The sequence below is a fragment of the Comamonas endophytica genome, from assembly GCF_023634805.2.
Taxonomy (GTDB): Bacteria; Pseudomonadota; Gammaproteobacteria; order Burkholderiales; family Burkholderiaceae_C; genus Comamonas; species Comamonas endophytica.
Genome location: NZ_CP106881.1, coordinates 3,631,147 through 3,688,817, shown reverse-complemented (window position 1 = coordinate 3,688,817; position 57,671 = coordinate 3,631,147). Strand labels below are relative to the sequence as shown.

General features: G+C 67.9%; 42 protein-coding genes and 5 pseudogenes (1 of these 47 running past the window's edge). 21 read left to right on the top strand and 26 right to left on the bottom strand.

Annotated features, from left to right (window positions below; all coding sequences use genetic code 11):
• The 5 genes and pseudogenes from M9799_RS16765 to cyoA all read right to left on the bottom strand — a co-directional run.
• On the bottom strand, positions 1-154 hold the start of the coding sequence (locus M9799_RS16765; RefSeq protein WP_465252532.1) for an SURF1 family protein. It extends 590 nt beyond the left edge of the window; 154 of the gene's 744 nt are visible here — the first part of the coding sequence; its start codon is at positions 152-154; its stop codon lies off the left edge, out of view.
• A gap of 50 nt (positions 155-204) precedes the next feature.
• Positions 205-615 carry a cytochrome o ubiquinol oxidase subunit IV gene (gene cyoD / locus M9799_RS16760; RefSeq protein WP_231042446.1) on the bottom strand — a complete coding sequence of 137 codons (411 nt, stop codon included), beginning with the start codon at positions 613-615 and terminating at the stop codon, positions 205-207.
• A complete protein-coding gene (gene cyoC, locus M9799_RS16755) occupies positions 615-1,247 on the bottom strand; it encodes a cytochrome o ubiquinol oxidase subunit III (protein ID WP_231042445.1) in 633 nt (210 codons plus the stop codon). Before cyoC ends, cyoD begins: the two co-directional genes overlap by 1 nt.
• Positions 1,240-3,236: pseudogene (gene cyoB, locus M9799_RS16750) on the bottom strand (cytochrome o ubiquinol oxidase subunit I). Before cyoB ends, cyoC begins: the two are co-directional and overlap by 8 nt.
• 63 nt (positions 3,237-3,299) lie before the next feature.
• Positions 3,300-4,346, bottom strand: a complete 1,047-nt coding sequence (gene cyoA, locus M9799_RS16745) for a ubiquinol oxidase subunit II (protein WP_231042443.1) — start codon at positions 4,344-4,346, stop codon at positions 3,300-3,302.
• 319 nt (positions 4,347-4,665) lie between these two features.
• Between cyoA and M9799_RS16740 the strand changes: the two are divergent.
• From M9799_RS16740 to M9799_RS16720, 5 genes and pseudogenes are all read left to right on the top strand, one after another.
• Positions 4,666-5,999, top strand: a pseudogene (locus M9799_RS16740) (MFS transporter).
• 188 nt (positions 6,000-6,187) lie between these two features.
• Positions 6,188-8,812: an alanine--tRNA ligase gene (gene alaS / locus M9799_RS16735; protein ID WP_231042441.1), complete on the top strand. Its 2,625-nt coding sequence runs from the start codon at positions 6,188-6,190 to the stop codon at positions 8,810-8,812.
• Positions 8,813-8,903: 91 nt separating this feature from the next.
• Positions 8,904-10,250: a GntP family permease gene (locus tag M9799_RS16730; RefSeq protein ID WP_231042440.1), complete on the top strand. Its 1,347-nt coding sequence runs from the start codon at positions 8,904-8,906 to the stop codon at positions 10,248-10,250.
• Between the two features lie 7 nt (positions 10,251-10,257).
• Positions 10,258-11,159, top strand: a pseudogene (locus M9799_RS16725) (LysR family transcriptional regulator).
• A gap of 146 nt (positions 11,160-11,305) precedes the next feature.
• A complete protein-coding gene (locus M9799_RS16720) occupies positions 11,306-12,421 on the top strand; it encodes an NADH:flavin oxidoreductase/NADH oxidase (protein WP_231042439.1) in 1,116 nt (371 codons plus the stop codon).
• Positions 12,422-12,597: 176 nt separating this feature from the next.
• Here M9799_RS16720 and trmB read toward each other — a convergent pair whose 3' ends face one another.
• The 8 genes and pseudogenes from trmB to M9799_RS16680 all read right to left on the bottom strand — a co-directional run bounded on the left by trmB (position 12,598) and on the right by M9799_RS16680 (position 20,738).
• The gene (gene trmB, locus M9799_RS16715; protein ID WP_231042438.1) at positions 12,598-13,350 is read right to left on the bottom strand and encodes a tRNA (guanosine(46)-N7)-methyltransferase TrmB; all 753 of its coding nucleotides are present in this window, start codon (positions 13,348-13,350) and stop codon (positions 12,598-12,600) included.
• Positions 13,347-14,317: pseudogene (gluQRS, locus tag M9799_RS16710) on the bottom strand (tRNA glutamyl-Q(34) synthetase GluQRS). The gene trmB and the pseudogene gluQRS overlap by 4 nt, the downstream one beginning before the upstream one ends.
• Positions 14,314-15,423, bottom strand: coding sequence for an NAD(P)/FAD-dependent oxidoreductase (locus M9799_RS16705; protein WP_377008555.1), 1,110 nt, complete (start codon positions 15,421-15,423; stop codon positions 14,314-14,316). The pseudogene gluQRS and the gene M9799_RS16705 overlap by 4 nt, the downstream one beginning before the upstream one ends.
• A 96-nt stretch (positions 15,424-15,519) precedes the next feature.
• Positions 15,520-16,458, bottom strand: coding sequence for a LysR family transcriptional regulator (locus M9799_RS16700; RefSeq protein WP_231042436.1), 939 nt, complete (start codon positions 16,456-16,458; stop codon positions 15,520-15,522).
• 82 nt (positions 16,459-16,540) lie between these two features.
• Positions 16,541-17,302 carry a sulfurtransferase gene (locus M9799_RS16695; protein ID WP_231042435.1) on the bottom strand — a complete coding sequence of 254 codons (762 nt, stop codon included), beginning with the start codon at positions 17,300-17,302 and terminating at the stop codon, positions 16,541-16,543.
• Positions 17,303-17,361: 59 nt separating this feature from the next.
• On the bottom strand, positions 17,362-18,210 hold the full coding sequence (locus M9799_RS16690; RefSeq protein WP_377008567.1) for a MinD/ParA family protein: 849 nt from the start codon (positions 18,208-18,210) through the stop codon (positions 17,362-17,364).
• A 10-nt stretch (positions 18,211-18,220) separates the two neighbouring features.
• A complete protein-coding gene (locus M9799_RS16685; RefSeq protein WP_231042434.1) occupies positions 18,221-19,009 on the bottom strand; it encodes a GGDEF domain-containing protein in 789 nt (262 codons plus the stop codon).
• A gap of 55 nt (positions 19,010-19,064) precedes the next feature.
• On the bottom strand, positions 19,065-20,738 hold the full coding sequence (locus M9799_RS16680; protein WP_377006896.1) for a SulP family inorganic anion transporter: 1,674 nt from the start codon (positions 20,736-20,738) through the stop codon (positions 19,065-19,067).
• Positions 20,739-20,889: 151 nt separating this feature from the next.
• On the opposite strand from M9799_RS16680, the gene M9799_RS16675 reads away from it, so the two are divergent.
• From M9799_RS16675 to M9799_RS16665, 3 genes are all read left to right on the top strand, one after another.
• On the top strand, positions 20,890-21,396 hold the full coding sequence (locus M9799_RS16675) for a BON domain-containing protein (RefSeq protein WP_231042432.1): 507 nt from the start codon (positions 20,890-20,892) through the stop codon (positions 21,394-21,396).
• Between the two features lie 186 nt (positions 21,397-21,582).
• The gene (locus M9799_RS16670) at positions 21,583-22,812 is read left to right on the top strand and encodes a PLP-dependent transferase (RefSeq protein WP_231042431.1); all 1,230 of its coding nucleotides are present in this window, start codon (positions 21,583-21,585) and stop codon (positions 22,810-22,812) included.
• Positions 22,813-22,944: 132 nt separating this feature from the next.
• Positions 22,945-23,166, top strand: coding sequence for a hypothetical protein (locus M9799_RS16665; protein ID WP_231042430.1), 222 nt, complete (start codon positions 22,945-22,947; stop codon positions 23,164-23,166).
• Positions 23,167-23,241: 75 nt separating this feature from the next.
• On the opposite strand, the gene M9799_RS16660 is transcribed toward M9799_RS16665, so the two are convergent.
• Positions 23,242-23,904: an arylesterase gene (locus M9799_RS16660; RefSeq protein WP_231042429.1), complete on the bottom strand. Its 663-nt coding sequence runs from the start codon at positions 23,902-23,904 to the stop codon at positions 23,242-23,244.
• A 19-nt stretch (positions 23,905-23,923) separates the two neighbouring features.
• On the opposite strand from M9799_RS16660, the gene M9799_RS16655 reads away from it, so the two are divergent.
• The 8 genes from M9799_RS16655 to M9799_RS16620 all read left to right on the top strand — a co-directional run bounded on the left by M9799_RS16655 (position 23,924) and on the right by M9799_RS16620 (position 37,098).
• The gene (locus M9799_RS16655) at positions 23,924-24,610 is read left to right on the top strand and encodes an ABC transporter ATP-binding protein (RefSeq protein WP_231042428.1); all 687 of its coding nucleotides are present in this window, start codon (positions 23,924-23,926) and stop codon (positions 24,608-24,610) included.
• A 236-nt stretch (positions 24,611-24,846) separates the two neighbouring features.
• Positions 24,847-27,222, top strand: coding sequence for a putative bifunctional diguanylate cyclase/phosphodiesterase (locus tag M9799_RS16650; protein WP_231042427.1), 2,376 nt, complete (start codon positions 24,847-24,849; stop codon positions 27,220-27,222).
• Positions 27,223-27,249: 27 nt separating this feature from the next.
• Positions 27,250-27,582, top strand: coding sequence for a YnfA family protein (locus tag M9799_RS16645; protein ID WP_231042426.1), 333 nt, complete (start codon positions 27,250-27,252; stop codon positions 27,580-27,582).
• Between the two features lie 105 nt (positions 27,583-27,687).
• Positions 27,688-31,227 (top strand): chromosome segregation protein SMC, encoded by a 3,540-nt coding sequence (gene smc / locus M9799_RS16640; protein WP_231042425.1) that lies wholly within the window; start codon positions 27,688-27,690, stop codon positions 31,225-31,227.
• 22 nt (positions 31,228-31,249) lie between these two features.
• The gene (locus tag M9799_RS16635; RefSeq protein WP_231042424.1) at positions 31,250-32,569 is read left to right on the top strand and encodes a cell division protein FtsZ; all 1,320 of its coding nucleotides are present in this window, start codon (positions 31,250-31,252) and stop codon (positions 32,567-32,569) included.
• 15 nt (positions 32,570-32,584) lie between these two features.
• Complete coding sequence (gene ligA / locus M9799_RS16630) at positions 32,585-34,732, top strand: NAD-dependent DNA ligase LigA (protein ID WP_231042423.1); 2,148 nt, start codon at positions 32,585-32,587, stop codon at positions 34,730-34,732.
• 106 nt (positions 34,733-34,838) lie between these two features.
• Positions 34,839-36,263 (top strand): hypothetical protein, encoded by a 1,425-nt coding sequence (locus M9799_RS16625; protein ID WP_263725541.1) that lies wholly within the window; start codon positions 34,839-34,841, stop codon positions 36,261-36,263.
• A gap of 88 nt (positions 36,264-36,351) precedes the next feature.
• Complete coding sequence (locus M9799_RS16620) at positions 36,352-37,098, top strand: SOS response-associated peptidase (RefSeq protein ID WP_231042421.1); 747 nt, start codon at positions 36,352-36,354, stop codon at positions 37,096-37,098.
• 6 nt (positions 37,099-37,104) lie between these two features.
• Here the strand turns inward: M9799_RS16620 and M9799_RS16615 are convergent, their stop codons facing one another.
• The 3 genes from M9799_RS16615 to M9799_RS16605 form a co-directional block, all read right to left on the bottom strand.
• Positions 37,105-39,786, bottom strand: coding sequence for a chemotaxis protein CheW (locus tag M9799_RS16615; RefSeq protein ID WP_231042420.1), 2,682 nt, complete (start codon positions 39,784-39,786; stop codon positions 37,105-37,107).
• 111 nt (positions 39,787-39,897) lie between these two features.
• Entirely contained in the window at positions 39,898-40,449 is a 552-nt protein-coding gene (locus tag M9799_RS16610; protein ID WP_231042419.1) for an NUDIX hydrolase, read from the bottom strand.
• An 83-nt stretch (positions 40,450-40,532) separates the two neighbouring features.
• The gene (locus M9799_RS16605) at positions 40,533-41,228 is read right to left on the bottom strand and encodes a fumarylacetoacetate hydrolase family protein (protein WP_231042418.1); all 696 of its coding nucleotides are present in this window, start codon (positions 41,226-41,228) and stop codon (positions 40,533-40,535) included.
• Positions 41,229-41,393: 165 nt separating this feature from the next.
• Here M9799_RS16605 and maiA point away from each other — a divergent pair, with 165 nt between their 5' ends.
• Both maiA and pgeF read left to right on the top strand, forming a co-directional pair.
• On the top strand, positions 41,394-42,059 hold the full coding sequence (gene maiA, locus M9799_RS16600) for a maleylacetoacetate isomerase (protein ID WP_231042417.1): 666 nt from the start codon (positions 41,394-41,396) through the stop codon (positions 42,057-42,059).
• Positions 42,056-42,901 carry a peptidoglycan editing factor PgeF gene (pgeF, locus tag M9799_RS16595; RefSeq protein ID WP_231042416.1) on the top strand — a complete coding sequence of 282 codons (846 nt, stop codon included), beginning with the start codon at positions 42,056-42,058 and terminating at the stop codon, positions 42,899-42,901. Before maiA ends, pgeF begins: the two co-directional genes overlap by 4 nt.
• On the opposite strand, the gene M9799_RS16590 is transcribed toward pgeF, so the two are convergent.
• Positions 42,815-43,138, bottom strand: a complete 324-nt coding sequence (locus M9799_RS16590) for a hypothetical protein (RefSeq protein ID WP_231042415.1) — start codon at positions 43,136-43,138, stop codon at positions 42,815-42,817. The genes pgeF and M9799_RS16590 overlap by 87 nt on opposite strands.
• Positions 43,139-43,284: 146 nt before the next feature.
• Between M9799_RS16590 and M9799_RS16585 the strand changes: the two genes are divergently transcribed.
• From M9799_RS16585 to phbB, 3 genes are all read left to right on the top strand, one after another.
• Positions 43,285-44,997 carry a PHA/PHB synthase family protein gene (locus M9799_RS16585; protein WP_231042414.1) on the top strand — a complete coding sequence of 571 codons (1,713 nt, stop codon included), beginning with the start codon at positions 43,285-43,287 and terminating at the stop codon, positions 44,995-44,997.
• A gap of 82 nt (positions 44,998-45,079) precedes the next feature.
• Positions 45,080-46,261 (top strand): acetyl-CoA C-acetyltransferase, encoded by a 1,182-nt coding sequence (locus tag M9799_RS16580; protein WP_231042413.1) that lies wholly within the window; start codon positions 45,080-45,082, stop codon positions 46,259-46,261.
• Positions 46,262-46,382: 121 nt separating this feature from the next.
• Positions 46,383-47,120 (top strand): acetoacetyl-CoA reductase, encoded by a 738-nt coding sequence (phbB, locus tag M9799_RS16575; RefSeq protein ID WP_231042412.1) that lies wholly within the window; start codon positions 46,383-46,385, stop codon positions 47,118-47,120.
• Positions 47,121-47,722: 602 nt separating this feature from the next.
• On the opposite strand, the gene M9799_RS16570 is transcribed toward phbB, so the two are convergent.
• The 8 genes and pseudogenes from M9799_RS16570 to M9799_RS16535 form a co-directional block, all read right to left on the bottom strand.
• Positions 47,723-49,762: an ABC-F family ATP-binding cassette domain-containing protein gene (locus M9799_RS16570; protein WP_231042411.1), complete on the bottom strand. Its 2,040-nt coding sequence runs from the start codon at positions 49,760-49,762 to the stop codon at positions 47,723-47,725.
• An 88-nt stretch (positions 49,763-49,850) separates the two neighbouring features.
• Positions 49,851-50,768, bottom strand: a complete 918-nt coding sequence (gene prmB / locus M9799_RS16565; protein ID WP_231042410.1) for a 50S ribosomal protein L3 N(5)-glutamine methyltransferase — start codon at positions 50,766-50,768, stop codon at positions 49,851-49,853.
• Between the two features lie 11 nt (positions 50,769-50,779).
• The gene (dapE, locus tag M9799_RS16560; RefSeq protein WP_231042409.1) at positions 50,780-51,967 is read right to left on the bottom strand and encodes a succinyl-diaminopimelate desuccinylase; all 1,188 of its coding nucleotides are present in this window, start codon (positions 51,965-51,967) and stop codon (positions 50,780-50,782) included.
• 45 nt (positions 51,968-52,012) lie between these two features.
• Positions 52,013-53,192: pseudogene (locus tag M9799_RS16555) on the bottom strand (PilT/PilU family type 4a pilus ATPase).
• A 70-nt stretch (positions 53,193-53,262) separates the two neighbouring features.
• A complete protein-coding gene (dapD, locus tag M9799_RS16550) occupies positions 53,263-54,087 on the bottom strand; it encodes a 2,3,4,5-tetrahydropyridine-2,6-dicarboxylate N-succinyltransferase (RefSeq protein ID WP_231042407.1) in 825 nt (274 codons plus the stop codon).
• A 4-nt stretch (positions 54,088-54,091) separates the two neighbouring features.
• Positions 54,092-55,297, bottom strand: coding sequence for a succinyldiaminopimelate transaminase (dapC, locus tag M9799_RS16545; RefSeq protein ID WP_231042406.1), 1,206 nt, complete (start codon positions 55,295-55,297; stop codon positions 54,092-54,094).
• 54 nt (positions 55,298-55,351) lie between these two features.
• Positions 55,352-56,041, bottom strand: coding sequence for an electron transport complex subunit RsxB (gene rsxB, locus M9799_RS16540; RefSeq protein WP_231042405.1), 690 nt, complete (start codon positions 56,039-56,041; stop codon positions 55,352-55,354).
• A 14-nt stretch (positions 56,042-56,055) separates the two neighbouring features.
• Positions 56,056-57,597, bottom strand: coding sequence for a polyhydroxyalkanoate depolymerase (locus M9799_RS16535; RefSeq protein ID WP_231042404.1), 1,542 nt, complete (start codon positions 57,595-57,597; stop codon positions 56,056-56,058).
• Between the last annotated feature and the right edge of the window lie 74 nt (positions 57,598-57,671).

The window sequence follows — 57,671 nt, the reverse complement described above, 5'->3', positions numbered from 1 at the left end:
CAGGCGCGGCCACGGGCTGCGCGCGCACGCGCTCGGTGACGCGCTCGATCAGGTCCAGCTTCCAGGCGCGGCGCTGCAGCTGCCATGTGCCCAGGCCCACGAACGCAAAGAACAAGGCCATGCCCAGCAGTGCGAGCATGGCCTTGAGGGCCATCGAACGCGGGCGCGCAGGCCCGGCGTTCGATGCGTTGGCGTTGACGGAGGTCAAGGCTGCGGCGTGGTGGAGGCGGCGGGCGGCGTGCCGTGGTGCGGCATCATGTTGGCGTTCATGTGGAACATGACCCAGAGCGTACCCGACAGCGCGATCACGACGAAGACCACGGTGAAGATCGTGGACAGCAGCGTCCAGCCGGCCTCGATCTTGCTGTTCATGTGCAGGAAGTAGTACATGTGCACCAGGATCTGCACGATGGCGAAGGCGCCCAGCACCAGGACGGCGGTGGTGCGGCCTTCGATGACCTTGGCCATGATCAGCCAGAAGGGGATCGCCGTCAGGATGACCGACAGCACGAAGCCCGTCATGTAGCCGGAGAAGGTGCTGTGCGGGCCGACGTCGTGGTGGTGGTCGTCGTGCGCGTCGTGCGCGCCGCCGGCGTGGATGTCATGTGCGCTCATTACAGCACTCCCATCAGGTAGACAAAGGTGAAGACGCCGATCCAGACCACGTCCAGGAAGTGCCAGAACATCGACAGGCACATCAGGCGGCGGTTGTTCTCGTGCGTCAGGCCGTGCTTGCTGATCTGCAGCATCAGCACGACGAGCCAGATCAGGCCGAAGGTCACGTGCAGGCCGTGGGTGCCGACCAGCGTGAAGAACGACGACAGGAAGGCGCTGCGGCCCGGGCCCGCACCCTGGTGCAGCAGGTGCGAGAACTCGTAGAGTTCCAGGCCCAGGAAGCACAGGCCCAGGACGCCGGTGACCGCCAGCCAGCCCAGCGTGGCGCCGACCTGGTTCTGCTGCTTCTTGAGCATGGCGAAGCCGAAGGTGATCGACGACAGCAGCAGGAAGGCCGTGTTCATCGCCACCAGCGGCAGGTCGAACAGGTCGGCGCCGGTCGGGCCGGCGGCGTAGCTGCGGCCCAGCACGCCATAGGTGGCGAACAGGGCAGCGAAGATGAGGCAGTCGCTCATCAGGTAGAGCCAGAAGCCCAGCGCGGTGCCATTGGCCGTATGGGGTTCCTCGGCCAGATGGTAGTCGCGGGGTTCAATGGCGCCCGCGGCGCCGGCGTTCATGCGGAGTTCAGACATTGCGTGCAAGCAGTTCGGTGCGGGCATCTTCAGTCGCAGCAACTTCCGATGCTGGGATGTAGAAATCGCGCTTGTAGTTGAAGGTATGGACGATCGAGATCAGCACGATGGCGGCAAACGTCAGGCCGGCGAGCAGCCACATGTGCCAGATCATCGCGAAGCCGAACACGGTCGCCACCATGGCGATCACGAAACCGGCCGCGGTGTTCTTGGGCATGTGCAGGGCCTTGAAGCCCGTGAGGGGGCGCTTGTAGCCGTGCTTCTTCATGTCCCACCACGCATCGATCTCGTAGACCTTGGGCGTCATGGCGAAGTTGTAGTCGGGCGTGGGCGAAGCCGTGGACCATTCCAGCGTGCGGCCGTCCCATGGGTCGCCGGTCACGTCGCGCAGCGCCGCGCGGTTGCGGAAGCTAACCCACAGCTGCACCAGGAAGGCGCCGATGCCGGCGGCAACGATCACCACGCCGACCGTGGAGATGTACAGCCAGATGTTGTAGGCGTCGTCTTCGAACACGTTGACGCGGCGCGTCGCGCCCATCAGGCCCAGGATGTACAGCGGCGTGAAGGTGACCCAGAAGCCCACCAGCCAGCACCAGAACGACACCTTGCCCCAGAACTCGTCGAGCATGAAGCCGAAGGCCTTGGGGAACCAGTAGTTGATGGCCGCGAACAGGCCGAACACCACGCCGCCGATGATCACGTTGTGGAAGTGGGCGATCAGGAACAGGCTGTTGTGCAGCACGAAGTCGGCCGGGGAACGGCCAGCAGCACGCCGGTCATGCCGCCGATGGCGAAGGTGGCCATGAAGCCCACGGTCCACATCATCGGCACGGTGAAGCGGATGCGGCCCTTGTACATCGTGAACAGCCAGTTGAAGATCTTCGCCCCGGTCGGGATGGAGATGATCATCGTGGTGATGCCGAAGAACGAGTTCACGCTCGCGCCCGAGCCCATCGTGAAGAAGTGGTGCAGCCAGACCAGGTAGGACAGGATGGTGATGGCCACCGTCGCATACACCATCGAGGTGTAGCCGAACAGGCGCTTGCGGCTGAACGTGGCGGTGATTTCCGAGAACACGCCGAAGGCCGGCAGGATCAGGATGTACACCTCTGGGTGGCCCCAGATCCAGATCAGGTTCACGTACAGCATGGCGTTGCCGCCCATGTCGTTGGTGAAGAAGTGCGTGCCCAGGTAGCGGTCGAGCGACAGCAGCAGCAGCGTGGCCGTCAGCACCGGGAAGGAGGCGACGATCAGCGCGTTGGTGCACAGCGAGGTCCAGACGAAGATCGGCATCTTCATCAGCGTCATGCCGGGGGCGCGCATCTTGATGATGGTCACCAGCAGGTTGATCCCGGACAGCGTCGTGCCGACCCCGGCGATCTGCAGGGCCCAGATGTAGTAGTCGAGTCCGACACCCTCGGGGTTGTGGCCGAGGTTGGAAAGCGCCAGCCAGCCCGAGGTCGAGAACTCGCCGACGAACAGCGACACCATCACCAGGATCGCGCCGGCGGTGGTCATCCAGAAGCTGAAGTTGTTCAGGAACGGGAAGGCCACATCGCGCGCGCCGATCTGCAGCGGAATGATGTAGTTCATCAGGCCCGTGACCAAAGCCATGGCCACGAAGAAGATCATGATGGTGCCGTGCGCCGTGAAGATCTGGTCGTAGTGGTGCGGCGGCAGGAAGCCCACGCCGTCCACGGTGGCCACGGCCTGCTGCATGCGCATCATCAGCGCGTCGGCAAAGCCGCGCAGCAGCATGACGATACCCAGGATCATGTACATGATCCCGATCTTCTTGTGGTCGATGCTGCAGATCCAGTCGCGCCAGAGGGTGCCCCAGAGCTTGAAGCGGGTCAGCAGGGTGAGGATCGCCAGGCCGCCCAGAACCACGCCGGCAAAGGTCGCCAGAAGGATCGGGTCGTGCAGCGGTATCGATTGCCAGCTCAACCGTCCGAAGATCAGTTGGGCCGTATCAAATTGATCAGACATAAAGGGTCTCTTGTGAGGTGGTCGGCAGGGCAGGCTTGCCTGGCGTGCCGACCACCGAATTGCTTATTGCTGGATGACGGCTTCGGAAGCGACGCCAGGCTCCAAAGCGGCCGTGATCTTCGCGGCGTCTTCGGTCGTGCAGATGTCGCCCGACAGGTTCAGGCCCTTGGCGCGCATGTAGGACTGGCCGCCGGCCTTGTCGATGGCCATCATGGTGTGCATGCACATCTGGCCTTCTTCCACGCAGCGGTTGAGCACCGTGTGGTAGAGCTTGGGATCGACATTGCCGAAGCGCTGGACCGGATGGCGCTCGGTGGGCTTGACCAGCTCGAGGTAGGTCGTGCGGTCCAGCGTGCCACCTTCGGACTTGGCCTTGGCGATCCAGTCGTTGAAGCCGGCTTCGGTCAAGCCATGGAACTTGAAGTTCATGTGCGAGAAGCCGGGGCCGCTGTAGTGCGTGGACAGGCCCTTGTAGACGCCTTCCTTGTTGATGACGGCATTGAGCTCGGTCTGCATGCCGGGCATGGCATAGATCATGCCGGCCAGGTCGGGCACGTAGAACGCGTTCATCGTGGTCGTGGAGGTGATCTTGAAGTGGATCGGGCGGTTGACCGGCGCAGCCAGTTCGTTCACCGTGGCGATGCCCTGCTCGGGATAGAAGAACAGCCATTTCCAGTCCATGGCCACGACTTCCACCGTCAGCGGCGTGACGTTTTCCGCCAGCGGCGTCTGGTGGTCGATGCGGTCGAGCGGACGATAGGGGTCGAGCTTGTGGGTGCTGATCCAGGTGATCGCGCCGAGCACGATCACGATGGCCAGCGGCGCGGTCCAGATCAGCAGTTCCAGCTTGGTCGAATGGTGGAACTCGGGGTCGTATTCGGCCTCGGTGTTCGACTGCCGGTACTTCCAGGCGAAGAAGAAGGTCGCCAGGATCACGGGGACGATGATCAGCAGCATCAGGTAGGTGGCCACCATGACCAGATCGCCTTGCTGTGCGGCGACATCGCCTGCGGGGTTGAGAACTACGGCTTTGCTGCAGCCGCCGAGGGCGGCAAGCAGCGCGGTAGCTGTGAGCCACGCAGGCCCACGGATTTCCTTGGATTGAAGCATGTCATGGGCGCGCCCGAGCGCGCTTAGGTGTAAACGTGAGTTGGGAAACAGCGTAAATGTAATAAAACGGCGAAAAATGTCGATTGGACATTTTGTCCTACGTGCGCACGGGGGCGCATGCCGACATTCTGGGTAGCGCAGCGAATTTTCATGTAGGCGGGAGAGCCGTCGGGGCGTCGGCCCGGTGGGAGTGGTCGGGTGGATGCAGGCAGCCGTCGGGCTGTAGTTGTTGGCTGACATGTGCAGGCGTCAAAGACGTACTGGGCTCGGCGGTAGACGGGCGTAGAAACGGCTAGTCAACTGAATGGGAGGTATCTTCATGAGCGCAACCGGTTACACAGCACCTTCCACAGGGGGTTACGAGAGCCCCCAGGCATTGTCCCGTGCAGATACGCACGAAGAGGTCAGCCCTGGCGATATCGCGGTGGGCGTCGTCATTGGACGGTCGGCGGAATATTTCGACTTTTTCGTATTCGGCATCGCTTGTGTGCTGGTCTTTCCGGCACTGCTGTTTCCCTATATGGCGCGCATCGACGGCACGCTGGCGTCGTTCGCGATCTTCGCGCTGGCCTTCATCGCCCGCCCGATCGGCACCGCCATCTCCATGGCCATCCAGCGCCGCTGGGGCCGCGGCACCAAGCTGACGCTGTCGCTGTTCCTGCTGGGCAGCTGCACGGTGGGCATGGCCTTCCTGCCGGGCTACGAGCGCCTTGGCATGTGGGCCATCGTGCTGTTCGCCGCGCTGCGCATCGGCCAGGGCCTGGCGCTGGGCGGCACCTGGGACGGCCTGCCGTCGCTGCTGGCGATCTCCGCGCCGCGCAACCGCCGCGGCTGGTACTCGATGCTGGGCCAGCTGGGCGCACCGGTGGGCTTCTTCCTGGCCGCGGGCCTGGTTGCCTATGTGTATGAAGCGACGACCCCGGAAGAATTCATTGCCTGGGGCTGGCGCTTTCCTTTCTTCGTGGCCTTTGCCATCAACGTGGTGGCGCTGTTTGCGCGCATTCGCATTGTCGTAGGCCAGACGTACTCCCATCTGCTGATGGAAAACGAGCTCGAGGCGGTGAAGACTTCCGAAGTGATGCGCAGCGAAGGCCGCAACGTGGCCATCGGCGCCTTCGCGGCACTGGCCAGCTTCGCGCTGTTCCATCTGGTGACGATCTTCCCGCTGTCGTACATCGAGCTGTACTCCGACCAGCCGGTGGGCGACGTGCTGCGCGTGCAGATGCTGGGCGCCGCCGCTGCCTGCGCGGCGATGGTCGCCTCGGGCTGGCTTGCCGACCGGTTCGGGCGCCGCAACACCCTGGGCACGATGGCGGCGCTGATCTGCGTGTTCAGCTTCGTCGGCCCGGGCCTGCTGGGCAGCGGCCAGGCCGGCAACAACGCCTTCCTGATCATCGGCTTCATCCTGCTGGGCCTGTCCTACGGCCAGTCTTCGGGCACCGTGACGGCCAACTTCACGCCGCACTACCGCTACACCGGCGCGGCGCTGTCGGCCGACATGGCCTGGCTGGTGGGCGCGGCCTTCGCTCCCTGGTGGCGCTGGCCGTGTCGGCACGCTTCGGCCTGTTCGGGCTGGGCATCTATCTGCTTTCGGGCGGCATCTGCACGCTGGCGGCGCTGGCCATCAACCGCCGCATCGAAGCGCGCGACTGATCCGCACCCAGCTGGCCTGGTGCTTGCTGCCCTTGTCCGCACCGCGGGCAGGGGCAGTCTTCATTTGGCTGCCCGTCTGGCGCCATGGCGCTTCGCACAAATCTATAATGGAAGATTGACCCGCTTGCCCAGGCGGCGCGCCTTTTCATGCGAGCGTGCAGGCGCTGCGCACTTCCTAACCATACGCCATGAGCCAACCCACTTTTTCCGTTGCCGAAATCAGGAAGTCGTTCCTGGACTTCTTTGCCTCCAAGGGCCACACCATCGTTGCCTCGAGCTCGCTGGTGCCGGGCAACGACCCGACGCTGATGTTCACCAATTCGGGCATGGTGCAGTTCAAGGACGTGTTCCTCGGCACGGACAAGCGCCCCTACCAGCGCGCCACCTCGGTGCAGGCCTGCCTGCGTGCCGGCGGCAAGCACAACGACCTGGAAAACGTCGGCTACACTGCACGCCACCACACCTTCTTCGAGATGCTGGGCAACTGGTCCTTTGGCGACTACTTCAAGCGCGAGTCGCTGAAGTGGGCGTGGGAGCTGCTGACCGAGGTCTACATGCTGCCCAAGGAGCGGCTGCTGGCGACCGTGTACGCCGAGGACGACGAGGCCTACGACATCTGGACGAAGGAGATCGGCCTGCCGCCGGAGCGCGTGATCCGCATCGGCGACAACAAGGGCGGGCGCTACAAGTCCGACAACTTCTGGATGATGGCCGACACTGGCCCCTGCGGCCCCTGCTCGGAGATCTTCTACGATCACGGCGAGCACATTCCCGGCGGCCCGCCAGGCAGCCCGGATGAGGATGGCGACCGCTTCATCGAGATCTGGAACAACGTGTTCATGCAGTTCGACATGGACGAGCAGGGCGTCTTGACCAAGCTGCCCGCGCCCTGTGTGGACACCGGCATGGGCCTGGAGCGCCTGGCCGCCATCCTGCAGCACGTGCACAGCAACTACGAGATCGACCTGTTCGCTGCCCTCATCAAGGCGGCAGGACGTGAAACGCACACCGCCGACCTGGACAACCCTTCGCTCAAGGTCATCGCCGACCATATCCGTGCGACCTCGTTCCTGGTCAGCGACGGCGTGATTCCCTCCAACGAAGGCCGCGGCTATGTGCAGCGGCGCATCGTGCGACGCGCCATCCGCCACGGCTACAAGCTGGGCCAGAAGACGCCGTTCTTCCACAAGCTGGTCAAGGACCTGGTGGCGGTCATGGGCGATGCCTATCCGCAGCTGCGCGAGCAGGAAGAACGCATCACCGCGGTGCTCAAGGCCGAGGAGGAGCGCTTCTTCGAGACCCTGGCCAACGGCATGGAGATCCTCGACAGCGCGCTGGCGGGCGATGTCAAGGTGCTGCCCGGCGACGTGGCTTTCAAGCTGCACGACACCTATGGCTTCCCGCTGGACCTGTCCAACGACGTGGCGCGCGAACGCGGCCTGAGCGTGGACGAGGAAGGTTTCCGCGCGGCCATGGAGGCGCAGAAGACCAAGGCGCGCGCCGCCGGCAAGTTCAAGATGGACCGCGCGCTCGAATACAGCGGCGCGGCCAGTGCCTTCACCGGCTATGGCGACCTGTCGGCGCCTGCCAGGGTGCTGGCGCTGTATGCCGAGGGCACCAGCGTCGACGAGCTGGCCGCGGGCCAGAACGGCGTCGTGGTGCTCGACAGCACCCCGTTCTACGCCGAGTCGGGCGGCCAGGTCGGCGACCAGGGCCTGATCACGGCCGCGGGCGTGCGCTTCGCGGTGCAGGACACGCTCAAGCTGCGCGCGGACGTGTTCGGCCACCATGGCGTGCTGGAAAGCGGCAGCCTGAAGGTGGGCGACAGCGTCACGGCCGAGGTCGACACTGCGCTGCGCGCCGCCACCATGCGCAACCACTCGGTCACGCACATCATGCACAAGGCGCTGCGCGAGGTGCTGGGCAGCCATGTGCAGCAAAAGGGCAGCCTGGTCAACGCCGAGCGCACGCGCTTCGACTTCACGCATGGCGCGCCCGTCACCGACGCCGAGATCCGCGAGATCGAGCGCCGCGTGAACGAGGAGATCCTGGCGAATTCGGCGACCGAGGCCCAGGAAATGGACATCGAGAGCGCGCAGAAGACCGGCGCGATGATGCTGTTCGGCGAGAAGTATGGCGAGACCGTGCGCGTGCTGGGCATCGGCAGCAGCCGCGAGCTGTGCGGCGGCACCCATGTGCAGCGCACCGGCGACATCGGCCTGTTCAAGGTCGTGGCCGAGGGCGGCGTGGCCGCGGGCGTGCGCCGCATCGAGGCGGTGACCGGCGTGAATGCGCTGGCCTACCTGCAGTCGCTGGAAGACACCGTGGCCCAGGCCGCGGGTGCCTTCAAGGCGCCGGCCACCGAGCTCAAGGGCCGCATCGGCCAGGCGCTCGATCAGATCAAGGCGCTGGAGCGCGAAGTCGCCGCGCTCAAGGGCAAGCTGGCATCGAGCCAGGGCGACGAGCTGGTGAACCAGGCCATCGATATCAAGGGCGTGAAGCTGCTGGCCGCGCGCCTGGAAGGCGCCGATGCCAAGACGCTGCGCGACACCATGGACAAGCTCAAGGACAAGCTGGGCAGCGCCGTGATCGTGCTGGCCGCCGTGGATGGCGACAAGGTGCAGCTGGCCGCGGGCGTGACCAAGGACTGCACGGCCAAGCTCAAGGCCGGCGAGCTGGTCAACCATGTGGCGCTGCAGGTCGGCGGCAAGGGCGGTGGCAAGCCCGACATGGCGATGGCCGGCGGCACCGATGCCACAGCGCTGCCGGCGGCCCTGGCTTCGGTGCAGGGCTGGGTCAGCGAGCGTCTCTAAGGCATCCAGACTGACAAGGCTGCCGCCGGATGCCGTCATGATGGCAGCCGCGGCAGCTTGAGCCGAAGAACTGGATTGCAAAGGAGACGACATGGTCGTACTACACACCACGCTGGCCATCGCACTGGTCATTGGCCTGATCATCTGGTTGCGCGTGGAGCCGGTCATCTCCCTGATGCTGGGCTCGCTCTATCTGGGGCTGGCCAGCGGCGTGGGTTTCACCGACACGCTCACCGCCATCACCGGCGGCTTTGGCGAGATCATGGGCAAGGTCGGCCTGCTGATCGGCTTCGGCGTGGTGATCGGCTCGCTGCTGCATGCCACGGGCGCGTTCAGCCGCATGGTGCAGGCGCTGGTCTCGGCCGTGGGCGCCGGCCGGCTGCCTTATGCCATGGCCGGCGCGATGTCGACGATCTTTCCCTCGATCTATGTGGATGTGCAGGTGGTGCTGGGCGCGCCGGTGGCGCGTTCGGCGGCGCCGCTGCTGGGGCGCACCGGGCTGCCGCTGCTGGCGGGCGCCATCGGCACGGGCATCTTCTCGGGCTATGTGTTCGTGGTGCCGGGCTTGGCTGTCATTCTCATTGCCGGGCAGATGAACGTGAGCCTGGGCTCCTGGCTCGTGGGCGGGCTGGTGATCGGCCTGGCCACGGCGCTGCTGACCACCTTCCTGTTCAGCCTCCTGCTGCGCACGAACTACTGGAAGCCCGAGACCGACGAGGACGCCAGCGAGGCCATGCTCGAGACCGAAGCCCAGGAGGCGCAGGCTCCCGCCGCGGCGCAGGGCCCGGGGCTGCTGCTGTCGGCCGCGCCGATCATCGTGCCGCTGCTGATGATCGCCTTTGGCGCATTTGCCAAGCTCGCCGGCGTCTCCAATGATTTCATCAGCTTCATCGGCAATGCCAACCTGGCGATGTTCGTCGGCCTGCTGGGCGCCTATCTGCTGGCGCGGCGCTGGATCGGCGAGGAGCGCACCACCGAGGCGCTGACGGACGGCTTCAAGACCAGCGGCGAGATCCTGCTGATCACCGGCGTCGGCGGTTCGCTGGGCGCGATCATCACTGCTTCGGGCATGGGCGCGGAGCTGGGCAAGCTGTTTTCCCACGATGCCGGCGGCCCGGTGCTGCTGAGCATCGTGCTGGCCTGGTTCATTGCCGCGGTGCTGCATGTGGCGATCGGCTCGGTGTCGGTCGCCGCGCTGACGGCGGCAAGCATCATCGGCCCGGTGGCAGCGCAGATCGATGTCTCGCCGATCATCATAGGCTTTGCCATCGCCTCGGGCGCGCTGTTCGCGGTGCAGGTCAACAGCAATTTCTTCTGGATGTTCAAGGGGCTGATGGGCCTGTCGACCAAGGGGGCGCTCAAGACGCTGACCATGGTGACCTCCATTGCCGCGGTGGTGTCGCTGGGGCTGGTGCTGCTGGCCAGCATCTTCGGCTGAGGCGCCCATTTCTCTCAAGAGCCTGGACCTGAACCTGCTCAAGGCGCTGGACGCCTTGCTGCAGGAGTGCAACGTGACGCGCGCCGCGGCGCGCCTGGGCCTGACCCAGCCGGCGATGAGCGGCATGCTGACGCGGCTGCGCGAGAGCTTTGGCGACCCGCTGTTCGTGCGTGCCCAGCGCGGCATGGTGCCCACGCAGCGCGCGCTCGACCTGCGCCAGCCGGTGCAGCAGGTGCTGGCCGAGATCGACGCCTTGCTGCAGCCGCCGCTGTTCGATCCGGCCACCGCGCAGCTGACTTTCACCATTGCCTCGACCGACTATGCGCTGCGCGCGATTGCCGTGCCCTTCGTGGCCGCGCTCAAGCCGCTGGCGCCGCAGATCCGCGTGTCGCTCGTGCCGGTCGAGAACGGCCAGGTGGCGGCGCAGCTCGAGCGCGGCCAGATCGGCTTGGCGCTGCTGTCGCCCGAGAACACTCCGCCCGAGATGCATGCACGCACCCTGTACCGCGAGCGCTATGTCTGCGTGCTGCGCGAGGGCACCCGGCGGCGACCGGACGCGGGCTCACGCTCGAGCAGTTCTGCGCGCTGGACCATGCGCTGGGCTCCTATGACGGCGGCGGCTTCCATGGCGTCACTGACGACGCGCTGCTCAAGCTGGGTCAGCGGCGCAGCGTGACGCTGTCGGCCAAATCCTTTTTGATCCTGCCCGAGCTGCTGCGCGCGAGCGACATGGTGGCGATCCTGCCCGAGCGGCTGGTGGCCGGACAGGACGGACTCGCCATCTGCGAGCCGCCCCTGGAGGTGCCGGGTTTCACCAAGTGCGCCGTCTGGCACGAGCGCACGCACCATGATCCCGCGCACCGCTGGCTGCGCGAGCTGCTGTTCCGCATCTGCGCCGAGCGGCACTAGCGGCCGGCACGCAGCGTGATATCGCGCTGCGAGATGAGGATCATAAATTTATAGCATTTGATTTATTTCAGCGGCGCCGTCATCTGGGGAACTGCCGCAGAAATTCTGCGGTTTCTTTTTATTTCCAGCCCTCTCAGAAAATCAGCATGTCCGCATTGTTTTCCCCATTCACCCTCAAGGATGTCACCCTGCGCAACCGCATCGCGGTGCCGCCCATGTGCCAGTACAGCGCCAAGGACGGCTTCACCAACGAATGGCACCAGGTCCACTATCCCTCCATCGCGCGCGGCGGCGCCGGGCTGGTGATCGTGGAGGCCACGGGCGTATCGCCCGAAGGCCGCATCACGCCCGACTGCCTGGGCCTGTGGAACGATGCTCAGGCCGAGGGCCTGGCGCGTATCGCGGCCGCGATCAAGGCCGGCGGCGCCGTGCCCGGCATCCAGATCGGCCACGCCGGCCGCAAGGCCAGCGCCAACAATCCGTGGGAGGGCGACGAGCACATCGCCGAGGGCGATCCGCGCGGCTGGCAGCCGATCGCTCCTTCGGCCATTGCCTTCGGTGGCGGCCTGCCGCGCGTGCCCAGCGAGATGACCCTGGTGGACATCACGCGCGTCAAGGCCGATTTCGTCGCTGCCGCACGCCGCGCGCGCGATGCGGGCTTCGAATGGCTGGAGCTGCATTTCGCGCACGGATACCTCGCCCAGAGTTTCTTCTCGGCGCATTCCAACCAGCGCACCGATGCCTATGGCGGCAGCTTCGACAACCGCGCGCGCTTCCTTCTGGAAACGCTGGCCGCGGTGCGCGAGGTCTGGCCCGAGAACCTGCCGCTGACGGCGCGCTTTGGCGTGATCGAGTATGACGGCAAGGACGAGGAAACGCTGGCCGAGTCCATCGAGCTGGTCAAGCGCATGCGCGCGGGCGGGCTGGACCTGCTCAATGTCAGCGTCAATTTCGTCATTCCCGATGTGAAGATTCCCTGGGGCACGCCGGCGTTCCTGGCGCCCATCGCCCAGCGCGTGGCGCGCGAAGCCGGTATTCCCGTGGCATCGAGCTGGGGCATCGACGATGTGCAGCACGCCGAGCGCGTGGTGGCCGAGGAGCAGATGGACCTGGTGATGATCGGCCGCGCGATGCTGGCCAACCCGCACTATCCCTATGCGATGGCGCAGATGCTCAAGGAGCAGCGCCCGGACTGGGTGCTGCCGGCGCCTTATGCGCACTGGCTGGAGCGGTATCGCGGGGCGGGGAAGGTGGCGGCCTGATCTTTAGGACGGGTCAGCGCTTGATTTCGAGGACAGGCCGTCCATGGTTCGACAAGCTCACCACGAACGGAATAGCCGGCTCACTACGAACGGTGTTATCCGTTCGTCCTGAGCCTGTCGAAGGATGGACGGCCTGCGCTCGATTTCTCATTGCAGCCTGTCCAAGATGCAATCTCTTATTTCCTGCGAAACACCAGATCCCAAACCCCATGTCCCAGCTTGATCCCCCGGTTCTCGAACTTGGTGAGCGGGCGGTATTCGGGCTGCGGCGCGTAGCCCTCGGCGGTGTTGGCCAGCAGCGGCTCGGCCGACAGCACTTCGAGCATCTGCACCGCATAGGGCTCCCAGTCGGTGGCGCAGTGGATGTAGCCGCCGGGTTTGAGGCGCGCGGCCAGCTTGGCGACCAGCGGCGGCTGCACCAGGCGGCGCTTGTTGTGCTTTTTCTTGTGCCACGGATCGGGAAAGAAGATGTGCACGCCGTCCAGGCTGCCTTCGGGCAGCATGTGGTCGATGACTTCCACCGCGTCATGCCGCAGGATGCGGATGTTGTGGAGGTCCTGCTCGCCGATGCGCTTGAGCAGCGCGCCGACACCGGGTTCGTGCACTTCGCAGCACAGGAAGTTGTCCTCGGGGCGCACGCGCGCGATATGCGCCGTGGCTTCGCCCATGCCGAAGCCGATCTCCAGGATCAGCGGAGCGCTGCGGCCGAAGGCGGCGGTGGCGTCGAGCGGCGCGGCGCGGTACTCCAGCAGGAACTGCGGCCCGACCTCGGCAAAGGCCTTGGCCTGTCCGGTCGTGGTGCGGCCTGCGCGCAGCACATAGCTCTTGATGGTTTTGGGATGGGCCACGCCGGCGGGAGCCGTGCCGTGCGTGGCGTCTTGGGGGGCGTCAGGGCCGGAAGCGGCCGGGTTGGTATGGTGTTCAGTCACAGGGCGAGATTGTAGTGAGCTCGCCAGGCCCGGACCCACAGCGCGAGCGCATCGGCCCGGGATCCGTGGGTGCAATCCGCCACCGGCAGCCCGAGACCCGCTGCCGCAGCGTTCAGCGCGGCGCGGCTGGCGGCGGGGGTGGAGGTGTCGATGGAGCGCGCGCCATGCTGCTTCGACAGCTTTTCGCCATCGGCGCGGCGCACCAGCGGGGTGTGCATGTAGCGCGGCGTGGGCAGGCCCAGCGACTGCTGCAGCAGCATCTGCCGCGGGGTGTTGTCGGTGAGGTCTTCGCCGCGCACGACATGGCTGACCCGCTGCAGCGCGTCATCGACGACGACGGCCAGCTGGTAGGCCCACAGACCGTCGGCGCGGCGCAGCACGAAGTCACCCACGCTTCGCGCCAGATCCTGCGACTGCGGGCCCAGCCGGCGATCCTGCCACAGCAGCCGCCCATCGGACAGCCAGCAGGGCGCGGCCGGGCCTTCGAAGGCCTGCGCACGGCCTGCCATCTTCACGGTGGCGAAGCGCCAGGCGCGCGCCGGGCGGCCGTGCAGGCCGCTGCGGCAGGTGCCGGGGTAGGGGCGCTCCACATGGCGCTCGCGCGCCAGGCCCATCTCTTCCCAGGCCCGTTCGATGTCGCGCCGCGTGCAGGCGCAGGCATAGGCCAGTTGCTGCTCCAGCAGCTGGCGCAGCGCCTGCTCGTAGAAGGCACCGCGCGCGGACTGCCACACCGGGGCTCATCGGGCTCCATGCCGCAGGCTGCGAGCTGCTGCAGGATCAGTTGGTCCGCGCCCGGCATGCAGCGCGGCGGATCGATATCCTCGATACGCACCAGCCAGCGGCCGCCGTGCGCGCGCGTCCAGCCAGCTGGCCAGGGCCGCAACCAGCGAGCCCGCATGCAGCGGGCCCGTGGGGAGGGCGCAAAGCGCCCGACATAGGGAGAACTTCCAGTTTGCAAGCTTGTCATGCCACTTTCAGGGCCAGCTCCAGGCCCGACACGAACGCGTCTTCCACGCGCGCGCCCAGGCACCAGTCGCCGCAGACGCCGAGGCCGGTCTTGCGGTTCCACAGGAACGCATGGCCCAGCGTGCTCATGGTCTGCGCATGCGGCCAGAAGCGGCTGCTGACGTGGCTGGGAGCGGCGTGGATGCCGGTGATCTCGGCAAAGGCCTTCTGCAGCTTGGCCTGGATGCGCGGCGCGTCGTCGTAACGGTGTTCGTGCGACCAGGCCGGGCTGGCCTGCACCGTCCAGCGTTCCATGGAGGAGCGTCCGGGCTTGGAGGATTCGCGCGCCAGCCAAGCAATGCGGTGATGGGTGCTGCGCGCCGCGTTCCAGTGCGGCCCCAGCGTCGTGAGGCCGGGTTGCTGGGCCTGGGCAAAAGTCAGGTGCAGCGTCCAGCAAGGCGCGATGTCGATCTCGTCGAGCGCCTGGCAATGCAGCTCGGCCAGGCCCGTGGGCGCCAGCAGCGTGCGCGCCAGCGGCGCGGGCAGCGCCAGCAGCACGGCGTCGAAGCCGGCATGCACGGCCTGCTGCGCGGGGTCGGCGTTCTCGGTCTGCAACTGCCAGCGCCCGGGCTCGAGCCGGTCGCGCTCGATGGCCGTGACGCGGCACTGCGTCAGCAGCTGGCCGGCGTCCAGAAGCGGCCGGGCCCAGGCCGCGGCCAGGCTCTGCATATGGGGCGTTGCCACCCAGTGCGATTCGCGCGGCGGCGGCACGGCGCTGGCGACGCGGCCGGCGCTGTCGAGCACGCGAATGGTGGTTGCGCTCCAGGGGCGGCACAGCTGGGGGTCGAGCGCCAGCACCTGCTCGAAACGCGCGTCGCGCACGGTGAAGTATTGCGCCCCGGAGTCGAAGCTGCCATGCGAGGTGGAATGCACGGCCATGCGCCCTCCGACCTCGGCGCCCTGCTCGAACAGCTTGACCTGATGGCCGGCCTGCACCAGCGTGCGGGCGCAGGCCAAGCCGGCGATGCCGGCGCCGATCACGGCAATCGTCTGCGGTCGGTGGCGCGCGCGGCGCGGGTGCCGCGCGGCGGTGGGCAACGGAGAAGGGAGCGTGCGCATAGCAGTCATGACAAGCCTTTCGTGGGATGCAAGGAGGCAGGTGGGAGGTCTCTCGATGCCTCGACCGTGGACTGACTCTACACCCTTCGCGCACCGGTTGACGGCTCAGAGGTCCTGATGGTTTTCCAGCAAGGCGGTGCGGGTGGTGGGATTGGCGAGCTTCTCGAGCCACCACTGCAGCGCGCGCCCGGGGCTGGCATGGCCCGAAGTGGTCCAGGCATATTGCAGGCGCAGCGTGCGCCGCGGGCGCACCACCTCGCGCACCACCAGGCGTCCGGCCTGCAAATGCGCGTTGACCATGCCCTGCGGCAAAAAACCGTAGCCCAGTCCGCGCAGCTGGGCCTCGACCTTGGCCGCCATGCTGTCCACCGTGAGCACCGACTGGCCGCCGAGCACGCCCACGCTGGTGGTGTCGCGCGAGGCGGAATCGGCCACCGCCACCACGCGGTGCTGCAGCAGCGTGTCGTCATTGATCGGCTCGGGCACCCGCGCCAGCGGGTGGCTGGGCGCGACGGCCAGGCAGAATGCCATCTCGCCGAGCTCCTGCAGCTGGATGCCGGCGATGTTGCTGGCATTCACCGCAACGCCGATGGCCAGGTCGGCGCGGCCCATGCTCAGCGGCTCGAGCGTGCCGCTCAGGATGCCATCGCGCAGTTTCAGGCGCGTGGGGGACTCGAGCGCATAGAAAGCCTCGACCAGGTCGAACAGCGGACCGCGGGCCAAGGCGCCATCGGCGACGATGGTCAGCTGCGGCTCCCATCCCGTGGCCACGCGGCGCACCCGGTGCGCGACGGCATCGATGTCCTGCAGCAGCCGCGCGCCCTCGCGCAGCAGCTCGAGGCCGGCCTCGGTGGGCTGCGCCTGGCGCGAGCGCCGGTCGAACAGCAGCACGTCCAGCGCGTCCTCGATCTGCCGCACGCGGTAGGTCAACGCGCTGGGCACCAGCCCGAGCGCGCGCGCGGCCGCGGCAAAGCTGCCGGTATCGGCAATGACCTGGAGCATGGCCAGGCTGTCGGGGGTCAGGGCATCGCGGGGGGTGGACATGGCAGGGGCCGATTCAGGGGATTCGAAGATGCCGGCAGGCCGGCCGCGGCGGCCCATGCCGCGCGTGCCTTGTGGCGCGGGCCTACAGCGCTCCGGGCGGCAGCTGGTCGGCGGGCACGGTGTCCAGCGATGGGTCCAGCACGCGCCGCTCGTCGAAGACGAAACAGCCGCCGCGGTAGTGCGCGCCGTCCGTCTCCTCGAAATATTTGAGGATGCCGCCCTCAAGCTGATAGACATGTTCGAGCCCTTGCTCGCGCATCAGGATCGCGGCCTTCTCGCAGCGGATGCCGCCGGTGCAGTAACTGACCACGGTCTTGTCCGCCAGTTCGGCGCGGTGCGCCGCCAGCGCCGCGGGGAACTCGGTGAACTTGGCGATGCGCCAGTCGATGGCGGATTCGAACGCGCCGGCATCGACCTCGAAGTCGTTGCGCGTGTCGAGCGTCACCACCGGCCGCCCTGCGTCGTCATGGCCCTGCTCGAGCCACTGGCGCAGGCGCGCGGGGCTCACGGCGGGCGCGCGGCCGAGCGCCGGCTTGATGGTGGGATGGTCCATGCGGATGATCTCGCGCTTGACCTTGACCAGCATCTTGCGAAAGGGCACCTGCTGCGACCAGCTTTCCTTGGGCGCGAGGTCGGCAAAGCGCGGATCGGCGCGCAGTTCATCGACGAAGCCGCGCACGCGCTCTGCGGGCCCGGCCAGGAAGAAATTGATGCCTTCCTCAGCCAGCAGGATGGTGCCCTTGAGAGCGGCGGCATTCGCGCGCTCAGCAAGCGTGTCGCGCAGCGCGGGCGCATCGGGCAATGCCACGAATTTGTAGCAGGAGATATTGAGAATGTCGGTCACGGATGGAAATGCCTGGAGCCCGCCGGGGCGCTGCCTGCGCGCCGGCTTGGCCTGCGGCTTCAGGGGGTCAGAATCGATTTGATCTTGTTGGCCAGCTGTGCCACGGACAATGCCGCGGCGCAGCCCGGCGTGGCCTGCAGCAGCAGCTGGCGGCGCATGACCGACTCGCGCACCGCAGGGTCGGCCGGGATGTCGCCCATGTGCAGCAGCCGCACCGGCTGGCCGTCCTCGGTGGTCACGAAGCGGTTGAGCACCTGCTGCAGTTGCCCGGTGATCGCGCGCCCGTCGCCGGGGCGCGCCGCCTGGTTAATGATCAGGCGCATGTGCTGGCGCTTTTGCTGCGTCGCCAGCACCTTGATGGCTGCATAGGCGTCGGTCAGCGAGGTGGGCTCGGGCGTGGCCACGATCATCACTTCGTCGGCCATCGACACGGAAAACAGCACCACGTCGGAGATGCCGGCGCCGGTGTCGAGCAGGATGACGTCGAAGCGCGGCGCCATGGTCTCGACCACCTGCAGGAACTTGGCACGGATCTCGGGCGTGAGATGCGAGTACTCGACCATGCCGGAGCCCGCCAGCAGCACCGAGAAACCGCCCGGGCTGGGCAGCAGCGCGTCCTCCAGATCGGCCTTGCCGGTGAAGACGTCATGCAGCGTGATCTTCGGGAACAGGTTCAGCACCACGTCCAGATTCGCCAGGCCCAGGTCGGCGTCGAGCACCAGGACTTTCAGGCCATGGCGCGTCAACGCGGCGGCAAGGTTGGCCGAGACGAAAGTCTTGCCAACGCCGCCCTTGCCGCTGGTGATGGCAATGATGCGGGCACGCTGCTGGGAACGCGTGCGCACCGCCTCGCCCATGGGCGTGCTCGTGGGAAGGGCGGGATGGGAGGGCAGAACGGCGTCGCTCATCGCATTGCTTTCACCGGCCGGTGTGCCGGCCGCTGGCGTCGGCCAGGGGAACCGTCGACCGATCCACGTCAGCCGGGGGGTAATACGTGGACAGGGGGCCAAACAACATGCTCTTTTCTTCCGCACTCACGGTGCTGTCGGGTTGCTCTTCGATGCAGATACGGTTGCGACCGGCGGATTTTGCCTGATAGAGCTGGTTGTCCGCGCGCTCGATCCACAGCTGGGTGGTGCTGCGGATCCACTGCAGCGCGTAGGCGCCGCCGATGCTGACGGACACGTTGAGCGCCAGGGCCGGCGAGACGCGGATCATCGTGGACTCGACCGCCTCGCGGATGCGTTCGGCGATCGCGCGGCCATAGGTGGCCTGGCAGGAGGGCAGCACGATGGCGAATTCCTCGCCGCCGTAGCGCGCCAGTGTGTCCATGGGGCGCACGCAGCCGAGCAGGGTGCGCGCCACCGATTGCAGCACCATATCGCCCGCGATGTGCCCGTGCGTGTCGTTGATCTTCTTGAAGTGGTCGATGTCGAGCATCAGCAGCAGTGCCGCCTCGCCCGATCGCGCCATGCGATCGACCTCGCGCTCGAGCACGCTGCGGAAATGCCGGCGGTTGGCGAGCCCCGTGAGCGGATCGCGCAGCGACAGCTCGCACAGCCCGTCGATCAGTGCCTGGAGGTAACGCGTCGGGGTTTCGTTGGGCAGGCCCTGGCCCGGCGCACCAGACTGGGTCACCAGGCTGTGGGCCGTAGACAGGCGCAGGTCGCGCAGGAAAACGGATTGGTAGGTCGCGGAACCAGTCACAAAATGCAAATCAGTGTTGCCAGAGTGTATCAGCCTCGCAGTTCCTGTTCACAAATCAGGAAGGCTGCCGCGCCAGATGCTGCAGCGCCGCCAGGGCTTCGACATCGGTGCGGTAGAGTGCCAGATCGGGCGCAGGCTGCAGCACCCCCGCGCGCCGCAGGCCGTTTTCGACGGGCAGCTTGAGCCCGCTGACGTGCAGTGTGCCACCGCGCTGGCGCAGCAGTCCACGGATGCGCGCAAAAGTCTCTATGCCAGTGATGTCGATGCGGTTGATGGGCTGGGCCAGCAGGCACAGGTGCTGCATCTGCGGATGCGCGCCGAGATGGTCGACGACGCGCTGCTCGAGCGCGCGCGCCGAGGCGAAATCCAGCTCGGCATCCATGCGCAGCACGAAGGCGCCCGGCGCAATCGCTGGCAATTGCCACAGGTGCCGGTCGCGCAGGCTGCCGTCCGCATGCAGCCCGGCCTCGATGATGCGCGGGTGCAGGCGCTGGTAGAGGAAATGGCACAGGCCCATGACGATGCCGGCCAGCACGCCCCAGTAGAGCTGCGGCGCGGTGGCCAGCGTCAGCGCGCAGGTGGCCAGCCCGATGCAGGCCTCGGTGCGCGAGATGTGCCAGAGCCGGAACATGGTGCGCGGCTTGATCAGGTTGAGCACGGCCGTCACCACGATCGCCGCCAGCGCCGATTGCGGCACATGGTAGAGCGCGGGCGTGAGCCACAGCAGCACGATGAACACGAAGCCGATGGCGAACACCGTGGCCCAGCCGGTGCGCGCGCCGGCCATCAGGTTCACGGCCGAGCGCGAGAACGAGGCGCTCGTGGCGAAGCTGCCGCACAGCCCGGAGCTGATCTTGGCCATGCCCTGGGCCAGCAGATCCTGGTTCTCGTTCCAGCGCGTGCCGGCCTGCTGGTGCTCGGCCTGGGCGCTGGAGGCGGTCTCCAGGAAGCTCACCAGCGAGATCACAAGCACCGGCATGATCAGCGCCGCGAATTCGCTGCCTTCGAGCCACTGGGGCCAATGCAGGGAGGGCAGGCCAGCGGGCAGCGTTCCCACGACGTCGCCGCCGCGGTCGGCAAAGCCCGTGGCCCAGCTCAGCACGCCGGCCAGGCCGGCGACGGCCATGGCGGCCGGAAAACCGGCACGCCAGCGCTTGAACGCCAGCAGCAGCGCCACGCTTGCCAGGCCGATGCCGGCGGCGCGCAGGTCGAAGTGGTGCAGCGACGGGGCGGAGAAGAACGCATTCCAGGTGGTGCGCAACCCCAGCAGCGCCGGCAGCTGCGAGGCGAGGATCAGCAGTCCGGCCGCCTGCGTGAAGCCGTTGAGCACCGGCGAGGTCACGAGATTGAGCAGCCAGCCCGCGCGCAGCGCGCCCAGCATGCATTGCAGCAGCCCCGAGAGCAGCGCGATCCAGACCGCGAGATTGACCCAGTGGGCGCTGCCCGGTTCGGCCAGGCCCATCAGCGAGGCGCCGATCAGCAGGCTGGTCAGCGCCGTCGGCCCCACGCCCAGGCGCGGCGAGGCGCTCCACAGAACGGCCACCAAGGCCGGAATCAGCGACGCGTAGATGCCCGTCACCAGCGGCATGCCCGCGAGCGCCGCATAGGCCACGCCCTGGGGCAGCAGCATCAGGCCGACGGTCATGCCGGCCCAGAATTCACCCAGCAGGAGCTCGGGGCGGGGACGGGGCCAGGCAAGAAAGGGAAAGCAGCGGGTGAGGTCGGGCATGGGCAGCATTGTGCGGCAGCGCGCAGGGGGTCGGCGTGTTGGGCGCCTGTCCTACGCAGGCTTCGGCTGGTTCCGACGGTGCGCTCCGGAGGGCGGAAATACATTCTCATCACCAACAACACGCAGGGCCCCGGCCCGAGGAGCAATCAACATGATCCAGCCACGTCAACGCATTCTTTCCATCCTGGCCGTGACCACCCTGGCACTGGGCTTGTCGGCCTGCGGCAAAAACGAGGACCAGACTGCCGGCCAGCGCCTGGATTCGGCTGTGGCGCGCACCGAGCAAGCCGCCGACAACGCGGCGCAACGCACGGAAGAAGCCACCCGCTCGGCCGGGGCGCGCATCGAAGCGGGTGCGGAGCGTGCAGGCGACGCCGCCAGCAATGCCGCCGACCGCGTGGGCGATGCCACCAGCAATGCCGCCAACAACGCGATGAACGTGGCTGGCGAAGCCACCACCACGGCCGAGATCAAGGCGGCTCTGGTCAAGGATTCCGAGCTGAGCGCGCTGCAGATCAATGTCGACACCAAGGACGGCGTCGTCACGCTCAACGGCACGGCGCCCAGCGAGAGCGCCAAGACCCGCGCCGGTGAAATCGCCAAGGGCGTGGGTGGTGTCAAATCGGTCAACAATATGCTGACCGTGCAGGCCCGCTAAGCGGCCCGGTCCTCGGGGTGCGGTGATGCCGTGTCCCTACCTGCGCCATCAGGCGCGGGCTGCCGTCTTCCCGGCTGCAGGCGCCCTTTCACAGGGCGCCTGCACTGCCTTGTGGCGCGAGGGACTGCAGGCAGCGCAGCGGACGATGTTGCGCGGCGGGGCATGCCGCGGCGCTACCATTGCCCCATGAAACAACCCGACCTCGACCTGATCACCGCACTGGTCCACCATCCCTATCAGCCGCCGTCCGACTTCGTGGCGCTGCAGCCTGCAGTGCACAAGGCGTCCACGGTGGTTTTTCCCGATGTGGCGGCCCTGCGCAACCGCCGTTGGCTGGACAAGAGCGGCTATACCTATGGGCTGCATGGAACGCCCACCAGCTACCAGCTCGAGGAGCGCCTGTGCACGCTGGAAGGCGGCAAGCAGTGCCTGCTGGCGCCCAGCGGTCTGGCGGCGATAGCCTGCGTCGCGCTGGCGCTGCTGGGCACCGGCGACGAGGTGCTGATCCCCGACAATGCCTACGGGCCGAACAAGTCGCTGGCGCAGGCCGAGCTGCTGCAGTGGGGCATTTCGCATGCCTTCTACGATCCCATGGACGTGGCCGACCTCGCGGCGCGCATCACGCCGCGCACCCGCCTGGTCTGGCTGGAGGCGCCGGGCTCGGTCAGCATGGAGTTTCCCGACCTGGCGGCCATGGTGGCGCTGTGCCGCGAGCGCGGCGTGATCTCGGCGCTGGACAACACCTGGGGCGCGGGGCTGGCCTTCAGGCCCTTCGACCTCGATGGCGACGGCAGCCACCGGCTGGGCGTCGACATCTCGGTGCATGCACTGACCAAGTACCCGAGCGGCGGCGGCGACGTGCTGATGGGCAGCGTGATCACCGTGGACCAGGTACTGCACCTGCGCCTGAAGCTCACGCACATGCGGCTGGGCATCGGCGTGTCGGGCAACGATTGCGAAACCCTGCTGCGCGCGCTGCCCAGTGTGGCCTTGCGCTACCGCGCCCATGATGCCGCCGCGCGCGAGCTCGCCGGCTGGCTGCAGCGGCACCCGTGCGTCGTGCAGGTGCTGCACCCGGCGCTGCCGGGCTCGCCCGGGCATGCGCACTGGCAGCAGCTGTGCGGCGGGGCTTTCGGCGGGCAGGGCGCGGCGGCCGGGCTGTTCAGCGTGGTTTTCGATCCACGCCACAGCCAGGCCCGGGTCGATGCGTTCTGCGACAGCCTGCGCCTGTTCAAGCTCGGCTACAGCTGGGGCGGCCCGACCAGCCTGGTGGTGCCCTACGAGATCGAGAGCATGCGCGAGCGCGCGCTGCCGCAGCTGCGGCCCGGCACCGTGGTGCGCTTCAATGTGGGGCTGGAAGCCGTCGAGGACCTGCGCGCCGATCTGGCGCAGGCACTGGAAGCGGCTTTTTCCTGACCCTTTTTCGAAGGTGCGCGCCGGCGCGCTGCGGGCGAAGGCGCCGCCCGGGCGGGCCTCAGGGTCGTGAGGATGAAGCCGCAACCGAGGGCTGGTACAGTAGGCGCAGCGTCAAATCAACGAAAGAGCACATTGGCAACACCCAACTACGGATACGAAAAACGGCAACGCGAGCTCGCCAAGAAGCAGAAGAAGCAGGACAAGGAGCGCGCCAAGGAGCAACGCAGGAGCGAGGTGGCCGAGCATCCGGGCGCAGGCCAGGCGGCTCCCGACGCCGATCCCGCGCCGGATGCGGACATGCCGGTTACGGACGTGCCGGTTACGGACGTGCTCCCGCCCAGCGCGGGCCGCTGATCGCCCGGCGCGATGCCCTGTGCGGGGCGCGTGGCACAGCCCGGGCCGGGTCGGCCTCGGCGCAGGCTGCGCAAATCAGGGCTGCTTGAGCAGGGGCTCCAGATGCGGCCACACGTTTTCCAGCATCCGCGGATGCGCCCGGGCGGCGGGATGGATGCGGTCGGGCTGGAACCAGGCGGCAGCGTCCGGCACATCGGCAATGCCGGTGAGCAGGAAGGGCAGCAGGGCCGCCTTGCTCTGGCGCGCCACCTCCGGGAACACCGCGCTGAAGTCGCGCCCGTAGGCGCCGCCATAGTTGGGCGGCACCTGCATGCCCAGCAGCAATACCCTGGCACCCGCCGCCTGGGCTGCGCGCGTCATGGCCAGCAGGTTGTCGCGCGTCCCCGCCACCGGCAGCCCGCGCAGTGCGTCGTTTCCGCCAAGCTCGATCACCACCACCGTCGGCTGGTGCTGCCTGAGCAGATTGGCCAGCCGTGCACGCCCTCCCGCCGTCGTGTCGCCGCTGACGCTGGCGTTGATCACGCGCGCATCAGGCATGCTTTTTGCCAGCCGCTGCTGCAGCAGCGCCACCCAGCCCTGACCCCGGGCCAGGCCGTATTCGGCGCTGAGCGAATCGCCCACCACCAGGACCACGGGAGGCCGGGCGGATTTGGCGGGCGCGGCGATACCGTTGCCGCAGGCCGTGGCAGCCGCCGCTGCCAGCAGCCAGCGCCGCCTGTCGATTGCTTTCAATTTCATGCGATCCAATTCAGTTGATATGCCAGCATCCCTTGTACCACCCCCTTTGCTTGAAATCGAGCACCTTTCCAAGTCGGTTGCCGATTCCACGGGTTCGCTCGACATCCTGCGCGATATCCATGCCTCGTTCGCGCGCGGCGAGAGCGTGGCCATCGTCGGCGCCTCCGGCTCGGGCAAGAGCACGCTGCTGTCCATCCTGGCCGGGCTCGACACGCCCAGCGCGGGCACGGTGCGCCTCGAGGGACAGGACCTGTTTGCGCTGGACGAGGACGACCGCGCCGCGCTGCGCGCGCAAAAGCTCGGCTTCGTGTTCCAGAGCTTTCAGCTGCTGGGCAATCTGACGGCGCTGGAGAACGTGATGCTGCCGCTGGAGCTGGCGGGCCACGGCGCGGCGCGCCAGCGGGCGCGCGAGATGCTGGCGCGCGTGGGCCTGGGCCAGCGCGAGGGCCACTACCCGCGCCTGCTGTCGGGCGGCGAGCAGCAGCGCGTGGCGCTGGCGCGCGCCTTCGTGGTCGAGCCCGCCGTGCTGCTGGCCGACGAGCCCACCGGCAGCCTGGACTTCGCGACGGGGGAGACCATCATGCAGCTGATGTTCGAGCTCAACCGCGAGCGCGGCACCACGCTGATACTGGTCACGCACGACCGGGCCATTGCGGCGCGCTGCGAACGCTGTCTCACGGTGGAGGCCGGGCGCCTGGTCGAATGAACGGGCAAGCCCACGTTGCAACACCCGGAAATCGATGGTGTCTGACGAGTAGCGAAGCAAAAAGCAGCTATGCTCGGCCTGCTATTGGATTCATAGCTTCTTTAATCGTTTGACGTTGTGAACCAGCAGGATTGCCACGGCGCGCTTATGTTCCCATGACTTTTCACATTACGGGCCTGTCGAAAAAGCAACGCATTCTTGTGCCTGCGGTGGTGGTCCTTGTCCTGGGAGTCTCCTTGAGCGCCGGCGCAGGCCTGGCGTTGATGCGCACGCCGCATGCGGCAGGCACTGCCGCCGCTCCGGCGCAGCCCGTTGCCGCCTTTGGCAGCGCATGGGCGGCTGCGGCGCCGGCTCCGGTGGCCACTGCCGGCCCGGCCAAGCCTCCGCCCGCGCCGCGGCAGTCGGCGCTGCCCTGGCTGGTGATGGCTGGCGGCGGGCTGGCATCGCTGCTGCTGGCGGCAGCCACTTACTGGTACCTGCGCCGGCGCCAGCACGCATGGGAGCAAGAGCGCATGCAGGCCACGGCGCTGCACAGCGACCAGCGCATCCAGGCACTTTTCAACCAGGCCGCGGTGGGCGTGGTCCAGCTCGATGCCGAAACCGGGGCCTTCGAGCAGGTCAATCAGCGCTATGCCAGCCTGCTGGGGCTGCCGCTCGATGTCCTGCCGGGGCGGCATTTCAGCGAATTCATCCACCCTGGCGACCGCGCCGAGCACGCATCGCTGATGCAGCGGCTGGGCCGGGGGGAAATGCAGGAGTACCAGCACGAGCTGCGCCTGATCCGCAGCGACGGCTCGATCATCTGGGTGGAGGAAACCGCTTCCTCCATTGGCCGGGGCCCGCGCGGCCAGTCGCTGAACCTGGGCGTGGTGCAGGATGTCACCGAACGCCGGCGTCTCGAGCAGCATCACCGCGAAAACGAGGAACGCCTGCGTGCGGTGCTGCAGCGTCTGCCGGTGGGGCTGGCCATCGTCAGCGAGGAAGGCGACATCGTCTACCGCAACGACCGCTTCGTGTCCACTTGCGGCTATACCGAAGCCGATGCGCCCACCGTGAGCGACTGGTGGGCCGCCACCTATCCCGATGACCGCGCGCGCGCACAGGCCTGCGAGCAGCTGCAGAAAGCCAAGATGCGCGCACGCGCCCTCGACGGCAATCTCCAGCCCGCCGAGTACCGCATCGTCTGCCACGACGGCCGCCTGCGCACGGTGGAGATCGGCGGCGTGGCCATGGACGGCCAGTACCTGATCACGCTGGAAGACCTGAGCCAGCGCAAGGCGGCCGAGGAGGAGATCCGCTACCTCGCGTTCTATGACCTGCTGACGCAGCTGCCCAACCGCCGGCTGCTGCTCGACCGCCTGCAGCAGGCGCTGGGCGCGGGCGCGCGGCGCCAGCGCTCGGGTGCGCTGCTGATGCTGGACGTGGACAACTTCAAGACGCTCAACGAGACGCGCGGCCACGACCAGGGCGACGCGCTGCTGCGCCAGGTCGCGACGCGGCTGCGCGAGGCCGTCGACGGGGCGCACACCGTGGGGCGCCAGGGCGGCGACGAATTCGTCGTGGTGCTCGAGGACCTGGGCGAGGACCCGGTGCAGGCCGCCGCCATGGCCCAGGAGGTCGGCCAGACCATTCTGCGGGCGCTGCGCCAGCCCTATGTGCTCGACGACGGTCAGGACTGCCATGCCACGGTGAGCATCGGCGCCACCATCTTCCAGGGGCTCGACGATACCGTGGACGAGCTCCTGCGCCGCGCCGACCTGGCCATGTACCAGGCCAAGAAGGCCGGGCGCGACACTCTGCAGTTCTTCGATCCGCGCATGCAGCAGGTGGTGCGCGAGCGCGCGACGCTGGAGCAGGACCTGCGCACCGGTCTGGCCCAGCAGCAGTTCGAGCTGTTCTTCCAGCCGCAGGTCGAGGACGGCAGCATCATCGGCGCCGAGGGCCTGGTGCGCTGGCGCCATCCGGGCAAGGGCTTTGTCTCGCCCGCGAACTTCATTCCGCTGGCCGAGGAAAGCGGCCTGATCGTGCCGCTGGGCGAGTGGGTGTTGCGCACCGCCTGCGAGCAGCTCGCCCGCTGGGCGCAGGATCCGGCGCTGTCGGAGCTGGTGGTGGCGGTGAACGTCAGCCCGCGCCAGTTCTACCAGGCGCAGTTCGTCGACCAGGTGCTGGCGGCGCTGGCGGTCACCGGCGCGCCGCCCTCGCGTCTGAAGCTCGAGCTCACCGAGGGGCTGCTGCTGACCGATATCGACGACACCATCGCCAAGATGGTGCAGCTCAAGCAGCATGGCGTGGGCTTCTCCCTGGACGACTTCGGCACCGGCTATTCCTCGCTGGCCTACCTCAAGCGGCTGCCGCTCGACCAGCTCAAGATCGACCAGAGCTTCGTGCGCGACGTGCTGACCGACCCCAACGACGCGGCGATCGCCAAGACCATCGTCGCGCTGGGCATGAGCCTGGGCTTGCGGGTCATTGCCGAGGGGGTGGAGACCGAGGCGCAACGCGCGTTCCTGCACGAGCATGGCTGCCATGCCTGGCAGGGCTATCTGCTGAGCCCGCCGGTGCCCGTGGCGCAGCTCGAGACCCTGGTGCGCCGCGAAAGGCAGACGGCCTGAGCGCCGTCGTCGCATCGCTTGTCTTTCATGCCTGAGATCAAGACCCTGCTGCTGTTTGCGGCCACCGCGGTGGCCGAGATCGTCGGCTGCTACCTTCCCTGGCTCTGGCTGCGCCACGGCCACGGCGCCTGGCTGCTGCTGCCCGCGGGCGCCAGCCTGGCGGTTTTTGTCTGGCTGCTGACGCTGCACCCCGATGCCTCGGGCCGCGTCTATGCGGCCTATGGCGGGGTGTACGTGGCCGTGGCGCTGCTCTGGCTGTGGCTGGTGGACGGGGTGCAGCCCACGCGCTGGGACCTGCTGGGCGCGTGCGTCGCGCTGGCGGGAATGTGCATCATCGCGTTTGCGCCGCGCGGCGCGTGAATCGGCACCGGCATGCCCGGCCAAAAGCTGCACGCGCCTGCGCTTGCGGCTGGGGCGGGCACGGTATCATTCAGGCCTGTTCCATGAAGCTGTCACTCCACCTCCGTGCGCCTTAACTCGATCAAGCTGTCCGGCTTCAAGTCCTTTGCCGAGCCGACCAATTTCCTGCTGCCCGGGCAGCTGGTCGGCGTGGTCGGGCCCAATGGCTGCGGCAAGTCCAATATCATGGATGCGGTGCGCTGGGTGCTGGGCGAGAGCAAGGCCAGCGAGCTGCGCGGCGAGTCGATGCAGGACGTGATCTTCAACGGCACCACGCAGCGCAAGCCCGCGAGCCGCGCCAGCGTGGAGCTGGTGTTCGACAACAGCGACCACCGCGCGGGCGGGCAGTGGGGCCAGTACGGCGAGATCGCCGTCAAGCGCGTGCTCACGCGCGACGGCAACAGCAGCTACTTCATCAACAACCAGCCGGTGCGCCGGCGCGACGTGCAGGACGTGTTCCTCGGCACCGGCCTGGGCCCGCGCGCCTACGCGATCATCGGCCAGGGCACCATCAGCCGCATCATCGAGTCGCGGCCCGAGGAGCTGCGGCTGTTCCTGGAGGAAGCGGCGGGCGTCTCCAAGTACAAGGAGCGCCGGCGCGAAACCGAGAACCGGCTGTCGGACACGCGCGAGAACCTGACGCGTGTCGAGGACATCCTGCGCGAGCTCAACGCCAACCTCGAGAAGCTGGAGAAGCAGGCCGAGGTCGCGGCCCAGTACCACAAGCTGCAGGGCAGCGTGACGCTCAAGCAGCAGCAGCTGTGGTTCCTCAAGCGCGCCGAATCCGAGGCCGAGCAGGACAAGATACGCGTCGAGGGCCTGCAGGCCGTCAACGACCTCGAGGCGCGCATGGCCGAGCTGCGGCACATCGAGGCCGAGCTGGAAACCATCCGCCAGGCGCACTACACGGCGGGTGATGCCGTCAACCAGGCGCAGGGCCGGCTCTACGAGGCCACGGCCGAGGTCGGCAAGCTCGAGGCCGAGATCCGTTACGTGGTCGAGGGCCGCCAGCGCGTGCAGCAGCGGCTGGCGCAGCTCGCTGAGCAGATCGCCGACTGGGCGCGGCGGCGCGAGGACGCCGAGGTCGAGATAGAGAACCTCGAGGGCGCGGGCATGGATGCCGAGGAGCAGGCCGAGATGCTGGCCGCGCAGCTCGAGGAGCAGTCGCTGCGCCTGCCCGATCTGGAGGACGCATTGCGCCAGGCGCAGCAGGGCGAGAGCGCCCAGCGCGCCCAGGTGGTGCAGGTGCAGCAGCAGATCCAGGTGCTGGCCGCCGAGCAGCGCAGCCTGGGCGAGCAGGAGCGCCAGTTCCAGGCGCGCGACGAACGCCTGCGCGCCGACCGCAATGCGCTGGCGGTGCCCGACGAGGCCCGGCTGAACGCGCTGCGCGGCCAGCTCGAGCAAGCCCAGGAAAGCGCCGAGATCGCCGAGGCCCAGCTGCAGGAACTGCAGGACAGCGTGCCCCAGCTCGACGAGGAGCGGCGCGCGCGCCAGCAGGCGGTCAACACCGAAGGCGCGCGCCAGGCGGAATTGGCGGCGCGCATGGAAGCGCTCAAGGCGCTGCAGGAAAAGCTCAAGACCGACGGCAAGCTCCAGCCCTGGCTGGCCAAGCATGGCCTTGACGGCCTGCCGGGGCTGTGGACGCGCCTGGGCGTGGAGCCCGGCTGGGAGAATGCGCTCGAGGCCGCGCTGCGCGAGCGCATGGGGGCGCTGTCGGTGGGCCGGCTCGACATGGTGCGCGGCTTCCTGGGGGCGGGCGCGCAGGACGCGCCGCCCGCGCGCATGGCTTTCTACAGCACTGCCGATACCCATCCAGGCGCTGCGCCCCAGCCCCACGCCAGTGGCCTGGCGCCCCTGTCATCGCTGCTGCGCGTGAGCGACGCCGGCCTGCAGGCGGTGCTCACGGATTGGCTGCAGGGCTGCTACACCGCGCCCACGCTCGATGCCGCCCTCGACCGGCGCGCCGCGCTGCAGCCCGGCGATGTCATTTACGCGCCCAGCGGCCATGCGGTCACCGCGCACAGCGTGGGCTTCTATGCGCAGGACTCGGAGCAGTCCGGACTGCTTGCGCGCGCCCAGGAAATCGAGCATCTGGAAAAGGAAACCCGGGCCCAGGCGCTGATCAGCGACGAGTCGCGCAGCGCGCTGGTGCGGGCCGAAAGCGCCTATGCCGATGCCTCGCAGCGGCTGATCGCCGCGCGCCGCGAGGCGGGCGAGGCAAGGAACGCAGCCCATGGCCTGCAGGTGGAGGTGCTGCGCCTGACCCAGCTGGCCGAGCAGGCACGCGCGCGCAGTGCCCAGATCGGCGCCGACCTGGAAGAGGTCGAGGCCCAGCTCGGCGACATCGAGGAGCGCCGGGTTGCCGCCGAGGCACGCTTCGAGGAGCTCGACATGCAGCTCGCCGACAGCCAGGAGCGCCACGCGCAGCTTGGCGACCGGGTGCTCGAAGCCGAGCGCCGCCTGAACGAGTCGCGCGAGCAGCTGCGCGCGCTCGAGCGCCAGGCGCAGGAAGCGACCTTCTCGCAGCGCAGCCTGCAGGCGCGGCGCGCCGAGCTCAGCCGCAGCATCGACACCGCGGCGCAGCAGATGCGCGCGCTGGCCGATGAGCAGCAGCGCGCGCAGGACGAGCAGTCGCGCCTGAACGACGCCGCGGCCCAGGGCGGGCTGCAGGACGCGCTGGCGCTGAAGATGGAGCGCGAGCAGGACGTGGGCGCGCGCCGCAGCGAATACGACGAGCTCACCAACCGCCTGCGCGGCAGCGACGAGCGTCGCCAGCAGCTGGAAAAGGCCCTGGAGCCGCTGCGCCAGCGGATCACCGAATTCCAGCTCAAGGAGCAGGCCGCGCGCCTGGGCCTGGAGCAATACAACGGCCTGCTGGCCGATGCGCAGGCCGACCTGGCGGCGCTGGCGCAGTCCATTGCCGAGGGCAATGTGCGCATTCCTGGCATGCAGGGCGAGATCGACCGGCTGCACCGCGAGATCGCGGCGCTGGGCGCGGTCAACCTGGCGGCGCTCGACGAGCTCAATGCCGCCAGCGAGCGCAAGCTGTTCCTCGACGCGCAGATGCAGGACCTGACGGCGGCGATGAACACCCTGGAAGACGCCATCCGCCGCATCGATGCCGAGACGCGCGACCTGCTGTCCGGCACCTTTGACACCGTCAACCGGCATTTCGGCAGCATGTTCCCCGAGCTGTTCGGCGGCGGCCAGGCCAAGCTGGTGATCACCGGCGACGAGATCCTCGACTCGGGCGTGCAGGTCATCGCGCAGCCGCCGGGCAAGAAGAACCAGACCATCCACCTGCTGTCGGGCGGCGAGAAGGCGCTCACCGCCATCGCGCTGGTGTTCGCGATCTTCCAGCTCAACCCGGCGCCGTTCTGCCTGCTGGACGAAGTCGATGCGCCGCTGGACGACGCCAATACCGAGCGCTACGCCAAGCTGGTGTCGAGCATGAGCCGCGGAACCCAGTTCCTGTTCATTAGTCACAACAAGATCGCGATGGAGATGGCCCAGCAGCTGATTGGCGTGACAATGCAGGAGCAGGGCGTGTCGCGCATCGTGGCAGTGGATATGGAGTCGGCCCTGCACATGGCCGAGGCAGTCTGAAACCCTTATTTCCTGGATGCACATGAGTACCTTGCAAATCAGTCTGGCCATCCTTGGCGTCGTGCTGCTGGCATTGATCGTCGCCTACAACAGCTGGTCCGCGCGGCGCAACGCGCCCAAGCGCGCGCAGCCCGAGGAAGACGAGAGCGGCCTGCCGGGGCACCACCAGCCCTACAACCTGACCGAACGCCACGAGCCCGCGCTGGACCTGTCGCATGGCGGGCAGCAGCCCGAGCCGGTCGGGCCGCAGGTAATGCCGCTGGCCCAGGCCCAGGTGCATGACTACGCGCCGGTGCCCGCGCCGGTGCCCGCGCCTGCGGCGCGCCAGGAGCCCGCACTCGATGGCGCGCCTGCGCCCCATGGCGGCGCGCCCCATGGCGGCGCGCCCCATGGCGCAGCGCCAGTAGACGAGGCGTCCAATGGCGGGTTGTCCGATGCCGCCCTGGCGCATGGCATCCCTGCCGCGGCGCCGGCCGAAGCGGCGCAGGCCACGCCCGCGCCCGCCCCCATTCCCCCCGAGCGCCGCCCCAGCCTCGACGCGCTCATCGACGCGATCGCCCCGATCCAGCCCGAGCATGTGATCCCCGGCGAGGGCGCGCTGCAGGTGCAGCCCACGACGCGGCGCGCGGGCAGCAAGCCCTTTCGCATCGAGGGCCTGAACCAGACCACGCGCCAGTGGGAGCCGCTGCAGGCCGGCTCGCGCTACACCGCCTTCCAGGCCGGGGTGCAGCTGGCCAATCGCGTGGGCGCGCTCAACGAGATCGAGTTCTCCGAGTTCGCCGCCAAGGCCCAGGCTTTCGCCGATGCGGTCAGCGGCTCCGTCGACCTGCCCGACATGCTGCAGGAAGTGGCGCGGGCGCGCGAGCTCGACCAGTTCGCCAGCGAGCACGACGCCCAGCTGACTTTCATGCTGCGCGCGCGCCAGGCCGCGTGGAGCCCGGGCTATGTCATGCAGAATGCCGCGCGCCTGGGCTTCGTGCCCCTGTCCATGCCGGGCCGCATGGCGCTGCCTTCGGCCGCGGGCGGCCAGCCGCTGCTGGTGCTGTCCTTCGACGCCCAGGCCGCGATGGCCGAGGACCTCGACCAGTCGGCGATCCTGGAGGTGCTGCTGAGCCTCGACGTGCCGCAGGTGCACCGCAGCGAGCAGCCCTTCACGCGGCTGCGCGAGGTGGCCGACGGGCTGTGCCACGCCATGGAGGGCGTGCTGTGCGACCAGAACGGCCATCCGCTGCCGGCCTCCGTGGTCGATCCCATTGCCGCCGACCTCGAGCATCTCTATGACCAGCTCGACAGCCGCGAGCTGTCGGCCGGCTCGATGCTCGCGCGCCGGCTGTTCAGTTAGTTTTCAGAAGAATGCATGCCGAAGAATCTGGACCTGTTTGCGCCGCCCGGGGACGACCCCGGCGCTGAGATCGAAGCCCTGCGCGCGCAATTGCGCATCTGGGCCCATGAATACTATGTGCTGGACACGCCCAGCGTGCCCGACGCCGAGTACGACCGGCTCTACAGGAGGCTCGAGGCGCTGGAAGCGAAGCACCCCGAACTGGTCACGCCCGACTCGCCCACGCAGCGCGTCATCGGCGCCGTCATGGCCGGCCTCGCGCCGGTCGTGCATGTGGTGCCGATGCTCAGCATCCGCACCGAAACCGACACCGAAGCCAGCGGCGCGCAGGCCTTCGACGCGCGCGTCCGCCGCGAGCTCGGCCTCGACGCCGGGGACCCGCCCGTGGAATATGTGGCCGAACCCAAGTTCGACGGCCTGGCCATGAGCCTGCGCTACGAGGGCGGGCGGCTGGTGCAGGCCGCCACGCGCGGCGATGGCAGCGTGGGCGAGGACGTGACGCACAACATCCGCACCATCCGCCGCATTCCGCAGGTGCTGCCGACCGATGTGCCGCCAGTGCTGGAAGTGCGCGGCGAGGTCTACATGCGCCGCGATGATTTCGAGACGCTCAACGAGCGCCAGCGCGCCGAGGGCGGCAAGACCTTCGTCAACCCGCGCAATGCGGCCGCGGGCGCGGTGCGCCAGCTGGATTCATCGATCACCGCGCAGCGCCCGCTGGCCTTCTTTGCCTACGGTCTGGGCGACATCACGCCCGCGGCGCAGGGCGGGCCGGCATTCGCCACCCATTACGGCATGCTGCAGCAGCTCAAGAAATGGGGCTTCCCCGTGGCGGAGCAGGTGAGCCTGGCGCAGGGCGCCGACGAACTCGTGGCTTTCCACGCCCGCATGGGCGCAGCGCGCGATGAGCTGCCCTACGACATCGACGGCGTGGTCTACAAGGTCAATGCACTGGCGCTGCAGCGCGCGCTGGGCTTCGTCACGCGCGAGCCGCGCTGGGCGGTGGCGCACAAGTATCCGGCGCAGGAGATGGTCACGCGCGTCGAGGCCATCGACGTGCAGGTCGGGCGCACCGGCAAGATCACGCCGGTGGCGCGGCTCGCACCGGTGTTCGTCGGCGGCGTCACCGTCACCAATGCCACGCTGCACAACCTGTTCGAGCTGCGCCGCAAGCGCGTGCGCGTGGGCGATGAAGTGATCGTGCGGCGCGCGGGCGATGTGATCCCCGAAGTCGTCGGCGTGGTGCCGCCGCGCGCCGCGGTGGCCGTGGGCGCCGAGGCCAGCGATGCGCTGGTCGACGCCGCGGAGCAGCCGCCCGCGCAGCTGCCGCGCACACCCTATGTCGCCAATTTCCACATGCCGCGCCAGTGCCCGGTCTGCGGCAGCGACGTGGTGCGCGAAAAGGGCCAGATGAACCACCGCTGCAGCGGCGGGCTGTTCTGCGCCGCGCAGCGCAAGGAGGCGCTGCGGCACTTTGCACACCGGCGTGCGATGGACATCGAAGGGCTGGGCGACAAGCTCGTCGACCAGTTGGTCGAGGCGCAACTGGTGCGCACGCTGCCCGATCTCTACCGGCTCACGCTGGAGCAGCTCTCGGGGCTCGACCGCATGGCCGAGAAATCGGCGCTCAATCTGCTGGCGGCGCTGGAGAAATCCAAATCCACGACGCTGGCGCGCTTCCTGTTCGCGCTGGGCATCCGCCAGATCGGCGAGGCCACGGCGAAGGATCTGGCGAAGCATTTCGGCACGCTGGATGCGATCATTGCCGCCAGCGAGGACCAGCTGCTCGAAGTCAACGATGTCGGCCCGATCGTGGCGCAGAGCATCCGCAGCTTTTTCGACCAGCCGCACAACCTCGAGGTGCTGGCGCAGCTGCGCGAGGAATGCGGCATCCACTGGCCTGAAGGCGCGCCGGCCGAAAGGCCCGTGCAGCGGCTGGCCGGCATGACGGTGGTGCTGACGGGCACGTTGCCGACCATGGGCCGTGACGAGGCCAAGGAACGGCTCGAAGCCGCGGGCGCCAAGGTCGCGGGCTCGGTCAGCAAGAAGACCAGCTACGTAGTGGCAGGCGCCGACGCGGGCAGCAAGCTGGCCAAGGCCGAGGAGCTCGGGGTGCCGGTGCTCGATGAAGCGGGGCTGCTGGCGCTGCTGGCGGGGAACTGAGCGCTGGCGCATTGCCGGCGGGCAGGGAACCCCGGCCGGCGGGCTGCCACCAACATGCATTGGACGGGTCATCGGGACCCATCCGTGGCAAACCAGGTTGGGAGCGATGCGCATGTCGATGGGTGTGCGGCTGAACAATGTCATGTTGACCCACGACCGCATGGCGCAGATCAGGGGCGCTCAGACACTGGGCGAGGCGCAGCGCATGGGGCTGGTCGACCGTTTCGTCGACTGGTGCCGGGGCGGCGTGAAAAAAGCCGCCATCGAGAAGGTGTTCAATACCGTGAATGCGCCTGCGAGCGCTCATGGCGAGCGGCTGCGGCGCTTCCAGGAGCTGCACAGCTTCCTGCGCCCTGAACACATGGACCAGTGCCAGTTGAACCTGCAGAAGGACGAGGAAGGCAAAACCTGGTCCTATCGGATGGTGATCGGCGGCGAGACGCTGGCGCAAGCCGCCAGCCTGCCGGTGGAGTCCGGGCGGACCCTTGCCGATTTCGAAGACCATGTGGTGCTGGCGGAATTCGGCAGCCATCTGCACGCGAGCCATGGCGCGGATCCGGCAAGGGAGTGCACAGCCCTGTGCGAGAAGTTCCGCACGATCAATGAACGGCAAGCCGGATCCCTCGACCGTCATCCCTCCAGCGTCATGCTGGAGAAGTTCCGCCTCATCAGCGGCAGCCTGCAAGAGCTGGGCGTGCCCGCCAACGATGTGTTCCCCGGTGTCGAACTGTCTCCCGACCTCGAAAATGTCGAACTGTTTGTCGGGAGGCACACGCTTGCCCGCTGCCCGATTCCCGACCGGCAGGTGTTGACCGACGCGTTGACCACCCAGGCCCATGCGTGCACCACCGCCGTCGATCACCTGCTGCGCACGCGCGACAGCGATGCCGCGGTCATCGATACCGTCGATCAGATGGTGGATGGCGACGAAGCCAAGGAGGCGATGAAGAAGAACCTGCACGATCGGTTTTTCTGCAGCGACAACTTCGTGGGCACGCGGGAGCTCGAGGGCGATGCCTCCAGGTTCGAAGTGACTTTCCGTGATGCAGCCGACGTGGAGAGGAGCCTGGTGTTTTCCAATCGCATTTCCACCCATTCGGAACTCAGAGGACCCCTCCTGCAGGGCCAGCTCGCCAGCGGTTCCTACGCAACGCTTGCGGAGTTGATCGCCAGGGGCTTCGGCAGCCCGCAGGATGCGCCGATCACCTATCTGTCGGGGCCTTACCGCGCTGGATTCACCCAGTGCATGCGCACCCTGCAAGAGTTGGGCGGCGCGGGGCAGCGGCTTGGCTTTGCGAGCCAGGCGGCCGTCGATGAGTACATCCAGGCAGCGACAAACGCCATCGCCCCGATGCGGCTGGGCAACACCAGCCTCGAAGCGGTATGGGGCCTGAAGACCACCGCGGACGGCAACGCGCCGCGGCAGGCGCAGCAGACGCATGGCGCCGATGCGGCGGCTTCGCCGGCTGCGGCATCGCTGCCCACACCGCGAAGCGATGAATGGAGCCCTTTGCTGACTGGCAGGGCATGAGCACGAAGCCAGGGTGAAGCGAGAGCAGGCACGGCAAAGTCGCGCCGCTTTGCCGTGCCGCTGCGGGCGCTGCAGTTACCATCCGCGCATGAGTTCCCATTACGAAACACTGCAAAAGGCAGAAGCCTATCCCGAGTTCTTCAAGGTGGCCCCTCCAGGGGAACTGGGCGAGCGTTTGCTGCGGGCCCGGCGCCCGGGCTACATCATCCGCGCAGTGTCGCAAGCCGAGGTGCCGGCAGCCCCACCGGCGCAGCCCGAGGCCACTTCCACACCTGCATCCGCACGCAAGCCCGCGCCGGTGCGCGAATTGCTGCAGGCCCAATGGGGCCTGGTGCCGCACTGGGTGAAGAACGCCTCGGACGCGCGCCTGCGCGCCATCAAGCTGCTGCACGCGCGCAACGAAACCGCCTCCACGGCGCAGGCCTTCCGCGATGCCTGGCTCAACAGCCAGCGCTGCATCATTCCGATCATGGCCTTCTTCGAGGACGACTACCGCAGCGGCAAGCCGGTGTCGACGCGCATCTCGCGCGTCGATGGCAAACCGATGGGGCTGGCGGGCCTGTGGGCGCGCTGGCAGGGGCCGGAGGGCGAGGACATCCTGAGCTTCGCGGCGCTGAACATCAACGCCAACACCCATGGCCTGCTGCACCGCTACCAGCCCCCGGGCAACGAGCGGCGCATGCCGGCCATCCTCAACGAGGGCGCCTACGATGCCTGGCTCAGCGTGCGCCAGGACAAGGCGCGCGAGTTCATGCGCCAGTACTCGGCCAGCTGGCTGACCGCGAACCCGGTGGAAAACAAGAAGGACAAGATTCCCAAGGACTGGCGCGCCTGAGCCGGCTCAGGCGGGCGCCGCCTCGGCTTGCGGCGCGGCCTCCAGCATGTGGCGCTGGTGCACCGCGCTGGCCTGCAGCAGCCGCATCAGCGCCACGGCATCGAGGCACTGCACCAGCAGGGCCGATCCGTCGGCCTGCTGCGCCTGCAGGATCTCGCCGACCACTGCCGGCGCACCGCTGCCGATGCGCGGCGCCGCGGCAAAGCGCCGCGCCGCGAAATGCTGCACGCCCAGCAGATCGCTGACCAGCAGCCCAATGCGCCGCCCCCCGGCATCTATGACGATGACCTGGCTCTGGGCTGTCACCTGCGAGGGTGTGCCCCGCAGCACATGGCCCAGGTCGAAGACCCAGGCATAGCCCGTGACCTGGCCTTGCGCGCGCCGCGCCAGCGTGCCCATGCAGTAGGGCATGCGGCCGGCCGACACCGGTGTGATGGCGCTGGCGGGCAGGGCTTCGAGCACGCAGCCCGCGTCCACGGCGAAGGGCCGCGCATCGATGAAGAAGGTGGCCATCTCGCGCCCCGCGTCGTCTGCGGCGCCGCTGTCTCCGGGCACATGGGTGCCGCGGCGCATCACGGCGGCCTCGGCATCGGCCAGCACCGCGCCAAAGGAGGTGAAGGACAGCGCCAGCACGGTATCCGGCGCAGAGGCGCCCTGCGCAGAGGCGCCCTGGGCATCGGCATGGGCGCGGAATTCGCGGTAGCCCTGCGTTGCCGAGCAGCCCACGATGCAATAGTGGCCGTCATGCACCATCGCACGCGAGGCGCTTTCGCCCGGCGCCAGCTGCAGCATGCCGCCGGGCAGCGCCAGGCGGCTGCCCTGGGCGATATGCAGGCCGCTGGCGGCGCATTGCGCCGGGCTGCTGGCCAGCACCAGCCCGCTGCGGTCCACGAACACCGTGCAGTGGCTTGCGCCGCCCTGGCTGGCGCCGGCCAGCATGGCGCCGAGTTCGGCCTCGGCGTTGAAGACGATGCCGATGCCGCCCACGGTCTGCGCGCCGTCGGGCGCACGCACGGCGGCATGGAACACATAGGTCGGGGCGCCGTCGCTCAGCGGGCCTGCGCGCCACGGGCTCACGTGGTAGGCCTGGGCACCGCCCAATGCCAGCACCGCAGCCAGCGCGTCGGCCTCCACCTGCTGGCCGATGGCGCTGCTGCCGTCGGCCAGCGTCGCGTGGCTGGCGGCCACGATGCGGCCGCTGGTGTCATAGACCACCAGCCGCGAGTACACGGTATAGAGGCCGTTGATCTGGCCCAGGATGGCGTTGGCGCGCATCAGGTCGCCATCGCTGGCGATGTCCAGCTGCACATCGGCCAGCAGATTGCGCAGCTCGGGCGTCAGCGCCCACCAGCGGCAGTCGTTGGCGCGCTCGTAGAGGTTGCGGTCCAACAGGTCGACCAGCAACTGGCTGAGGAACTCGCCGTCGCGCAGCGCCGCGCCCAGCACCGTGTGGTGCAGATCGCGTATCGACTGGCTGAACACCTCGTTGGTGCGCGCGCCGGTCTCGCCGATCTGCTCGAGCACCGCCGACAGGCGCTCGGTGCCCTCGCGCCGCCCGGCCGTCATCACCTGGCCGTTCCACACCACGCGCCGGATGGTATCGGCCGCCGTCACGATGTCGTGCAGCGGCGGGCAGAACCGGCGCGCATGGCCCAGCAGGCCCTGGATGATGGCCGGCAGCAGGCTTTCGGCCGTGCCCTGGGCGCTGCCGGCGGCGCGTGCCTGGAAGGCCAGCTCCACCGGCACCATGACCTGGCCCTTCCATCCGGCCGGACCCGGATAGCCCTGGTAGCCCGCCGCGGGCAGCGTCTGCACCAGGTAGGAGCGGCCCGAATGGGTCCACAGGCGCGGCGCGCCGGCTTCATTGCCCGGCACCTTGCGGCCCGGCGCGACCCATTGCGGATCGCTGCTGGCCAGCACCTCCCCCGCGGCATCCACCAGCAGCGCCAGGCTGCGTCCGTCCTGCGCGCCGCGCGCCTGGAAGATGCCCTGCAGCTCGTCGTCGAAGGCAAAGCTCAGGCACAGCACCCCGACCGGCTCGCCCGTGGCGGGATGCAGCAGCCGCTGCGAATACAGCAGCGCATTGCGCGGTCCCGGACGCAGGTGGCTGGCGCGGAAGGTCTCCACATAGCCCGGGCTGCGCAGCGTCTGCGCCACCAGCGGGTCGGCTTCCTCCGCCGCCGGAACGCTCTCGTCGATGCGCGCCAGCACCCGGCCCTGCGCGTCGAGCACCAGGACGTCGTCGTAGACCGTGTACTTGCTGCGGTACTGGCGCAGCCGCGTGCGCACCGCCTGGGGATCCGCATCGAGCCCCGCGGCCAGGCGGCACAGCACGGGATCGGTGGCGAGAAAGCCCACATCGGCCGTGCGCTCGTAGAGGTTGCGCACCAGGATGTCTATGACGTTGCGTGCCTGCGTGCCGATCTCGCGCATCACTTCGTCCACGGATTCCGCCACCAGCGAGCGCACCAGGTCGGCTTCCAGTCGCTGGAAGCCTTCGCGCGTGGCCGCCATCATCGGCAGGATGCTGTGCGCCTCGTCGGGGCAATTCATGCGCGCCGACGACTCGATCAGCCGCCAGGTCAGGCGCAGCTCGCGCAGCGAATCCTCGCAGCGCGAGACCTTGCGCATGAAGGGAATGAATCCATCGGTATCGATTGCCTCAACGGCTTCGTGTGTGCCTGACATCATGTGCCTCCCGGTCTGTTGCATTGATGTCGCCATCCCGCGCGGCGACCATTTTTTGCCAGGAGCCCAAGCAAGAGCCGGGCCAAGCGCCGGGCCGAAAGCGCGGCGGGGCTAGTCCAGATCGATGCAGTGCACGGCGAAACGCCCGCTGGCGCGGTCGGCGTAGTAGTGCCGCAGCGTTTGCTTGACCGTGCGAAACGCAATCTCGTCCCAGGGAATGTCCTGCTCGGCGAACAGCTGCACTTCCATGGTCTCGGGGCCGGGATAGCACTTCTCGGCGCGCAGGCGTGCGCGGTAGAACACATGCACCTGGCCCACCCGAGGTACGCTGACGAGCGAGAACAGGGGTCCCATCTCGATATCGGCACCGGCCTCCTCATCGGTTTCGCGCTGTGCGCCCTGGGCGGTGGTCTCGCCCAGTTCCATGAAGCCCGCGGGAAGCGTCCACAGGCCGCGGCGCGGCTCGATGTTGCGCCGGCACAGCAGCACCCGGCCGTCGTCCATCACCGGAATGGTGCCGACGACGTTCAGCGGGTTCTCGTAGTGGATGGTGTGGCAGTGGGGGCAGACCGCGCGCTCCCGGGTGTCGCCATCGTCCGGGATGCGGTAGACGACGGCGGTGCCGCAGTTGCGGCAGAACTGGATGGGGCTGCGAAAGGTCATGGCGGAATATAAGCAAAAATCCCGGCGGACGCAGGGGTCGACGCCGGGAAATGGAGCTGCCCTGCGCCGCAGGGCAGGGCGCATCAGACGATGCGCACCGACAGCGGGGTCAGCCCGGCCACGCCGCCTTCGAGCAGATCGCCGCGCACCACCGCGCCCACGCCTTCGGGCGTGCCGGTCATGATCAGGTCGCCGGGCTGCAGCTTCCAGGCGGCCGACAGGTGCTCGATGGTCTCGGCGATGTTCCAGATCAGCTGCGTGACGTCGCTGCGCTGGCGGTCGGCGCCATTGACCTGCAGCCAGATTTCCGCCTGCTCCACGTTGCCGGCCTGCGCCGCGGGCGTGATGGGGCCGATGGGCGCGGAGAAGTCGAAAGCCTTGCCGATGGACCAGGGGCGGCCCTGCTTCTTCATCTCGTTTTGCAGGTCGCGGCGCGTCATGTCCAGGCCCACGGCGTAGCCGTAGATGTATTCGGCGGCATCGGCGGCGGCGATGTTCCTGCCGGCCTTGCCGATGGCCACGACCAGCTCGATCTCATGGTGCAGGTTGCTGGTGAGCGTGGGGTAGGGCATCTCGCCGGTGGTGCCGGCTTCCACAGGCAGCACCGCATGGGCCGGCTTGAGAAAGAAGAACGGCGCCTCGCGGCCGGTGAAGCCCATCTCCTTGGCGTGCTCGGCATAGTTGCGGCCGACGCAGAAGACGCGGCGCAGGGGAAAACGTTCGCTGCGGCCCACCACCGGCAGGCTGGCAACGTCTGCGGGTGCGAATACATAGTGCATAGGAATCTTTCACGGATGAAGGTAAATGCCCGCCGCGCCGGGCGCGGCCCGGGCAGCAGTGTGCCATGCAAAGCCGCGCATTCTTATATAAGACTGGATTTTTGCGCAGCTTGTTGCGCGCCCGCGCCATGCCCGGCGGCCGGCGCTGGCGTATGCTTGGCAGGCATGAAGCTGCACTCCTATTTCCGCTCCTCGGCCGCCTACCGCGTGCGCATCGCGCTGCAACTCAAGGGCCTGCCTTTCGACTACGTGCCGGTGCACCTGCTGCGCGGCGACCAGCGCGAGCCCGGCTACGTGGCCCGCACCGGCGACGCGCTGGTGCCCGCGCTGGAGCTGGACGAAGGGCAGCTGCTCACGCAGTCCATGGCCATCATCGAGTACCTGGAGGAAACCCACCCGGCGATCGCGCTGCTGCCCGGGGACCCGCTCGGCCGCGCCCAGGTGCGCGCGCTGGCGCAGATGATCGCCTGCGACATCCATCCGCTGAACAACCTGCGCGTGCTCAAGTACCTGGTCGGCCCGCTGGGAGTGTCCGACGAAGCCAAGACCGAGTGGTACCGGCACTGGGCCGGCACGGGGCTGCAAGCCGTCGAGCGCCGGCTCGGGCTGCTGGCCGACGAGCGCCGCGCTGGCGGCCTGCCCGAATCGCTCTATTGCTGGGGCAATGCGCCGGGCCTGGCCGATTGCTGCCTGATCCCGCAGGTCTTCAACGCGCGGCGTTTCGATCTCACGCTCGATGCGCTGCCGCGCATTGCCGCCATCGTCGAGCGCTGCGAAGCACTGCCGGCATTCGCGCTGGCCCACCCTGATGCCTGCCCGGACAAGCAATGAACCCCGCAGCCCCCTCCAGTGACTGGTTGGTCCCCGATTGGCCCGCGCCGGCAGGCGTGCAGGCGCTGTGCACCACGCGCGCCGGCGGCGTGAGCGCCGTGCCCTGGGATTCGCTCAACCTGGGCGATCACGTCGGCGACGCGGCGCGCGCCGTGCATGAAAACCGCGCGCGGCTGCGCGCCCGCATGGCCGGCGCGCAGCCGGTGTTCATGCGCCAGGTGCATGGCAGCGATGTGCTGGTGCTCGATGGCGTGACCACCCAGGGACTGGCCGCCGATGCCTGCGTGACGCTGGCGCCGGGGGTGGCCTGCACCGTCATGGTGGCCGACTGCCTGCCGGTGCTGTTTGCGCATGCCAGCGGCGCGGCCGTGGCGGCGGCCCATGCCGGTTGGCGCGGCTTGGCGGGCACGGTGCGCGCGGGCGGCCGCGCCGAGGGCGTGCTGGAAAGCACCTTCGTGCATTTCGCGTCGCAGCTCGAGCGAGCCGGCGTTGCGCGCCGCGCCGACATCGCGGGCCAGACGCTGGCTTGGTTGGGCCCTTGCATCGGCCCCACGGCCTTTGAAGTTGGCGAGGAGGTGCGCACCGCGCTGTGCCAGGGAAACCCTGACGCGCAGCGGCATTTTCAGCCGCAGCCGGCTGCGGGCAAATACCTGGCAGACCTGGCCGGCCTGGCGCGCCAGCGGCTGCAGGCCTTGGGCATCAATGCCATCCATGGCAATGACGGCACGGCCCCCTGGTGCACGGTGGGCAATCCTTCAGCGTTCTTCTCGCACCGGCGCGACGCCGCCCGGCTGGGCAGCAGCGGGCGCTTCGCCGCCTGCATCTGGCGCGATCCCGCCTGAAGCCTCCTGCGCCTTGGCACGGGCCTGCTCCCAGGCCTGCTGCTCGGCCTGCTGGCGCACGCGCAGCCGGCGCCGGCGCCCGGGCGTGCCCAGGATGTAGATCAGGATGGAGAGCGGCAGCAGGCCATAGAACACAAAGGTGATGAGCGCGCCCAGCACGCTGCCCATCGGGCTCGTGGCCTCGGCAATGGCCATCATCAAGGTGACATAGAGCCAGGCGATAACGACAAGGTACATGGGGTGCATCCGAGGTGGTGCTGAAAAGACCGGGGTGCAATGGCAAGCAGAGGTAAAAGCGTGTTCATTACATTGCCAGCGCATGCGCTCGTGGACAACAATGGAGGCACCTGGCCGTCTCGTCATCCCGCCTTTCCGGAATACGCATGAATTCTGACCCACTCCAGGGCTTTGCCCCGCAAATCCCGCAGATTTTCAGCCAGCAGTGGGCCCAGATGCTCGCCTTGCTGCATCCGCCGGGCAAGCCGGCCGATGCCCCGGCCGCCGATACCGCTTCGCCCGCTGCGCTGCGCTTCGACATGCAAAAGCTCATGGCGCTGCAGCAGCGCTACCAGTGCGAGCTGACCCGGCTGCTGAGCCATGCCGGTGCAGCGCCCGAGCCGCTCGAGGACAAGCGCTTTGCCGCCGACAGCTGGCGCAGCCATCCGGGCGCGGCGCTGATGGCGCAGGTCTATCTGCTCAATTCGCGCACGCTGCTGGGCCTGGCCGACGCGCTGGAGGCCGACGAGAAAACGCGCCGCCGCGTGCGCTTCGCCGTCGAGCAGTGGAGCGCGGCCTTCGCGCCCAGCAACATGCTGGCCTTCAACCCCGAAGCCCAGCGCAAGCTGCTGGATTCGCAGGGCGCGAGCCTGGCCAAGGGCATTTCCAACCTGCTGCGCGACATGCAGCAGGGCCACGTGTCCATGACCGATGAAAGCCTCTTCGAGGTCGGCCGCAACATGGCCACCACCGAAGGCGCGGTGGTGTTCGAGAACGACTTCTTCCAGCTGATCGAATACAAGCCGCTGACCGAGCAGGTGTTCGAGCGGCCGCTGCTGCTGGTGCCGCCGTGCATCAACAAGTACTACATTCTCGACCTGCAGCCCGAGAACTCGCTGATCCGCCACGCGGTGGCGCAGGGCCAGCGCAGCTTCGTCATCAGCTGGCGCAATCCCGACACCGGGCTGCAGCAGGCGACCTGGGACGACTACATCGAACAGGCGGTCATCACCGCCATCGGGGAAGTGCGCGAGATCGCCGGCAGCGGGCAGATCAACACGCTGGGCTTTTGCGTGGGCGGCACGATGCTGGCGTCGGCGCTTGCCGTGCTGGCCGCGCGCGGCGAAGCGCCCGTGGCCAGCGCCACGCTGCTCACCACGCTGCTGGACTTCAGCGACACCGGCATCCTCGACATCTTCATCGACGAGCCCTCGGTGAAGTTCCGCGAGTGGCAGATGGGCCAGGGCGGCCTGCTCAAGGGGCAGGAGCTGGCCTCCACCTTCAGCTTCCTGCGGCCCAACGAGCTGGTCTGGAACTATGTGGTGGGCAACTACCTGCAGGGCGAGACCCCGCCGCCCTTCGACCTGCTGTACTGGAACAGCGACGCCACCAACCTGCCCGGGCCGTTCTACGCCTGGTACCTGCGCAACATGTACCTGGAGAACAAGCTGGTGAAGCCCGGTGCGCTCACCGTCTGCGGCCAGGCGCTGGACCTGTCGCAGATCGACATGCCGGTCTATATCTATGGCTCGCGCGAGGACCATATCGTGCCGGCCGACGCGGCTTACGCCTCGACCCAATACCTGTCCGGCCCGCTGCGCTTCGTCCTGGGGGCCTCGGGGCATATCGCCGGAGTGATCAATCCGCCTGCGAAGAAGCGCCGCAGCCACTGGATCCGCGAGGACGGAGCGCTGCCCGCGAGCCTGGCCGAGTGGGTGGCAGGTGCCACCGAGCATGCGGGCAGCTGGTGGCACGACTGGAGCCAGTGGCTGGCGGCCCAGGGCGGCGCGCAGGTCGCGGCGCCGCAAGGCTACGGACGCGAGCCCATCGAGCCCGCCCCGGGACGTTATGTGCGGCAAAAAGCCGATGCAAATCGTTGACAATGTTGCACTGCAATATCCGTAGCATGGGGCGGTAGCTCGAGGGGCGATCGCCAGCAACAGGAGTCATCAAAGGACCATCATGGAAGACATCGTCATCGTTTCTGCTGTTCGTACCCCTGTAGGCAAGTTTGGCGGCTCGCTTGCCAAGATTCCCGCCACCGAGCTGGGCGCACTGGTCATTCGCGAAGCCCTGGGCCGCGCCAAGGTGCCGCTGGACCAGGTCGGCGAGGTCATCATGGGCCAGGTGCTCACCGCGGGCGCAGGCCAGAACCCTGCGCGCCAGGCCATGATGAAAGCCGGTGTCGCCAAGGAAACGCCGGCGCTGACCATCAACGCCGTCTGCGGCTCGGGCCTCAAGGCGGTGATGCTGGCAGCCCAGGCCGTGGCCACGGGCGACAGCGAGATCGTCGTGGCCGGCGGCCAGGAAAACATGAGCCTGTCGCCCCACGTGCTCAATGGCTCGCGCGACGGCCAGCGCATGGGCGACTGGAAGATGGTCGACACCATGATCGTCGACGGCCTGTGGGATGTCTACAACCAGTACCACATGGGCATCACCGCCGAGAACGTCGCCAGGGAAAACAGTGTGAGCCGCGAGATGCAGGATGCGCTGGCGCTGGCCAGCCAGCAGAAGGCGGCGGCCGCGCAGGACGCGGGCAAGTTTGTCGACGAGATCGTGCCGGTAGAGATCCCCCAGCGCAAGGGCGATCCGCTGCAGTTCGCCGCCGATGAGTACATCAACCGCAAGACCAACGCCGAGGCGCTGGGCGGCCTGCGTCCGGCCTTCGACAAGGCTGGCTCGGTGACCGCGGGCAATGCTTCGGGCCTCAACGACGGCGCGGCCGCGGTGGTGGTGATGTCGGCATCGAAGGCCCAGGCGCTGGGCCTGAAGCCGCTGGCGCGCATCGTGTCCTATGCGACCTCTGGCTTGGACCCGGCCACGATGGGCCTTGGCCCGGTATTTGCTAGCCGCAAGGCACTGGAGCGCGCCGGCTGGAAGGCCGAGGAAGTCGACCTGTTCGAGCTCAACGAGGCGTTCGCGGCCCAGGCCTGCGCCGTCAACCAGCAGCTGGGCATCGACCCGGCCAAGGTCAACGTCAATGGCGGCGCCATCGCGCTGGGCCACCCGATCGGCGCCTCGGGCTGCCGGGTGCTGGTCACGCTGCTGCACGAAATGCAGCGCAGCGGCGCGCGCCGCGGGCTGGCCGGGCTGTGCATCGGCGGCGGCATGGGCGTGGCGATGGCGGTGGAAAAGCTCTGAGGCGGTCGCGCTGCCGGACTTCGCCGATTTATTTGGCAGGTTCGGTGCCCGTCTCGGTTGCGGTGCCCTTCAAGTTGGATAGAGTGTCTTCATTGCGAGTGGTTTGTCCAGGAGAAATTTCATGAGTCAAAAAGTAGCGTATGTCACGGGGGGCATGGGAGGCATCGGCACGTCGATCTGCCAGCGTCTCTTCAAGGACGGCTTCAAGGTGATCGCCGGCTGCGGCCCGACGCGGGATTTCCAGAAATGGCTCAGCGAACAGAAGGACCAGGGCTTCGAGTTCCACGCCTCCGTCGGCAATGTCGGCGACTGGGACTCCACCTACAACGCCTTCAGCCAGGCCAAGGCCGAGCACGGCAGCATCGACGTGCTGGTCAACAATGCCGGCATCACGCGTGACCGCATGTTCCTGAAGATGACGCGCGAGGACTGGGATGCGGTCATCGAGACCAACCTGACCTCGATGTTCAACGTCACCAAGCAGGTGGTGGGCGACATGGTGGAAAAGGGCTGGGGCCGGATCATCAACATCAGCTCGGTCAACGGCGTCAAGGGCCAGTCGGGCCAGACCAACTACTCGGCCGCCAAGGCCGGCATGCACGGCTTCACGATGGCGCTTGCGCAGGAACTGGCAACCAAGGGCGTGACCGTCAACACCGTGAGCCCGGGCTACATCGGCACCGACATGGTCAAGGCCATCCGCCCCGAAGTGCTCGACAAGATCGTGGGCACCATTCCGGTGCGCCGCCTGGGCGAGCCGGGCGAGATCGCGTCGATCATCGCGTGGTTGGCGTCGGAGGATGGCGGCTATTCGACGGGGGCCGATTTTTCGGTCAACGGCGGGCTGCACATGCATTGAGGGGGATGGGGCGTGCTGATCACGCGCCCTCCGTTGGATTTATGCATGTTTTGACATAGGGCCGTCCATCCTTCGACGAGGCCGCCCCAGGCAGGCTCAGGGGGCCCGCCTAGGGCGAACGATATGAAACCGTTCGTCCTGAGCTTGTCGAAGGATGAAGGGCCTTCCCTCCAAATACCGTTCGGCTCGGAAAGGCCCAAAAGAAAAAACCCGCTGCGGCGGGTTTTTTTATTGCCGGTGGTGCGGCAGTTGAATTCGGGGGGCGCGGCATCTGCGATTGGATGCAGGCCCCAATGGAGAAATGCCTCGGGTCGGACTTGGCGCGACCCGGCACCGCGGGGAAGGGCGGCTTAGAAACGGGCCGGTGCGCGCTTGCGGTCGCGTTCGTCTTCGGGCCAGGCAAACATATGGGCAGTCGTGTTCATAGTAAAAGCTCCTTTCCTCCTACAACGGAGGGACGGTGCACCCCGTTGACAACCAAACGCAAATAAATGCAACGAAATCGCGATTTTTTTAAAAAAATTTGGCTTCATATCAAAATGCATAGCAAAAAACCAAGGCAATGCCTTGGTTTTCCAGCGTTTTGGGAGTTGGTTGGCGGCTTACGAATCGTTTCCAGCCTGCGCCGTCAACCCCTCGATCAGTTCATTGAGCTCCAGCCAGCGTTCCTCCAGCGCATCGATCTCGTCGTTGCAGGCTTTGAGCCGCTTGCCGCAGTCCACGATCTCCGCCGGCGGCAGCGGCTCGGTCAGGCGTTGCTCGATCTGGTCACGCTCGGCGGTGCGCTGCGCCAGCTTCCTGTCGTTGGCTTCGAGCTCCTTCTTGAAGGGCCGCAGCCGGTCGGCAAGTTCCTGGCGTGCCAGCGCGGCCAGGCGACGCTGCTCCTTCTGATCGAGGGCCGGTGCCGCGACGGCCGGCGCCGCAGCTGCGGCCACAACCGGCGCGGGTGCGGCCACCGCCGCCGGAGCCAGCGCAGGCGCCGGCGCCGCGGCGGGCTGGGCCTCGTCGTTCTTCGCTTCCTCGCGCAGGCGCCGGGATTCCTCCAGCAGATAGCGCTGGTAGTCGTCCAGGTCGCCGTCGAAGGGGCCGACGGCGCCGCGGCCCACCATCCAGAACTCGTCGCACACCGCGCGCAGCAGCGCCCGGTCGTGGCTGACCAGCATGACGGTGCCCTCGAACTCGTTGAGCGCCATCGACAGCGCCTCGCGCGTCGCCAGGTCCAGGTGGTTGGTGGGCTCGTCAAGCAGCAGCAGGTTGGGGCGCTGCCAGACGATCATCGCCAGCACCAGCCGCGCCTTCTCGCCGCCGCTCATCGTGCCCACGGCCTGCTTGACCATGTCGCCGGTGAAATTGAAGGTGCCCAGGTAGCTGCGAAGGTCCTGCTCGCGCGAGGGCTCGCGGCTGTTCGGGCCCATCTCGCGCGCCAGGCGGATCATGTGCTCGAGCGGGCTTTCCCCCGGCCGCAGCACATCGAGCTCCTGCTGCGCGAAGTAGCCGATGTTCAGGCCCTTGCCTTCGGTGACCTGGCCCGCCAGCGCACCCATCTCGTGCGCGATGGTCTTGACCAGCGTCGACTTGCCCTGGCCGTTGGCGCCCAGGATGCCGATGCGCTGTCCGGCCAGCACCGAGCGGTTGACATTGCGCAGGATGATCGTGTCGTCGCCATCCTCGCCGCGGTAGCCGAAGGAGGCGTCCGAGATCGCCAGCATCGGGTTTGGCAGGTTCAGCGGCTCCTTGAAGCCGAAGGTGAAGTCGGCCTCGGCCAGCACCGGGCCGATCTTCTCCATGCGCTCGAGCGCCTTGACGCGGCTTTGCGCCTGCTTGGCCTTGGAGGCCTTGGCCTTGAAGCGGTCGATGAACTTCTGCAGGTGGGCGATCTTCTCCTGCTGCTTGGCGTAGGTGGCGCCCTGCAGTTCCAGCTGCTGCGCGCGCAGCTCCTCGAACTTGCTGTAATTGCCGCCGTAGCGGTTGAGCTGCGCGGCATTGATCTGCAGCGTGACGGTAGTCACGGCATCGAGGAATTCGCGGTCGTGGCTGATGACGATCATCGTGCCCGCATAGCGCTTGAGCCAGGCTTCGAGCCAGACCAGCGCGTCGAGGTCCAGGTGGTTGGTGGGCTCGTCCAGCAGCAGCAGATCGGAGGGGCACATCAGCGCGCGCGCCAGCTGCAGGCGCATGCGCCAGCCGCCGGAGAAGCTGTCGACGGGGTTTTCCAGCTCGGAAGAGCGGAACCCCAGCCCCAGGATCAGCGCCTGCGCGCGCGACACCGCATCGTGCGCGCCGGCATCCGCCAGGTCGCAATAGGCCTGCGCGATCGCCATGCCGTCGTCGCTGGCCTCGGCGGCGGCCAGCTGCTGCTGCACCTCGGCCAGGCGCGTGTCGCCGTCGAGCACGAACTGCGTGGCCGACTCGCTGGTCTCGGGCATGTTCTGCGCCACCTGGGCCATGCGCCAGTGGCGCGGCATGGAGAATTCGCCGCCGTCCTCGGCCAGCGCGCCGGTGAACAGCGCGAACAGCGTGGACTTGCCGGCGCCGTTGCGGCCCACCAGGCCGACCTTCTCGCCCGGGTTGATGGTGGTCGTCACCTGGTCGAGCAGCACTTTGGCCGACCGGCGCAGGGTCACGTTCTTGAGGGTAATCATGTCGAATTCCAGGGCGTGGCAGGGCCACGGGTGCCGGCGCCATGCGCCTGGCTGAAAAGAAAGCGCCGGCGCGATGCCAGGCGGGTGTTCAGAGCGTGCCCAGCGCGTGGCGCACCAGCGCCTCGCGCGTGATCAGCAGCACCTGCTCGTCGCCCGAGGAGGTCTCGAGCCAGAACACCGGCAGCTGCGCAAACGCCGCCTCGAAATACGCGCGCTCGTTGCCGATCTCCAGGATCAGGATGCCGTGCTCGCGCATACGACTGGGCGCGTCGCGCAGCAGCTGCCCGATGAAATCCATGCCGTCGGTGCCGCCGGCCAGCGCCAGCACCGGTTCGGCCTGGTATTCGGCGGGCAGCTGGGCCATGCTGGCCGCGTTGACGTAAGGCGGGTTGCACAGGATCAGATCCCAGGGACCGGGCACCTGCGCCATGCCGTCGGATTCCACCAGCGTCACACGCTCCTGCAGCGCATGGCGCTGCACATTGATGCGCGCCACCGCCAGCGCGTCGGGCGAGAGGTCCGCGCCCGTGACCTGCACGTCGGGATAGGCCATGGCCGCCAGGCAGGCCAGGCTGCCGTTGCCGGTGCACAGGTCCAGCACGTCGTGCGTCTCGTCGCTGAGCCAGTGATCGATAGAGCCATCGGCCAGGATCTCGGCAATGAAGCTGCGCGGCACGATCGAGCGTTCGTCGATATAGAAGGGCACGCCCTGCAGCCATGCCTCGCGCGTGAGATAGGCGGCGGGCTTGCGCGTGCGGATGCGTTCGTCGAACAGCGCGGCCACCTCGGCCTGCTGCGCTTCGGCGACAGGCTGTGCGGCCAGCGCGGGATCGTCCAGGTCGCTGTCCAGGGCAATGCCCAGGCGCCACAGCACCAGCCAGGTGGCTTCGTCGTGGGCATTGCTGGTGCCGTGGCCAAAGGCCACGCCCGCGCGGGTCAGTGCGCTGGCGCCGGACGCGATGAGCGCGCCAACGGTCGTGCCGTGCACGGCTTGGGGTTCGGTCATGGATCTTTCGTTCACGCCGCGGCCGGTGCACCCAGGGCCTGTGCGGCCTGGGCATGCAGGTTTTCCAGCGTGCGGCGGTAGATGTTGGTGAGCGGCGCGATATCGGCCAGGGCGATATTTTCGTCGATCTTGTGGATGCTGGCGTTGGGTGGGCCCATTTCAATGACCTGCTCGCAGATCTGCGCGATGAAACGCCCGTCGCTGGTGCCGCCCGTGGTCGACAGCTCGGTCTGCAGGCCGGTCTCGTCGGCAATGGCCTGCTGCACCGCGCGCACCAGCTCGCCCGGCGTGGTCAGGAAGGGCTGGCCGCCAATGGTCCAGTCCAGCCTGTATTCCAGGCCATGGCTGTCGAGGATCGTGTGTACCTGCGCCTGCAGGCCCTCGGCCGTCGATTCGGTGCAGAAGCGGAAGTTGAAGTCCACCACCACGCTGCCCGGAATGATGTTGCTGGCGCCCGTGCCGCCGTGGATGTTGCTGATCTGCCAGCTGGTGGGCGGGAAGAAGGCATTGCCCTGGTCCCAGGCGGTGGCCGCGAGCTCGGTCAGTGCCGGCACCGCCTGGTGGATGGGATTGCGCGCCAGCTGCGGATAGGCGATGTGGCCCTGAATGCCCAGCACCGTGAGCTTGCCGCTCATGGTGCCGCGGCGCCCGTTCTTGATCATGTCGCCGGTGCGCTCCACCGAGGTCGGTTCGCCGACGATGCAGTAGTCCAGGCGTTCGCCGCGCGCCTTGAACTGCTCGACCACGACCTTGGTGCCGTCCACCGAGGGGCCTTCCTCGTCGCTGGTCAGCAGGAAGGCAATGTCGATCAGCGGCTCGGGCGTGCCGGCCAGGAATTCCTCGGCGGCGACGACGAAGGCCGCGATCGAGGTCTTCATGTCGCTGGCGCCGCGGCCGTAGAGCCGGCCGTCGCGATGCGTGGGCGAAAACGGCGGGCTGCTCCACTGCTCCAGCGGGCCCGTGGGCACGACATCGGTGTGGCCGGCGAACACCACGGTCTTGCGCGCGGCACCGGTCGTTCCCGTGCGCTTGGCATAGAGGTTGCGGACGCGAAAGCTCTCCGGGCCGCTGTCGAGGCGCTCGCAGTCGAAGCCCAGCGGCGCCAGGCGCGCGGCAATCAGTTCGAGACAGCCCGCATCTTCGGGCGTGACGGAGGGGCGGCTGATCAGTTGCTCGGCCAGTTGCAGGGTACGGGACATGGGGAATACGTGGGTGGGTGCCGGGCGGCGGCCCCCCGTCGGCGCTCAGCCGCGGGAGTCGATGTCCAGCACGATATCGGTAAAGGAGGCTTGTTCGTCGGCGCCGGGCGCCGCGGCCTTGGGGTCAGTGCCCGGCGCAGGCGGCGGCGCCGGCTTGGCCGGCGAGAAATCGTTTTGCAGCCGCCACATCAGGTTGGTCGGCGAGTCGGCGTGCGCCAGCCCTTCCTTGCGGTCGATGGTGCCCGCCAGGATCAGCGCGGCCAAGGCCTCCTCGAAGGTCTGCGAGCCCTCGGCCATGGATTTCTCCATGGCCTCGCGCACCCCCCGAGAAATCGCCTTTCTCGATCAGGTCGGCCACCAGCTTGGTGTTGAGCATGACTTCCACCGCCGGCACGCGCAGGCCCGCGGGCGTGCGCACCAGGCGCTGCGAGATGACGGCGCGCAGCGCGGCCGCGAGGTCGCCCAGCATGGCTTCGCGCACTTCGACCGGGTAGAAGCTCAGGATGCGGCTGAGCGCGTGGTAGCTGTTGTTGGCATGCAGCGTCGCCAGGCACAGGTGGCCCGACTGCGCATAGGCCAGCGCCGCCGACATGGTCTCGCGGTCGCGGATCTCGCCGATCAGGATCACGTCGGGCGCCTGGCGCAGCGCGTTCTTCAGCGCCGTCGGCAGCGACTGCGTGTCGCTGCCGATCTCGCGCTGGTTGACGATGGAGCGCTGGTTGCGGAACTGGTATTCGATCGGGTCCTCGATGGTGAGGATATGGCCCGTGACGTTCTTGTTGCGCTCGTCGATCATCGACGCCAGCGTCGTGCTCTTGCCCGAGCCCGTGGCGCCCACGACCAGCAGCAGCCCGCGCTTTTGCAGGATCAGCTCGCTGAGCACCGGCGGCAGGTTCAAGGTCTCGAGCGCGGGAATGTGCTGGGCGATGAAGCGGATCACCACCGCGAAGCTGCCGCGCTGGCGCATGGCGCTGACGCGAAAGCGCCCCACGCCGCGCAGCGGCACGCCCATGTTGAGCTCGCCCGTCTCCTCGAGCTCCTGCATGCGCTCGGGCGGCACGATCTCGGCCAGCAGGCTGCGCGGCGCATCGGGCGGCAGCAGCTGGTTGTTGATCGGCACGCACTCGCCGTGGATCTTGATCAGCGCGGGCGCGTTGGCGGACAGGTAGACGTCGGATGCCTGCTTTTCCCCCATCAGGCGCAGGATTCGCTCCATGGTGCTCATGCAAGTTCCTCAAGGGCAGGGTGGGACGGCGCCCGGCTGCATCACGCAGGCCGGGCGCATGCAGCGCGGTTCAGTCGCGCAGCAGATCGTTCAGGCTGGTGGTCGAGCGCGTCTTGGCGTCGACCTTCTTGACGATGATCGCGGCGTACATGCTGTAGCGGCCATTGTCCTTGGGCAGGTTGCCCGACACCACTACCGAGCCGGCGGGCACGCGGCCATAGCTGATCTCGCCCGTGGCGCGGTCGTAGATCGGGGTGCTCTGCCCGATGTAGACGCCCATCGAAACGACCGAGTTCTCCTCGACGATCACGCCCTCGACGATTTCCGAGCGTGCGCCGATGAAGCAGTTGTCCTCGATGATCGTGGGGTTGGCCTGCAGGGGCTCGAGCACGCCGCCCAGGCCCACGCCGCCCGACAGGTGGACGTTCTTGCCAACCTGCGCGCAGGAGCCGACGGTGGCCCAGGTGTCGACCATGGTGCCTTCGCCCACATAGGCGCCGATGTTGACGTAGGAGGGCATCAGGATCGCGCCCTTGGCCATGAACGAGCCGCGGCGCGCCACGGCGGGCGGCACCACGCGCACGCCGGTGGCGGCGATCTCGGCTTCCGACATGCCCTGGTACTTGGTGGGGACCTTGTCGTAGAAGTTCAGGCCGCCGGCGGTGATCAGCTCGTTGTCCTTGAGGCGGAACGACAGCAGCACGGCCTTCTTGATCCACTGGTGCACGGTCCACTGGCCCACGCCTTCCTGGGTGGCGACGCGCATCTTGCCGGCGTCGAGCTGGGCGATGACATGCTCGACGGCGTCGAGGATTTCCGCGGGGGCGCTGGCGCTGCTCAGGCTGGCGCGGTTTTCCCAGGCGTTGTCGATGATGGATTGCAGTTGCTGAGTCATGAAACTACTTCTTCAGGTTTTGGATGAATTGGACGATGCGCCGGGCCGCCTCGAGGCATTCCTCGGTCTCGGCCACCAGGGCCATGCGCACGCGGTTGGCGCCGGGGTTGTGGCCGGCGACATCCCGGGCCAGATAGCTGCCCGGCAGGACCGTGACATTGTATTGAGCATAGAGCGCGCGCGCGAACTCGGTGTCGTCCATCCCCAGGGATTCGGGAACACCGGCCCACAGATAGAAACCGGCGTCGGGCAGGCGCACGTCCATCACGCTTTCGAGCACCGGCGTGACTTCGGCGAACTTCTGCCGGTACTGGCGGCGGTTCTCGACCACATGCTGCTCGTCGTTCCAGGCGGCGATGCTCGCTTCCTGCACGGCCGGGCCCATGGCGCCGCCGTGGTAGGTGCGATACAGCAGGAAGGCCTTGAGCAGGGCCGCATCGCCGGCGACGAAGCCGCTGCGCAGCCCAGGCACATTGCTGCGCTTGGACAGGCTGGTGAAGGACACCAGGTTCTTGAAGTCGTTGCGGCCCAGCTTGATCGCGGCCTCGAGCCCGCCCAGCGGTGCTTCCTCGCGGAAGTAGATCTCGCTGTAGCACTCGTCGGAGGCGATGACGAAGCCATGGCGGTCCGACAGGGCAAACAGCTTCTCCCATTCGCTGAGCGGCATCACCGCGCCCGTGGGGTTGCCCGGCGAGCAGACGAACAGCAGCTGCGTGTCCTGCCAGACCGACTCTGGCACGCTGTCCCAGTCCACGGCGAAGTTGCGCGCCGGATCGCTGGGCACGTAGACCGGCTTGGCGCCGGCCAGCAGCGCCGCGCCTTCATAGATCTGATAGAAGGGATTGGGGCAGACCACGGTGGCACCGGAGCGCGTCGGGTCGATCACGGTCTGCGCGAAGGAAAACAGCGCCTCGCGCGAGCCGTTGACGGGCAGCACCTGCGTGGCGGCATCGAGCGCCAGGCCATAGCGCCGGTTCATCCACTGCGCGCAGGCCTCGCGCAGACGCGGGTCGCCGCCCGTGGCCGGGTACTTGGCCAGGGCGCCCGGGCTGTTGCCCAGCACCTCTTCAATGAAGGGCGGCGTGGGGTGGCGCGGCTCGCCGATGCCCAGGCTGATGGCACGGTACGCGGGCGCGGGCGTGACCCCCGCGAAAAGCTGTCGCAGCCGCTCGAACGGGTAGGGCTGCAGGAGATGGAGCAGGGGATTCATTGCCCGCATTATCCATGCTGCGGCGGGCAGCGCCGAATTCGGCGCCCGCCGGATTCAGGTCCGGGCGCGCTGGGCGCGCGCCCGTGCCAGGGCGGCGGCAATGGCGGCTTTCTTGGGATCCACCGCCGCCGCCGGCGCAGCAGCCGCTTGCACCGCGGCCGGCACCTCGGCTGGCGCCAACGCCACCTCCAGCCCCGCTGCCATGGCCGCCTTGGGCGCGGCCGCGCGTGCCGATCCGCCCAGGCGCTTTTGCCGGCGGACATAGCGCGCCAGCGCATGCTCCGCCTGCGGCTGTGACCACGCCGCCCAGCCGGTGGCGCTGCCGCTGGCCGGGGTCAGGCTGATGCAGTCGACCGGGCAGACGGGAATGCACAGCTCGCAGCCGGTGCAATGCGGCGCGATCACGGTGTGCATGCGCTTGTTGGCGCCGACGATGGCATCGATGGGGCAGGCCTTGATGCACAGCGTGCAGCCGATGCACCAGTTCTCGTCGATCAGGGCCAGCGTGCGCGGCGCCTCCTGGCCATGCGCCGCGGACAAAGGCAGCACCGGATGGCCGGTGATGGCCGCGAGCCGGGCAATGCCCTCGGCGCCGCCGGGCGGGCATTGGTTGATGGGCGCATCGCCCGCGGCAATGGCCTGCGCATAGGCGGCGCAGTCGGGATAGCCGCAGCGCGTGCACTGGGTCTGCGGCAAGGCGGCGTCTATGCGAGCCGCCAGGCCGGTCAAGGCGGAGGCGGGCATGGACGCGACCTCCTTCAGCTGCGGCGCGGCCCGCGCGCCTTGCGCTTGGGCGCCTCGGGGGCGCGCGCCGCCGGGCCCTGGTCGACGGTTTCGGGCGCCAGGCCCATTTCCAGCGCCGCTTCGAGCACGGTCTTGGCGGTGTCGGGCGGGGTGACTTGTGCCAGGTCGACGATGGTCTCGCCGGGCAGCTCGATGATGGTGTCGAGATCCAGCACAGCCGACGCCGCCTTGACCGTGGCCCCCTTGGACGGGGCGTCGTGGCCGATGCCGTCATCGACCGGCGAGGGCGCCTGCACGTTGTGCGCCAGGATGAAATCGCGCACCTGCGGATACACCTTCTCGCGCCAGCGGCGGCCGCTGAAGATGCCATAGTGGCCCGCGCCTTCCACCTCGATATGGTGGCGGTTCTCGGGCGCGATGCCGGTGCACAGCCCGTGCGCCGCGCGCGTCTGGCCGGCGCCGGAGATGTCGTCGAGTTCGCCTTCGATGGTCAGCAGCGCGCTGTGTTCGATGTCCTGTGGACGCACGCGCTCCGGCTTGCCCTCGGGCGATTTGACGTCCCAGGTGCCCTTGACCAGCGAGAAGTCCTGGAACACGGTGTGGATGGTTTCGAGGTAGTAGGGCGCATCCATGTCGAGCACGGCGTTGTACTCGTCGTAGAACTTGCGGTGCGCCTCGGTGCCGGCATCATCGCCCTTGAGCAGGTTCTTGAAGTAATCGTAGTGGCTGGTGGCGTGCCGGTCGGGATTCATCGCCACGAAGCCGGTGTGCTGCAGGAAGCCCGGATACACGCGCCGCCCCGCGCCCGGATAGTTGGACGGCACCTGGTGGATCACATTGTTCTCGAACCAATCGCGGCTGCGGGTCGTGGCCAGGTTGTTCACGGCCGTGGGCGACAGGCGCGCATCGATGGGCCCGCCCATCATGGTCAGCGTGAGCGGCGTGGTCTCGCCGCGGCTGGCCATCAGCGACACTGCCGCCAGCACCGGCACCGTGGGCTGGCAGACGCTCACCACGTGGCAATTGCCGTACTGTCCCTGCAGGTGGCGGATGAAGTCCTGCACGTAGTTGATGTAGTCGTCGAGGTGGAACTCTCCCTGGTCGAGCGGCACCATGCGCGCGTCCTTCCAGTCGGTGATGTACACCTTGTGGTCCGACAGCATGCTGCGCACGGTATCGCGCAGCAGCGTCGCATAGTGGCCCGACAGCGGCGCGACGACCAGCACCGCGGGCTGCGCCAGCATCGTCTGCAGCGTGGCCGCCTCGTCGGTGAAGCGCTTGAAGCGCCGCAGCTCGCAAAACGGCTTGTCGATCTCGACGCGCTCCATGATCGTCACGCCCACGCCTTCGACATCCACCGTGGTGATGCCGAACTGCGGCTTCTCGTAATCCTTGCCCAGCCGGTAGAACAGCTCGAAGCCCGCCGAGATGCGCTGGGACAGCGGCGTCTGGCTGAAGGGCGACAGGGGGTTGCTGTAGAGCTTCGAGGCGGCAAGCGCGAAGTCGGCGAACGGCTCCACGAGGGACCGCTGGGTTTCATACATCTGGTAAAGCATGGGCAAGACCTTTTATGTTGCAGTGCAATATAGCAGTTGTCTGGCATGAGTGCTTGCCTGTGGCGTCAGAGCCA

Bases quoted from the DNA above. Each gene is read 5' to 3' on its own strand.
- M9799_RS16690 (WP_377008567.1), bottom strand. From the start codon at position 18,210: ATGAGCGACGCCGTTCTGCCCTCCCATCCCGCCCTTCCCACGAGCACG.
- dapD (WP_231042407.1), bottom strand. From the start codon at position 54,087: ATGACTCAGCAACTGCAATCCATCATCGACAACGCCTGGGAAAACCGC.
- cyoD (WP_231042446.1), bottom strand. From the start codon at position 615: ATGAGCGCACATGACATCCACGCCGGCGGCGCGCACGACGCGCACGAC.
- M9799_RS16660 (WP_231042429.1), bottom strand. From the start codon at position 23,904: ATGAAATTGAAAGCAATCGACAGGCGGCGCTGGCTGCTGGCAGCGGCG.
- M9799_RS16700 (WP_231042436.1), bottom strand. From the start codon at position 16,458: ATGTCCACCCCCCGCGATGCCCTGACCCCCGACAGCCTGGCCATGCTC.
- M9799_RS16655 (WP_231042428.1), top strand. From the start codon at position 23,924: ATGCCAGCATCCCTTGTACCACCCCCTTTGCTTGAAATCGAGCACCTT.
- M9799_RS16670 (WP_231042431.1), top strand. From the start codon at position 21,583: ATGAAACAACCCGACCTCGACCTGATCACCGCACTGGTCCACCATCCC.
- M9799_RS16635 (WP_231042424.1), top strand. From the start codon at position 31,250: ATGAGTACCTTGCAAATCAGTCTGGCCATCCTTGGCGTCGTGCTGCTG.
- M9799_RS16645 (WP_231042426.1), top strand. From the start codon at position 27,250: ATGCCTGAGATCAAGACCCTGCTGCTGTTTGCGGCCACCGCGGTGGCC.
- M9799_RS16705 (WP_377008555.1), bottom strand. From the start codon at position 15,423: ATGACTGCTATGCGCACGCTCCCTTCTCCGTTGCCCACCGCCGCGCGG.
- ligA (WP_231042423.1), top strand. From the start codon at position 32,585: ATGCCGAAGAATCTGGACCTGTTTGCGCCGCCCGGGGACGACCCCGGC.
- phbB (WP_231042412.1), top strand. From the start codon at position 46,383: ATGAGTCAAAAAGTAGCGTATGTCACGGGGGGCATGGGAGGCATCGGC.
- M9799_RS16625 (WP_263725541.1), top strand. From the start codon at position 34,839: ATGCGCATGTCGATGGGTGTGCGGCTGAACAATGTCATGTTGACCCAC.
- pgeF (WP_231042416.1), top strand. From the start codon at position 42,056: ATGAACCCCGCAGCCCCCTCCAGTGACTGGTTGGTCCCCGATTGGCCC.
- cyoA (WP_231042443.1), bottom strand. From the start codon at position 4,346: ATGCTTCAATCCAAGGAAATCCGTGGGCCTGCGTGGCTCACAGCTACC.
- M9799_RS16620 (WP_231042421.1), top strand. From the start codon at position 36,352: ATGAGTTCCCATTACGAAACACTGCAAAAGGCAGAAGCCTATCCCGAG.
- M9799_RS16580 (WP_231042413.1), top strand. From the start codon at position 45,080: ATGGAAGACATCGTCATCGTTTCTGCTGTTCGTACCCCTGTAGGCAAG.
- M9799_RS16675 (WP_231042432.1), top strand. From the start codon at position 20,890: ATGATCCAGCCACGTCAACGCATTCTTTCCATCCTGGCCGTGACCACC.
- M9799_RS16585 (WP_231042414.1), top strand. From the start codon at position 43,285: ATGAATTCTGACCCACTCCAGGGCTTTGCCCCGCAAATCCCGCAGATT.
- M9799_RS16605 (WP_231042418.1), bottom strand. From the start codon at position 41,228: ATGCACTATGTATTCGCACCCGCAGACGTTGCCAGCCTGCCGGTGGTG.
- dapC (WP_231042406.1), bottom strand. From the start codon at position 55,297: ATGAATCCCCTGCTCCATCTCCTGCAGCCCTACCCGTTCGAGCGGCTG.
- M9799_RS16680 (WP_377006896.1), bottom strand. From the start codon at position 20,738: ATGCCCGACCTCACCCGCTGCTTTCCCTTTCTTGCCTGGCCCCGTCCC.
- maiA (WP_231042417.1), top strand. From the start codon at position 41,394: ATGAAGCTGCACTCCTATTTCCGCTCCTCGGCCGCCTACCGCGTGCGC.
- dapE (WP_231042409.1), bottom strand. From the start codon at position 51,967: ATGTCCCGTACCCTGCAACTGGCCGAGCAACTGATCAGCCGCCCCTCC.
- prmB (WP_231042410.1), bottom strand. From the start codon at position 50,768: ATGACCGAACCCCAAGCCGTGCACGGCACGACCGTTGGCGCGCTCATC.
- M9799_RS16720 (WP_231042439.1), top strand. From the start codon at position 11,306: ATGTCCGCATTGTTTTCCCCATTCACCCTCAAGGATGTCACCCTGCGC.
- M9799_RS16590 (WP_231042415.1), bottom strand. From the start codon at position 43,138: ATGTACCTTGTCGTTATCGCCTGGCTCTATGTCACCTTGATGATGGCC.
- rsxB (WP_231042405.1), bottom strand. From the start codon at position 56,041: ATGCCCGCCTCCGCCTTGACCGGCCTGGCGGCTCGCATAGACGCCGCC.
- M9799_RS16615 (WP_231042420.1), bottom strand. From the start codon at position 39,786: ATGTCAGGCACACACGAAGCCGTTGAGGCAATCGATACCGATGGATTC.
- cyoC (WP_231042445.1), bottom strand. From the start codon at position 1,247: ATGTCTGAACTCCGCATGAACGCCGGCGCCGCGGGCGCCATTGAACCC.
- M9799_RS16610 (WP_231042419.1), bottom strand. From the start codon at position 40,449: ATGACCTTTCGCAGCCCCATCCAGTTCTGCCGCAACTGCGGCACCGCC.
- alaS (WP_231042441.1), top strand. From the start codon at position 6,188: ATGAGCCAACCCACTTTTTCCGTTGCCGAAATCAGGAAGTCGTTCCTG.
- M9799_RS16730 (WP_231042440.1), top strand. From the start codon at position 8,904: ATGGTCGTACTACACACCACGCTGGCCATCGCACTGGTCATTGGCCTG.
- M9799_RS16570 (WP_231042411.1), bottom strand. From the start codon at position 49,762: ATGATTACCCTCAAGAACGTGACCCTGCGCCGGTCGGCCAAAGTGCTG.
- M9799_RS16535 (WP_231042404.1), bottom strand. From the start codon at position 57,597: ATGCTTTACCAGATGTATGAAACCCAGCGGTCCCTCGTGGAGCCGTTC.